This is a genomic window from Rhizobium sp. CG5 (genome assembly GCF_023701945.1).
In the GTDB taxonomy this organism is placed as follows: Bacteria; Pseudomonadota; Alphaproteobacteria; order Rhizobiales; family Rhizobiaceae; genus Allorhizobium.
The window spans coordinates 110227-166864 of record NZ_JABAEF010000015.1 but is presented as its reverse complement, the minus strand read 5'-3'; the positions used below and the strand labels follow the sequence as shown (position 1 = coordinate 166864).

General features: G+C 58.8%; 52 protein-coding genes and 11 pseudogenes (1 of these 63 cut by a window edge). 39 read left to right on the top strand and 24 right to left on the bottom strand.

Features of this window, described 5'->3' with window-relative positions:
- Both HGO38_RS22610 and HGO38_RS22605 read left to right on the top strand, forming a co-directional pair.
- Positions 1–223: the 3' end of a GFA family protein gene (locus tag HGO38_RS22610; RefSeq protein ID WP_352230505.1), read on the top strand. Its footprint begins 428 nt before the window's first position; the window shows 223 of its 651 coding nt (coding positions 429–651); its start codon lies off the left edge, out of view; the stop codon is at positions 221–223.
- Positions 224–228: 5 nt separating this feature from the next.
- On the top strand, positions 229–456 hold the full coding sequence (locus HGO38_RS22605) for a hypothetical protein (protein WP_250958085.1): 228 nt from the start codon (positions 229–231) through the stop codon (positions 454–456).
- Positions 457–578: 122 nt separating this feature from the next.
- Here HGO38_RS22605 and HGO38_RS22600 read toward each other — a convergent pair.
- Positions 579–2364, bottom strand: a pseudogene (locus HGO38_RS22600) (thiamine pyrophosphate-requiring protein).
- A gap of 196 nt (positions 2365–2560) precedes the next feature.
- On the opposite strand from HGO38_RS22600, the gene HGO38_RS22595 reads away from it, so the two are divergent.
- The 4 genes and pseudogenes from HGO38_RS22595 (at position 2561) to HGO38_RS22580 (ending at position 4424) form a co-directional block, all read left to right on the top strand.
- Positions 2561–2875: a plasmid stabilization protein gene (locus HGO38_RS22595; RefSeq protein ID WP_250958084.1), complete on the top strand. Its 315-nt coding sequence runs from the start codon at positions 2561–2563 to the stop codon at positions 2873–2875.
- 51 nt (positions 2876–2926) lie between these two features.
- Positions 2927–3223 (top strand): DUF3175 domain-containing protein, encoded by a 297-nt coding sequence (locus HGO38_RS22590; RefSeq protein WP_112974254.1) that lies wholly within the window; start codon positions 2927–2929, stop codon positions 3221–3223.
- A 34-nt stretch (positions 3224–3257) separates the two neighbouring features.
- Positions 3258–3485 carry a hypothetical protein gene (locus HGO38_RS22585; RefSeq protein ID WP_250958083.1) on the top strand — a complete coding sequence of 76 codons (228 nt, stop codon included), beginning with the start codon at positions 3258–3260 and terminating at the stop codon, positions 3483–3485.
- Between the two features lie 71 nt (positions 3486–3556).
- A pseudogene (locus HGO38_RS22580) lies at positions 3557–4424 on the top strand (IS630 family transposase).
- A 15-nt stretch (positions 4425–4439) separates the two neighbouring features.
- Here HGO38_RS22580 and HGO38_RS22575 read toward each other — a convergent pair.
- Positions 4440–5094: pseudogene (locus HGO38_RS22575) on the bottom strand (UdgX family uracil-DNA binding protein).
- A gap of 6 nt (positions 5095–5100) precedes the next feature.
- Positions 5101–5718, bottom strand: coding sequence for a flavodoxin family protein (locus HGO38_RS22570; protein WP_250958082.1), 618 nt, complete (start codon positions 5716–5718; stop codon positions 5101–5103).
- A gap of 234 nt (positions 5719–5952) precedes the next feature.
- Between HGO38_RS22570 and HGO38_RS22565 the strand changes: the two genes are divergently transcribed.
- From HGO38_RS22565 to HGO38_RS22530, 8 genes and pseudogenes are all read left to right on the top strand, one after another.
- Positions 5953–6840 carry an NADP-dependent oxidoreductase gene (locus HGO38_RS22565; protein ID WP_250958081.1) on the top strand — a complete coding sequence of 296 codons (888 nt, stop codon included), beginning with the start codon at positions 5953–5955 and terminating at the stop codon, positions 6838–6840.
- A 119-nt stretch (positions 6841–6959) separates the two neighbouring features.
- Positions 6960–7487 (top strand): DUF4142 domain-containing protein, encoded by a 528-nt coding sequence (locus HGO38_RS22560; RefSeq protein WP_250958080.1) that lies wholly within the window; start codon positions 6960–6962, stop codon positions 7485–7487.
- 26 nt (positions 7488–7513) lie between these two features.
- Complete coding sequence (locus HGO38_RS22555) at positions 7514–8053, top strand: DUF2934 domain-containing protein (protein WP_250958079.1); 540 nt, start codon at positions 7514–7516, stop codon at positions 8051–8053.
- 34 nt (positions 8054–8087) lie between these two features.
- The gene (locus tag HGO38_RS22550; RefSeq protein WP_250958078.1) at positions 8088–8324 is read left to right on the top strand and encodes a hypothetical protein; all 237 of its coding nucleotides are present in this window, start codon (positions 8088–8090) and stop codon (positions 8322–8324) included.
- A gap of 123 nt (positions 8325–8447) precedes the next feature.
- Positions 8448–10843 (top strand): annotated as a pseudogene (locus HGO38_RS22545) (FdhF/YdeP family oxidoreductase).
- Between the two features lie 23 nt (positions 10844–10866).
- A pseudogene (locus HGO38_RS22540) lies at positions 10867–11461 on the top strand (c-type cytochrome).
- Positions 11458–12446: pseudogene (gene coxB, locus HGO38_RS22535) on the top strand (cytochrome c oxidase subunit II). Before HGO38_RS22540 ends, coxB begins: the two co-directional pseudogenes overlap by 4 nt.
- 47 nt (positions 12447–12493) lie before the next feature.
- Positions 12494–12718: pseudogene (locus HGO38_RS22530) on the top strand (cbb3-type cytochrome c oxidase subunit I); the annotation flags it as partial.
- A gap of 32 nt (positions 12719–12750) precedes the next feature.
- On the opposite strand, the pseudogene istA reads toward HGO38_RS22530, so the two are convergent.
- Positions 12751–13542 (bottom strand): annotated as a pseudogene (gene istA, locus HGO38_RS22525) (IS21 family transposase); the annotation flags it as partial.
- A 193-nt stretch (positions 13543–13735) separates the two neighbouring features.
- Here istA and HGO38_RS22520 point away from each other — a divergent pair.
- The 4 genes and pseudogenes from HGO38_RS22520 to HGO38_RS22505 all read left to right on the top strand — a co-directional run.
- Positions 13736–15378, top strand: a pseudogene (locus tag HGO38_RS22520) (cbb3-type cytochrome c oxidase subunit I); the annotation flags it as partial.
- Positions 15375–15976 (top strand): annotated as a pseudogene (locus HGO38_RS22515) (cytochrome c oxidase subunit 3). The pseudogenes HGO38_RS22520 and HGO38_RS22515, both read left to right, overlap by 4 nt.
- Before the next feature lie 292 nt (positions 15977–16268).
- Complete coding sequence (locus HGO38_RS22510) at positions 16269–17147, top strand: cytochrome c oxidase assembly protein (RefSeq protein WP_250958077.1); 879 nt, start codon at positions 16269–16271, stop codon at positions 17145–17147.
- Complete coding sequence (locus tag HGO38_RS22505; protein WP_250958076.1) at positions 17140–17556, top strand: c-type cytochrome; 417 nt, start codon at positions 17140–17142, stop codon at positions 17554–17556. Before HGO38_RS22510 ends, HGO38_RS22505 begins: the two co-directional genes overlap by 8 nt.
- A 2-nt stretch (positions 17557–17558) precedes the next feature.
- Here HGO38_RS22505 and HGO38_RS22500 read toward each other — a convergent pair whose 3' ends face one another.
- The 4 genes from HGO38_RS22500 to HGO38_RS22485 form a co-directional block, all read right to left on the bottom strand.
- Positions 17559–18488, bottom strand: coding sequence for a c-type cytochrome (locus HGO38_RS22500; protein WP_502941614.1), 930 nt, complete (start codon positions 18486–18488; stop codon positions 17559–17561).
- 35 nt (positions 18489–18523) lie between these two features.
- Complete coding sequence (locus tag HGO38_RS22495) at positions 18524–18724, bottom strand: hypothetical protein (RefSeq protein ID WP_250958075.1); 201 nt, start codon at positions 18722–18724, stop codon at positions 18524–18526.
- 282 nt (positions 18725–19006) lie between these two features.
- Positions 19007–20779, bottom strand: a complete 1773-nt coding sequence (locus HGO38_RS22490; protein ID WP_250958074.1) for a PAS domain S-box protein — start codon at positions 20777–20779, stop codon at positions 19007–19009.
- A 174-nt stretch (positions 20780–20953) separates the two neighbouring features.
- A complete protein-coding gene (locus tag HGO38_RS22485) occupies positions 20954–22093 on the bottom strand; it encodes an ISAs1 family transposase (RefSeq protein WP_250958073.1) in 1140 nt (379 codons plus the stop codon).
- Between the two features lie 416 nt (positions 22094–22509).
- Here HGO38_RS22485 and HGO38_RS22480 point away from each other — a divergent pair, with 416 nt between their 5' ends.
- Positions 22510–22788: a type II toxin-antitoxin system ParD family antitoxin gene (locus HGO38_RS22480; protein ID WP_250958072.1), complete on the top strand. Its 279-nt coding sequence runs from the start codon at positions 22510–22512 to the stop codon at positions 22786–22788.
- 2 nt (positions 22789–22790) lie between these two features.
- Complete coding sequence (locus HGO38_RS22475) at positions 22791–23084, top strand: type II toxin-antitoxin system RelE/ParE family toxin (RefSeq protein WP_250958071.1); 294 nt, start codon at positions 22791–22793, stop codon at positions 23082–23084.
- 440 nt (positions 23085–23524) lie between these two features.
- Here HGO38_RS22475 and HGO38_RS22470 read toward each other — a convergent pair whose 3' ends face one another.
- From HGO38_RS22470 to HGO38_RS22450, 5 genes are all read right to left on the bottom strand, one after another.
- On the bottom strand, positions 23525–23980 hold the full coding sequence (locus HGO38_RS22470; RefSeq protein ID WP_070149924.1) for a DUF411 domain-containing protein: 456 nt from the start codon (positions 23978–23980) through the stop codon (positions 23525–23527).
- 20 nt (positions 23981–24000) lie between these two features.
- On the bottom strand, positions 24001–27156 hold the full coding sequence (locus HGO38_RS22465) for an efflux RND transporter permease subunit (protein WP_070149923.1): 3156 nt from the start codon (positions 27154–27156) through the stop codon (positions 24001–24003).
- On the bottom strand, positions 27153–28580 hold the full coding sequence (locus tag HGO38_RS22460) for an efflux RND transporter periplasmic adaptor subunit (protein WP_081341784.1): 1428 nt from the start codon (positions 28578–28580) through the stop codon (positions 27153–27155). The genes HGO38_RS22465 and HGO38_RS22460 overlap by 4 nt, the downstream gene beginning before the upstream one ends.
- Entirely contained in the window at positions 28577–28981 is a 405-nt protein-coding gene (locus HGO38_RS22455) for a FixH family protein (protein ID WP_070149922.1), read from the bottom strand. The genes HGO38_RS22460 and HGO38_RS22455 overlap by 4 nt, the downstream gene beginning before the upstream one ends.
- A 123-nt stretch (positions 28982–29104) precedes the next feature.
- On the bottom strand, positions 29105–29467 hold the full coding sequence (locus HGO38_RS22450) for a hypothetical protein (RefSeq protein WP_234624960.1): 363 nt from the start codon (positions 29465–29467) through the stop codon (positions 29105–29107).
- Positions 29468–29671: 204 nt separating this feature from the next.
- On the opposite strand from HGO38_RS22450, the gene nadE reads away from it, so the two are divergent.
- The gene (nadE, locus tag HGO38_RS22445; RefSeq protein WP_081341783.1) at positions 29672–30490 is read left to right on the top strand and encodes an NAD(+) synthase; all 819 of its coding nucleotides are present in this window, start codon (positions 29672–29674) and stop codon (positions 30488–30490) included.
- A gap of 22 nt (positions 30491–30512) precedes the next feature.
- Here nadE and lspA read toward each other — a convergent pair whose 3' ends face one another.
- Both lspA and HGO38_RS22435 read right to left on the bottom strand, forming a co-directional pair.
- Complete coding sequence (gene lspA, locus HGO38_RS22440; RefSeq protein ID WP_070149921.1) at positions 30513–31004, bottom strand: signal peptidase II; 492 nt, start codon at positions 31002–31004, stop codon at positions 30513–30515.
- Entirely contained in the window at positions 31001–31867 is an 867-nt protein-coding gene (locus HGO38_RS22435) for a cation diffusion facilitator family transporter (RefSeq protein WP_070149920.1), read from the bottom strand. Before HGO38_RS22435 ends, lspA begins: the two co-directional genes overlap by 4 nt.
- 69 nt (positions 31868–31936) lie before the next feature.
- On the opposite strand from HGO38_RS22435, the gene HGO38_RS22430 reads away from it, so the two are divergent.
- Positions 31937–32338 (top strand): MerR family transcriptional regulator, encoded by a 402-nt coding sequence (locus HGO38_RS22430; protein ID WP_070149919.1) that lies wholly within the window; start codon positions 31937–31939, stop codon positions 32336–32338.
- A 45-nt stretch (positions 32339–32383) separates the two neighbouring features.
- A pseudogene (locus HGO38_RS22425) lies at positions 32384–32470 on the top strand (winged helix-turn-helix transcriptional regulator); the annotation flags it as partial.
- A 101-nt stretch (positions 32471–32571) separates the two neighbouring features.
- Here the strand turns inward: HGO38_RS22425 and HGO38_RS22420 are convergent.
- Positions 32572–32937: a hypothetical protein gene (locus HGO38_RS22420; protein ID WP_230175146.1), complete on the bottom strand. Its 366-nt coding sequence runs from the start codon at positions 32935–32937 to the stop codon at positions 32572–32574.
- Between the two features lie 222 nt (positions 32938–33159).
- Between HGO38_RS22420 and HGO38_RS22415 the strand changes: the two genes are divergently transcribed.
- Positions 33160–33381 (top strand): heavy-metal-associated domain-containing protein, encoded by a 222-nt coding sequence (locus HGO38_RS22415; RefSeq protein ID WP_070149918.1) that lies wholly within the window; start codon positions 33160–33162, stop codon positions 33379–33381.
- A 169-nt stretch (positions 33382–33550) separates the two neighbouring features.
- Here the strand turns inward: HGO38_RS22415 and HGO38_RS22410 are convergent, their stop codons facing one another.
- Positions 33551–34069 carry a hypothetical protein gene (locus tag HGO38_RS22410; RefSeq protein ID WP_070167290.1) on the bottom strand — a complete coding sequence of 173 codons (519 nt, stop codon included), beginning with the start codon at positions 34067–34069 and terminating at the stop codon, positions 33551–33553.
- 71 nt (positions 34070–34140) lie between these two features.
- On the opposite strand from HGO38_RS22410, the gene HGO38_RS22405 reads away from it, so the two are divergent.
- Positions 34141–34692, top strand: coding sequence for a Crp/Fnr family transcriptional regulator (locus tag HGO38_RS22405; protein WP_230175147.1), 552 nt, complete (start codon positions 34141–34143; stop codon positions 34690–34692).
- 89 nt (positions 34693–34781) lie between these two features.
- On the opposite strand, the gene HGO38_RS22400 is transcribed toward HGO38_RS22405, so the two are convergent.
- The gene (locus tag HGO38_RS22400; protein ID WP_070149915.1) at positions 34782–35444 is read right to left on the bottom strand and encodes an adenylate/guanylate cyclase domain-containing protein; all 663 of its coding nucleotides are present in this window, start codon (positions 35442–35444) and stop codon (positions 34782–34784) included.
- A 165-nt stretch (positions 35445–35609) separates the two neighbouring features.
- On the opposite strand from HGO38_RS22400, the gene HGO38_RS22395 reads away from it, so the two are divergent.
- Positions 35610–38090 carry a heavy metal translocating P-type ATPase gene (locus HGO38_RS22395; protein WP_070149914.1) on the top strand — a complete coding sequence of 827 codons (2481 nt, stop codon included), beginning with the start codon at positions 35610–35612 and terminating at the stop codon, positions 38088–38090.
- A gap of 55 nt (positions 38091–38145) precedes the next feature.
- Positions 38146–38589: a Cu(I)-responsive transcriptional regulator gene (cueR, locus tag HGO38_RS22390; RefSeq protein ID WP_156629889.1), complete on the top strand. Its 444-nt coding sequence runs from the start codon at positions 38146–38148 to the stop codon at positions 38587–38589.
- A 177-nt stretch (positions 38590–38766) separates the two neighbouring features.
- On the opposite strand, the gene HGO38_RS22385 is transcribed toward cueR, so the two are convergent.
- Positions 38767–39333: a c-type cytochrome gene (locus tag HGO38_RS22385; RefSeq protein ID WP_197432319.1), complete on the bottom strand. Its 567-nt coding sequence runs from the start codon at positions 39331–39333 to the stop codon at positions 38767–38769.
- Between the two features lie 634 nt (positions 39334–39967).
- Here HGO38_RS22385 and HGO38_RS22380 point away from each other — a divergent pair.
- The 5 genes from HGO38_RS22380 to HGO38_RS22360 all read left to right on the top strand — a co-directional run bounded on the left by HGO38_RS22380 (position 39968) and on the right by HGO38_RS22360 (position 44992).
- Positions 39968–41452 (top strand): multicopper oxidase family protein, encoded by a 1485-nt coding sequence (locus HGO38_RS22380; RefSeq protein WP_070149910.1) that lies wholly within the window; start codon positions 39968–39970, stop codon positions 41450–41452.
- A gap of 202 nt (positions 41453–41654) precedes the next feature.
- A complete protein-coding gene (locus HGO38_RS22375) occupies positions 41655–43781 on the top strand; it encodes a copper-transporting P-type ATPase (RefSeq protein ID WP_070149909.1) in 2127 nt (708 codons plus the stop codon).
- A complete protein-coding gene (locus HGO38_RS22370; protein WP_070149908.1) occupies positions 43778–43990 on the top strand; it encodes a DUF2933 domain-containing protein in 213 nt (70 codons plus the stop codon). Before HGO38_RS22375 ends, HGO38_RS22370 begins: the two co-directional genes overlap by 4 nt.
- Positions 43987–44316 (top strand): hypothetical protein, encoded by a 330-nt coding sequence (locus HGO38_RS22365; RefSeq protein WP_234889410.1) that lies wholly within the window; start codon positions 43987–43989, stop codon positions 44314–44316. Before HGO38_RS22370 ends, HGO38_RS22365 begins: the two co-directional genes overlap by 4 nt.
- A gap of 106 nt (positions 44317–44422) precedes the next feature.
- Positions 44423–44992, top strand: a complete 570-nt coding sequence (locus tag HGO38_RS22360) for a hypothetical protein (protein ID WP_234624962.1) — start codon at positions 44423–44425, stop codon at positions 44990–44992.
- Positions 44993–45045: 53 nt separating this feature from the next.
- Here the strand turns inward: HGO38_RS22360 and HGO38_RS22355 are convergent, their stop codons facing one another.
- Together HGO38_RS22355 and HGO38_RS22350 are read right to left on the bottom strand one after the other, a co-directional pair.
- A complete protein-coding gene (locus HGO38_RS22355) occupies positions 45046–45378 on the bottom strand; it encodes a four-helix bundle copper-binding protein (protein ID WP_081341780.1) in 333 nt (110 codons plus the stop codon).
- A 15-nt stretch (positions 45379–45393) separates the two neighbouring features.
- The gene (locus HGO38_RS22350; RefSeq protein ID WP_070149905.1) at positions 45394–45822 is read right to left on the bottom strand and encodes a DUF305 domain-containing protein; all 429 of its coding nucleotides are present in this window, start codon (positions 45820–45822) and stop codon (positions 45394–45396) included.
- Positions 45823–46465: 643 nt separating this feature from the next.
- On the opposite strand from HGO38_RS22350, the gene HGO38_RS22345 reads away from it, so the two are divergent.
- The 7 genes from HGO38_RS22345 to HGO38_RS22315 all read left to right on the top strand — a co-directional run bounded on the left by HGO38_RS22345 (position 46466) and on the right by HGO38_RS22315 (position 52257).
- Positions 46466–46852 (top strand): hypothetical protein, encoded by a 387-nt coding sequence (locus HGO38_RS22345; protein ID WP_070149966.1) that lies wholly within the window; start codon positions 46466–46468, stop codon positions 46850–46852.
- Between the two features lie 91 nt (positions 46853–46943).
- Positions 46944–47171, top strand: a complete 228-nt coding sequence (locus HGO38_RS22340) for a hypothetical protein (protein ID WP_070149965.1) — start codon at positions 46944–46946, stop codon at positions 47169–47171.
- Positions 47168–48631, top strand: coding sequence for a TolC family protein (locus tag HGO38_RS22335; RefSeq protein ID WP_070149904.1), 1464 nt, complete (start codon positions 47168–47170; stop codon positions 48629–48631). The genes HGO38_RS22340 and HGO38_RS22335 overlap by 4 nt, the downstream gene beginning before the upstream one ends.
- A gap of 14 nt (positions 48632–48645) precedes the next feature.
- Entirely contained in the window at positions 48646–49995 is a 1350-nt protein-coding gene (locus tag HGO38_RS22330; RefSeq protein ID WP_070149903.1) for a multicopper oxidase family protein, read from the top strand.
- Between the two features lie 40 nt (positions 49996–50035).
- Complete coding sequence (locus HGO38_RS22325; protein WP_070149902.1) at positions 50036–50515, top strand: cupredoxin domain-containing protein; 480 nt, start codon at positions 50036–50038, stop codon at positions 50513–50515.
- Positions 50516–50536: 21 nt separating this feature from the next.
- Positions 50537–50821 (top strand): copper-binding protein, encoded by a 285-nt coding sequence (locus tag HGO38_RS22320; RefSeq protein ID WP_070149901.1) that lies wholly within the window; start codon positions 50537–50539, stop codon positions 50819–50821.
- A gap of 86 nt (positions 50822–50907) precedes the next feature.
- The gene (locus HGO38_RS22315; protein WP_070149900.1) at positions 50908–52257 is read left to right on the top strand and encodes an adenylate/guanylate cyclase domain-containing protein; all 1350 of its coding nucleotides are present in this window, start codon (positions 50908–50910) and stop codon (positions 52255–52257) included.
- Positions 52258–52627: 370 nt separating this feature from the next.
- On the opposite strand, the gene HGO38_RS22310 is transcribed toward HGO38_RS22315, so the two are convergent.
- The 3 genes from HGO38_RS22310 to HGO38_RS22300 form a co-directional block, all read right to left on the bottom strand.
- Positions 52628–53839, bottom strand: coding sequence for an acyltransferase family protein (locus HGO38_RS22310; protein ID WP_081341787.1), 1212 nt, complete (start codon positions 53837–53839; stop codon positions 52628–52630).
- A gap of 639 nt (positions 53840–54478) precedes the next feature.
- Positions 54479–55984 carry a tripartite tricarboxylate transporter permease gene (locus HGO38_RS22305; protein WP_060720093.1) on the bottom strand — a complete coding sequence of 502 codons (1506 nt, stop codon included), beginning with the start codon at positions 55982–55984 and terminating at the stop codon, positions 54479–54481.
- A 13-nt stretch (positions 55985–55997) separates the two neighbouring features.
- Complete coding sequence (locus HGO38_RS22300; protein ID WP_046802342.1) at positions 55998–56465, bottom strand: tripartite tricarboxylate transporter TctB family protein; 468 nt, start codon at positions 56463–56465, stop codon at positions 55998–56000.
- Positions 56466–56638 lie beyond the last annotated feature (173 nt).

Below are 56638 nucleotides of genomic sequence, written 5' to 3'. Positions count from 1 at the left end.
CGATGACGCGTTGATACGTGTGACAGTGGGTTCGCTCGATCACCCTGAAAGGGTCCGGCCAAAGGGACATTACGGCGTCGAAAGCAGATTGGGCTGGGCCGACGGCGGACGGGGCTTGCCTGAAGAAAAACGCGAGAAACGTTCTGAAGTCCGCGCCGTCCACAGGGGAGGCCGTTCTCACTTTGGAGATTTCTGCTATCGTTCGCGAATTACGAGGGAGTAGGTACCATGGTTGCAGCGCGTTTGGTTCCGGATGTTTTTTACTGGGCGAAGTCGTCTCGGTATTTCGAGGGGCGCACGACCGTCGTCCAGGTTTCGACGGTCTTTGGAAGGGACCCCGAGTACTGGACGCTTGCACTGCTCGGTACCGACCAGCATGCGATGCCCTCCGAATTCGAGATCATTGGGCAGGTGGAACCTGCGAAGCGGTCTGCGCTCCGCCAGGCCGCCGAATAGCGTTTGCTGCCAGCTATCGGACGAACCTGGCAGTCTAACCGCCGACACTGAACGCGCGCCCAACTCTGACATCGGCCGCTACCGCCCTAAACCCCTCTGACCCCTTTGGCCGTAATGCGCGGCTATTCGTGCTTGCCTGGCAGGACCGAACTCAAAACCTGCCGGACCGTGCCGCGGATGACGCCTTCCTGGTTTGGATCACCCTTTATCAGCGTGGTTGTGAGTTTCTTGACCTGATCAAACGTGAGATGCGGTGGCATCGGGGGGACTTCGGGGTCGGTTTTGACCTCAAGGAGAACAGGGCGATCCGACGCAAGCGCCTCGTCCCAAGCCGGCCCCAAATCTTCCGGGCGATCGACAAACAAGCCCTTGAGGCCGATGAGCTCTGCAAACCGATGGTAAGGAACGTCAGGAATGCTTTGCGAGGCCTCGAACTTAGGATCGCCTTCCATCACCCGCTGCTCCCAGGTCACCTGGTTGAGATCCTCGTTATTGAAGACGCAGATGATGAAGCGGTGGTCGGCCCAGTCTCGCCAGTATTTGGCGACCGTGATCAGTTCGGCCATGTTGTTCATTTGCATGGCACCATCGCCGACGAGGCCGATCACCGGGCGGTCCGGGTGGGCGTATTTAGCGGCGATGGCGTAGGGAACGGCCGCGCCCATCGATGCCAATCCCCCGGAAAGCGACGCAATCATCCCGGCTCTTATCTTGATATCGCCGGCATACCAGTTCGCGCAGGAGCCGGAATCGCTCGTCAAGATGACGTTGTCCGGTAGCCTTGAGGATAGCTCCCATGCGACCAGCTGTGGATTGACGGGGTTGGCTTCGACATGGGCGCGCTTATCCAAGAGCTTCCACCAGGCCGAAACGTTCTTTTCAACAGCGTGGCGCCATTTGCCGTCTTTTTGTTCGATCAGCGGCAATAACGCCTTTAGCGTTTCCGCCGCATCTCCGACGAGATTGACGTCCATCGGATATCGGAGCGACAACATTCCGGCCTTGATATCGATCTGGACAGCCTTCACCTGCCCTTCCTCCGGTAAAAACTCGGCATAGGGAAAGCCGGACCCAATCATCAAAAGCGTGTCGCAATCACGCATGAGGTCCCAGGAGGGCTGGGTCCCGACAAGACCGATCGATCCGGTGACCCAGGGAAGTTCGTCGGGAAGTGCGGCCTTGCCGAGCAATGCCTTGGCAACCCCCGCGCCGAGCCGATTGGCGACGGCGATCACCTCTTCGGTTGCGCCAAGAGCGCCGGCGCCGACCAGGATGGCAACTTTTTCGCCCGCGTTGAGGATATCGGCCGCGGCCTGTATGTCCTCCTGATAGGGCACGATCTTCGGCGCCCGGTATCCAAAGCCGGAATGGACCGTCCCGTGAGCACGCGCCGGTTCCTCGTAAGCCATCTCCTGCAAGTCGTTGGGCAGGATCAAGGCGGTCACGGTTCGATTCGATAATGCGATGCGGATCGCGCGGTCTATCAGATGACGAACCTGCGCAGGCGTGGAAGCCTGATGGACAAAGTCACCGGCGACATCCTTGAACAGGGCGGCCAGATCGACTTCTTGCTGGTAATGACCGCCAAGCGCGCCGCGGGCCTGTTGGCCGACGATCGCCAGAAGCGGCTGATGGTCGGCGCGGGCATCATACATGCCAGTGACGAGATGTGCCGCCCCTGGGCCTGAGGTTGCGATGCAGACGCCGAGCTCGCCGGAAAACTTTGCGTAGGCAGAGGCCATAAAGGCAGCCATTTCCTCGTGGCGCGCCTGGACGAATTCGATCTGCCTTCTGCCGGTTCAACGCTCCGAAGACACCGTTGATACCGTCGCCAGGGTACCCGAACATGTGCCTGACGCCCCAAGAGTGAAGACGGGAAACGATGAAATCACCGACTGTCTGTGCCATGGAAGTGCCTTTCGATGTCATGGTCAGGGTATGTGCCAACAAACCCTCGCCCGGCCGCGTTGGTTCCGCTCGCAAACAGGGGCTGGCCAAAACGTAAGGCGGGTGACGCCGACTGGGCCCACGCTATGGAGGATCCTCGGAACTTTGCCGCGAAACCGCAGTTTTCCTTGCTTCACATCAGCTAAGGAGATGTTCCATGCCCCAAGGTAACAAGTCCGCCTATACCGACAAACAGAAGCGCAAGGCTGAGCACATCGAGGAAGGCTACGAAGACCGTGGCATTTCCGAAAAGGAAGCCGAGCGCCGCGCCTGGGCCACCGTCAACAAGGAAAGCGGTGGTGGCAAGAAGTCCGGCTCCGGTCGCGGCCATACCGAAAACCATGCCTCCTCCGAAAAGGGCGGGCGCAAGGGTGGTGCCGCTGCTGCATCACGGACCAAGGAAGAGCGTTCCGCTTCGGCCAAAAAGGCCGCTGCCACGCGCAAGCGCAATGAGCACCACGCCCATCATTGATTGGGAGACGGCGTCATCCCGGATGGCGCCGCTTCACATGCGGAGGATCCGATGCCGAAAAAGAAAACCAAGCAGAAATGGTCGCAGGACGTGACCGACAATAGCGATGCGATGGACCTCGAAGGCGGGGTCTTTAAGCAGCGTAGCGCCAAGAAGATCGCGGATTCGCTGAAGCACTCAGCGGAAGAGAGCCCGCGACGCAAGGCCAGCCCTTTCCAGTCTGCGATGTCGATGCTCACCTTTTACATCAATCGCGCTGGCAAGCAGCTGTCCCGATCAAGGCTGGCAACGCTCAATCGCGCCAAGGACGAGTTGCGCAAGGACTTCGGCAAGCAGCCGAAGCGCTGACGCGCCATTTATCGGATGCGGGAGGACACTTATCGTGCCGCTGATACCACCGCCGAATGACAATCCGCGCGACGACGATCTCGAATGCCAGCAGGCTTTGGAACCGTCATTTCTGGCGATCATCGAGGAGGCTGTTGCTGCCGGCTGGTCCCGCCGTCTCGTGCTGCAATCGCTCGGCGACCTCGCCGATAACCTGTGGACCGATGAAGAGCAACTCGGACCGCGGCCGGAACTCCCGGCCGTCGGCAGCTTCGACCCTTAGCGTCTAGTAACGTGGAACTAAAGTAGGCATCATTTTATTTTGCTTCTGTTGTAACAGCGGGAGTTTGATTGATGGTCGGCAGGCAAGCGGGCTTTGTCGCTCTGAGCGACGAGGATAGAAATTTTCTTGAGTCTCAGGTGCGTCGGCACAAGGCGCCGCGCTCGCTGTCGGATCGATGCCGGATAGTTTTGCTGTGCGCGCAGGGCTTGCAGAGCAAAGATGTTGCCGAACGCCTTGGCGTCCACGAGCACACGGTTGGCAAGTGGCGCCGCAGGTTCGTGCAGGGTGGCATTGACGGGCTGACCGACGAATATCGCGCAGGTCGGCCACGAACCGTCTCTGACGCCCAGGTAGCTGAGGTCGTCGAACGGACATTGAACACCACCCCGAAGGATGCCACGCACTGGTCTATCCGTTCGATGGCAGCCGACCGCGGGCGGTCGCACACCACCATCCGTCGGATATGGACCGCGTTTGGTTTGCAGCCACGCGCTCGACGTTGCGACTGGCGCGGTAATCGGCCAGTGCTACAAACGTCACAGGGCGACCGAATTTCTCGACTTCTTGAAGCGGATTGACGCCGAGATGCCCAAGGGGCCGGACGTGCATTTGGTGATGGACAACTATGCGACCCACAAGACGCCGAGGATCAAGGCCTGGCTCGCACGCCGCCCGCATTGGCATGTTCACTTCACGCCAACGTCAGCCTCCTGGATCAATCAAGTCGAGCGGTGGTTTGCAGAGCTGACGCGCAAGCAATTGCAACGCGGTGTCCATCGTTCCACCGCCGAACTGGAAGCCGACATCGACGCGTTTATCGCAACGCACAACGAGAATCCCAAGCCATACAGATGGGTGAAATCCGCCGGCCAAATCCTCGCCTCCGTCAAGCGATTCTGCCAAAAAACAATGAGCCGAACTTCAGATTCGGGTGACTAGCCTTGCCGTCATCAATCAGGCATTCAGGTGTTCGCCAATGCTCTTGAGATCGCTGATAAAGCGCCGCCACTCGCTATCGCGATCATCGTGATCGCGGATGCGCAGCAGATACGACGGATGGATCGTGACGAGGGTAGGCAAGCCGCTGGCCGTTGGCAGGATGTGGCCTCGCTCTTTCGTCAATCCGACCGATCGGCCCATCAGGGTGTAGAGGGCTGTCGCTCCGAGGGCCACGATCAGGTCAGGCTGCAGAAGCTCAAGTTCTCCGCCCAGCCACCACACGCAACGTTGGATCTCACCGGCGTTCGGTTTGGCATGAAGGCGCCGTTTGCCGCGTCGTTCGAACTTGAAGTGCTTGACCGCATTGGTCACGTAACAGAGCGACCGGTCGACGCCGGCTTCCTGCAGACATTCGTCGAGAAGCCTACCCGCGGGGCCGACGAACGGCTTGCCGGCGATGTCCTCCTGATCTCCTGGTTGTTCGCCGACCAGCACAACTCTCGCCTCGGGCGGGCCTTCGCCGAACACGGTTTGGGTCGCGTGTTTATAGAGATCGCAGCGTTCACAGGCGTCTGCTTCGTCGCAGTGCGGCCAGACTCCTTTCCTGTGGATGGGGTTCTGCGAAGACTGGTGGCATGCGTGCCACGCGGGTTTCTGCGACCGTCGCCATCGATCACTACCCTTCTTCCCCTGGATATTGAGACTGCTTCAGAAGCTTGGCGAGATGCGCCGTGTTGCGCGCCAGCATGGATACCATCGTCTGAACGGCTTCCGGGGTCGTTTTGAGATCGACAAAATTCGTCGATCCCATCGCCTCGCCGACCCAGTAGGCAACCGCGTTGGCCGGAATCGTAAAGCCGACATCGTTGAGGGCCTGGAAGACTTCCGCGGAAACGTGGTGGGCGCCATCCTCGTTGCCGACCACCGCAACTGCGGCAACCTTGCCGTATGAGACCATTTGACCCTGATCGTCGGTCTCTTCGAGAAATGCGTCCATCCGCTCGAGAGCCCGCTTGCAAACGCTTCCCGGTTGCCCGAGCCAGATCGGCGTTCCAACCAGCAGAATGTCGGCTTCAAGAAGCTTTTTACGGATATCCGGCCAAGCGTCGCCTTCGCCTTCGTCCGACGTTACGCCCGGCTTGATATTGTGATCAGCAAGTCGAATGGTTTCGGTTTCGATGCCGTGCTTCTTGAACTCCTCGGTAATGAGTTCGAGCAGTTTGCCGGTGGAGGATGGCTCGGAAGAATCCGAGGACTTCAGGGTGCCGTTTAACGCAAGTGCTTTCAAAGACATTGTTGCTCCTGACGTGATGCGGGTCATTCCATCGACCCAAAGCTTGGCGGGCGCTGGTCGCGCCGGTTTGCAAGGCGAAACCGATCATACCGCGAGTTGTTCCCTGGGCGCCGGGTCGCCCGGAACAATCGCTTTGCCGTGCTGTTTCTCTTCCGAGAAGGAAAATTCCCCGAGCATTAAAGGAGTTTCATCGTGCAAGCTGTGCGTATTCATCGCTTCGGCGGACCGGAAGTCATGGCGCTGGAGGAGATCGATCGTCCAAACCCATCTGCCAACGAAGTTCTCATCAAAGTCTTTGCCGCGAGCGTCAATCCGGTCGATGCGAAGATGCGTGAGGGCAAGTACCCTGTGGTCACCGAGAAGAACCTTCCCTACGTGCTCGGCCGCGATGTCAGCGGACAGATCGCGGCCGCCGCCGACAACGTCTCGACCTTCCTCATCGGTGATGACGTCTTTGCGTTTCTTTCGCCTGAACATGGAGGTTACGAGGAGTTCGTGCTGGCACGGGTTGACGAGGTTGCAGCCAAGCCAAAATCATTGGACCAGGTCGGCGCGGCCGCCGTGCCGCTCGCCGGTATCACCGCCTGGCAGGGTCTCTTCGACCACGGCGGTCTTCGCCAGGGCCAACGTGTTCTGATCCACGGCGGCGCTGGCGGTGTTGGCCACTTCGCCATTCAGTTCGCCAAGGCAAAGGGCGCCTGGGTCGCAACCACCGTATCGACGTCCGACAAGGAGTTCGTCAGCGACCTCGGCGCCGATCAGATGATCGATTACAAGTCCGAGAAATTCAAGGATCTGGTTGAGCCTGTGAACCTGGTCTTCGACCTGATCGGCGGTGAGACCCAGCATCGAAGCTTCAGCGTCGTCAAATCGGGAGGAGCCCTCATTTCCACGCTGCAGGAGCCGGACAAGGCGCGCGCTGCTGACCAGAATATTCGCGTCGGCAGGTACACCGCTCAGCCGAACGGCGCTCAACTGCAGAAATTCGCGGACTTGATCGATGACGGCAAGGTAAAGGTCGTGGTCGCAGACACCTTTGAGCTCCATGAGGTTGCCGAGGCTCAGGCGGCACTCAAAGACCAGAATCTCCGCGGCAAGGTCGTTCTCAAAATTGCCGGTTGAACCGGTACTAGGACCGAGGCGCACGGGGCGATTTCGAACCATGCGCCGCGGATCGAATTTCTGCGGAACACTCAGGTCGAAAAATCGTTTTTATGCGGAAACCAATCCAGGAGATTCCTATGAAACAGCTCGCTATCTTGTCACTGGCCGTCGTGCTCGCAGGCCCGGCCTTCGCGCAGTCTGCGGCCGAAAAGACGGGCGTCAACTCCCTGATGGGCGTTGCGCCGAAAACCGAGGACTTCGTCCAGGAGGCTGCGACAAGCGACATGTTCGAGATCGCGTCTAGCAAACTTGCCCTCGAGCGTGGCGACGAAGCAACGAAAGCCTTTGCCCAGCAGATGGTCGCCGATCACCAGAAGACCACGGAGGAACTCAAGGGCTTGGTGACCAGCGGCAAGGTCAAGGCACCGCTTCCGGCAGCCATGACATCCAGTCAACAAAGCATGCTCGACACGCTGAACGGCCTTCAGGGCGCCGACTTCAACAAGCAATACCACTCTGATCAGGAGTCCGTGCATGAAGATGCGGTCGATCTGTTCAAGCGGTATGGCGACGAAGGCGACAATGCCGATTTGAAAGCGTGGGCCGCCAGTATGCGTCCGGCTCTGGAACACCATCTGATGATGGCAAAGGACCTCAACAAGTAGTGCTGTGAAAAGTCAGGAGGCGAGTCATGATCGACGAAGAGGAAAAAAGACTGCGCGCCTATCAGATCTGGGAAAGCGAGGGGCGGCCGGAAGGACGGGATCTTGCGCACTGGTATCAGGCGGCAGACGGCGAGGCCAGCGCTACCGGCGAAGGCGCTCACTACATGCCTTACTCTGCTGGCGGGGCGTCTGCCGGGTCACTGGTGATCAAGTTCTATCATTCCGGCGATCAAGTTCGCGGATATGTCCGAAAGATCGCCGAGGCCGGCGAAGACGATTCGATATTTCCTAGTGAGGAGATGGAGCCCGAAGCCGCTTTCAAACTGGCCCAATCCCACAATGGTGAAAGCAGCGAGCCGATCTTCGTAGAGCTGACCGAAGCCGTCGAATGGGATCCATCATGGGGGGAATTCGAACTAACGACATCGAGACGGTTCCAGCCGAAACGGATGCTTCTCGCGCTGCGGATAATCCGACCGCTGCCCGGCGTCGCACGCGTCTGGCTAGAGAGGCAGAAAAGGGACTGCGCGGCACGGTGGGCGAGACGCAGGCCGAGGAGAATATGAGAAACCGCCGGTCCGAACGCTTGGGAGCTCAATCATGACAAAAAATGGCAAACCGTCCAAGGCGCAGATTGAACAGGACGCCAGAGGGCAGTCCGAAAGCAACCATGCTGGTGGATCCAACAACGGTGTCAGCAGCGCCAAGCCGCGTGTCATCACCCATTCCGACGACGCGACGGTCAACAAGAAAACGCCAGGCAAGGGCAAAGACACCAAGGACTGGGACATCAATTACGACGAGCGCGACATGAACAAGGGCGAGTTTCGAGGATAGAGCTGGAGAAGCAAAGCTGCGCCCTTCCGGCGGAACCCGGAACATGGTGTGACATCGAAGATTTACTGTGACCGAGGAGCCTCAACCAAGATGGCTCGCCTCGTCGTATCGCTTGAGGCATCCATGACGCAGAAAACACGCTCTCCCAAGATTAAGCCTTATTCCGGACCTGCGGGCGGATGGGGTTCTGCAAAATCCGTCGCCGAGATCACTCTGAAAGAGCATGTCGCTCTGCGTGGGCCGAAGCTGCTGTCGGCGCAGAACAAACCGGAAGGCTATATGTGCGTGAGTTGCGCCTGGGCGAAGCCGGCGAAAACCCATCCGCTCGAATTTTGCGAGAATGGCGCCAAGGCCACGGCCTGGGAGGTGACGGCGCGACGTGCCGACCGCGCATTCTTCGACAAACATCCTCTTCGCGCGCTGGAGCTTTGGGACGATCACGACCTCGAGGAACAGGGTCGGTTGACCCATCCGATGCGCTGGGACGCAGCGACCGACAAATATGTTCCGGTGACCTGGGCCCAGCCTTCGAAGACATCGGTCGAGAACTACGCGCTCTTGACCCGCGTCAGGTGGATTTCTACACGTCGGGCCGGGCGTCGCTTGAAACGAGCTATATGTACCAGCTGTTCGCGCGTATCTACGGCAGCAACAACATGCCCGACAGTTCGAACATGTGTCACGAGAGCTCATCGGTTGCCCTTCCCGAAAGCATCGGGGCCTCTGTTGGAACGGCCGTCCTGTCGGACTTTCAAAACACCGACTGCATCTTCTACATCGCTCAGAATGTTGGGACCTCGTCGCCGCGCCTGCTGCACGATCTACAGGATGCCGTCGATCGCGGCGTCAAGATCGTCACCTTCAATCTGTTGCGCGAACGCGGCCTTGAGCGGTTCGTCAACCCGCAGTCGCCGACGCAGATGCTCACCGGCAACGAAACGAAGATTTCCTCCGAATATTATCAGGTGAACAACGGCGGCGATATCGCAGCACTATTTGGCGTCTGCAAGGCGCTGATCGAAGCCGACGATGCCTTGAAAGCCTCCCATCAAAGTCGCGTTGCAGGCGAGGACGGGATCCCAAAAGATCCAGACAACGCGGCAATGGTTGCCTTCGCCGCCTCGATTGGGGCCGCCGACAAGAAGCATGTTCTCGACCATGACTTCATTAAGGAGCACACGACCGGCTTCGAGGAATTCGCCAACGCCGCGCGCGGCCACCAATGGGAGGAACTGGAACGAGTTTCAGGCCTCAGCCGTGATGAGATGACGCAGGCAGCGGCCACCTACGCCAAATCCGAGGCGGTGATGATGGTTTATGGCATGGGTTTGACGCAACAGCTTATGGGCGTCCAGAACGTCCATACGGTCTGCAATCTGGCACTGTTGCGCGGCAATATCGGCAAACCGGGCGCCAACATCTGTGCCGTCCGCGGTCACTCCAACGTTCAGGGACAGCGGACCGTCGGCATCACCGAGAAGCCGGGCTTAGCGCCGCTGGACAAGCTCTCTGAACTCTACGGCTTCGAACCGCCGCGGTGGACGGGCCGCTCGACGGTGGAGACCTGTGAGGCGATCATGAGCGGCCAATCACGTGCCTTCATCAGTCTCGGCGGCAACTTCCTGAGAGCAGTCCCCGACACGACTGCCATGGAAGAAGGGTGGCGTAGGCTGCGGCTTAGCGTGCAGATCGCCACCAAGCTCAATCGCAGCCATGTCGTCCATGGCGAGATTGCCTATCTGCTGCCGTGTCTCGGTCGCATCGAACTGGACGAGCAGGCGACCGGTCCGCAGGCCGTATCGATGGAGAGTTCCATCGCGCATTTCCACGGCTCGCGCGGCAAGACGAAACCAGCAAGCCCGGAGCTCCTTTCGGAGCCGGCAATCGTCGCCGGCATAGCCAAGGCGACACTTGGCGAAACCAAGGTGCCCTGGGACAGCTGGGTCGCAGACTATGCTGAGATCCGTGATGCGATCGAGCAAACCTACCCGGAGACGTTCAAGGATTTCAACAAACGGCTGTTTACGCCGGGCGGGTTTGTCAGGCCGCTGCCGGCGCGCGAACGCAAGTGGGTGACGAAAAGCGGCAAGGCAAATTTCCTGACGCCGGAAAAACTGTTTCCGGAATTTTCGACGGCGCAGAGCACTGACGTCCTCCATCTCGCGACGCTGCGATCTAACGACCAGTTCAACACCACGATCTACGGATATAGCGACCGCTTTCGCGGTGTCGAAGGCACTCGCAAGGTGGTCTTCATGAACCCGGAGGATATCCTTCGGTTGGGTTTCAAGGACGGCGACAGTGTCGATCTGACGACCGCGATCGATGCAAACAACGGTCGGACGGTGACGGCGTTGAGGATCGTTGCCTATAATATTCCCAGGGGATGTTGCGGCGCGTATTATCCGGAGACGAACCCGCTCTTTCCGATGGCTCACCATGATCCGAAATCGAAAACGCCCTCCTACAAGCTCCTTCCGGTGCGTCTCAGCCGATCCTCAGACGTTTCATATGATTGAGGGGGCAGTCGGGTGAGCACATGATGTTCGGGAGCATCAACGACGCAAAGTGGTCGTTTCTGGCAACCTTTCTGCTGGTGGTCGCGGGAGCCGCGTTTCTCGGCTGGGCCCGGCAGCCGCGGGAACTCCGGACCGATCCACCCGTCGTCGCCGATCTCGATTGCTTCCGGCTGATGCCGAACGCGATCAGCGGCGCGCCGCCCGAGAGTTATTTTGCCGAGGGGAAAATCTACGAAAGCGATGCTTATAATCTCAGCCAGGGTCAGCGCCTGTATACCTGGTTCGGCTGCCAATCGTGTCACGGCGACGGGCGCGGAAACGTAGGTCCTTCCTTCCTCGACGGTTGGTGGCTGTATGGTCCGGAGATGGTGTCGATTGTCACGTCGATCCGCGACGGTCGCCCGCATGGCATGCCGGCCTTTCGTGAGCGGATGACGATCGAGCAGATCTGGCAGTTGGCCGGCTATGTCCAGACCATCGGCGCCTATTCCGCCAAAGTGGCGGCGACGGGTCGCAGGGACGACCGCCACACGCGGCCGGCCGAAAACCGGGCGCCCGCGAAGATCCTGTTCAACGAAGGACCGGTCGGCGCCCATCCACCAGGGGCCCTCCCCTTGAGAACCGCCCGGATCCTTCTGCTGTCGATCATTGCTGCTGTCGCTGGCTGCAGCGGCAACCAGTCGGCTCTGGATCCTCAGGGCGCTCCCGCGATCCATGTCGAGCATCTGATCATCGGTATAACCGTCATCTGCGCAGTCGTCTGGCTCCTGGTCATGATCGTGCTCGGCTGGGCACGGCTGCGGAAACGGCCCAGCGACAGCAGCCGGCCCGGCGAGTGGTCTTCAACGATGATCGTTGGCAGTGCCGTTGCCGCGACGGTTATCATTATCGCAGGTCTGACGATCGCAAGCTTTTACACCACGCGCGGCATCGGCTTGCCGGAAAACGCCGCACTGACGATCACCGTCAGAGGGCATCAATGGTGGTGGCAGGTCATCTACGCCGACGCCAATCCGGCGCTCAGCTTCCAGACGGCGAACGAGATCCATATCCCAGTGGGACAGGATGTTCGGATCCAGCTCGAAAGCGCCGATGTCGTGCATTCGTTTTGGGTGCCGAGCCTTGCCGGCAAACAGGATCTCGTGCCGGGACGCAGCAACGTTCTTCTCCTGCGGGCGGAACGGCCCGGCATCTATCGCGGTCAGTGCGCCGAATTTTGCGGCCTGCAGCACACTCACATGGCGATGATGGTCATTGCCGATGAGCCTGTGGATATCAGCGGTGGATTGCGGTCCAACGCGAGAACGGCGTGATGCCAACCGACCCGGACGCCGTCGCCGGAAAGGTTGCCTTCCTGTCAAAGCCGTGTGCTGCCTGCCACACGGTTCGCGGCACGCCGGCCACAGGGACGACCGGCCCTGATCTCACCCATATCGGTAGCCGTCAGACAATCGCGGCCGGCCTTTTTGAGACCACGCACGGGTCCCTCGCGGCCTGGATTGCCGATCCGCAGACCCTCAAGCCGGGCAACAACATGCCGATGGTTCCGCTTAACAGCGTGGAGCTCCGGAATATCTCCGCCTATATGGAGAGCCTCAAATGACCACCAGGCATGAGGGAGAGGATCTGCGCGATACGGGATTGGACGAGATGGAACTCGACTGCCGTCTCTCACAGACCTGGTCGACACCTGCGGGGTTGTGGGGCGCCCTTTCGACCGTCGACCACAAAATCATCGGCCGCCGATACATCGTGACGGCCTTCGTGTTTCTGGCGCTCGGTGGAATTCTGGCGATGGCGATGCGGTTGCAGCTCTCCCAGCCGGAAGCCCGGTTCATTGGGCCCGATCGTTACAACCAGATTTTCACCATGCACTGCCGATTCCGATGAAGCCGCCCCTTTGTTCCGAGCCAGCGCTCGACAATGCGAACCGCCGCCTCGACTTTCGCCTTGTCACGTGGACGGCGCGGCCGTGTCGGCAGAACGGCACTGCCGTAGTGAGCCGCCATTCCGGCGTAGGTGCGATTGACCTGCGGATCAAAAAGGCAGGCCTTGATGACTGCGACCTTGGCATTGTCAGGGACAAGCAATGCCGGAGCCCCGCCAAAGGCCTCCAGCGCAAGCAGGTGGCATTCGATCCAATCTGGAAGCGTTTCGCTCCAGCGGGCATGAGCAAAGGAAAGGCTCGATGCCCCGAGCACCGCAACGAACAGATGCGCCTGCCGTGTCTTTCCCGACAATCTGTCGATGAGCACCGTGACCGTGTCGCCCGCATAATCTACAAACAGTTTTTCGCCGGCCGCATGGTCCTGGCGCATCGTCACCGGCAGCTTCAGGGCCCAGCCACGATAAAGATCGCAGTAACGGCTATAACGATATCCGTCAGGGTGGAGGCCGATATACTCATCCCACAGAATCTGAAGCGTCACGTGCTTGCGCTTCAGTTCGCGATGAACATGCGCCCAATCCGGCTCGGCGCTGCGACGGTGCCCCGTCTTCGTGCCGGAGGACTTGTAAAGTGCGGCTTCCAGCACGGCATCGCTGACGTCGTCGCCAAGCGGCCACGAAAGACCAGCGATCTCCACACGGCGCAGCGTCTCGCGCACCGTCGAGGGAGCAGCACCGACACGCAACGCAATCGACTTGTGGCCGAGCCCCTCCTCAAATCTGTGTCTCAGAATCTCGCGGACACGCCGCATCTTCAATCTCTCCGCTGGCATTGCGTTCCTTCCTCTCAGCACACCTGAAAGGACAAACGTCTCACCAGCAGGACACCTCGACAAACAGCCCAATCAGGGGGCGGCATCATCTCGGAACAAGGGGGCGGCTAATTCTCGGAATTGGAGGGCGGCATCATTTCGGAATCAGGGGGCGACATGCCTCGGAATTTGCATGCACGGCACGAACATGATGTTTCTGTTTGCCGTGCCAGTCATGGAGGCGATGGCGGTCTATCTCGTGCCTCTGATGGTTGGCACGCGCAATATTGCCTTCCCGCGCCTCAACGCCTTCTCCTACTGGATGTATCTGGCCGGCGGGCTGCTGCTGTGGATCGCCTTTGCGGTCGATACCGGCCCTGACGTCGGCTGGTTTGCCTACGTGCCGCTATCTGGACCGCAATATGCTGCGGGAAACGCGCCGACATTTGGGCGCAAATGATCACCTTTACCGAAGTCTCGGCACTGGCCGTCGCCGTCGAGATCGTCGTTACGGTGTTCAAGCAACGCGCGCCCGGCATGTCGCTCGACCGCATCCCATTGTTCGTCTGGTCGATGCTGGTCACCTCGTTTCTGATCATCTTGGCGATGCCGGCCATCATGATCGCCAGCTCGGCGCTGATCCTCGACCGGCTTGTCGGCACGCACGTCTTTAATCCGGCCGAGGGCGGCGACGTATTGCTGTGGCAGCACCTGTTCTGGTTCTTCGGCCACCCGGAGGTCTACATCATCTTCCTGCCGGCCGTCGGCATGGTCTCGACGATCGTCGCGACCTTTACGCGACGCCCCGTGTTCGGCTACCTTGCCATGGTGATGGCACTGATCGCGACGGGAGTTTTGGCCTTCGGGCTTTGGGTGCATCACATGTTCGTCGCCGGGCTGCCGCGTCTCGGCGAAAGTTTCTTTACGGCCTCGAGCATGGCGATCGCCATTCCTGCTGGTCTTCAGATCTTCTGTTGGCTGGCAACGATGTGGGCCGGTAGACCAGTGTTCAAGACGCCCTTCCTGTTTATCATCGGCTTCATGGTGATATTTGTTATCGGCGGGATGACAGGCGTCATGGTGGCCTCGGTACCCTTCGACACGCAGGTTCACGACACCTATTTCGTGGTTGCTCATTTCCATTACGTTTTGGTGGGCGGCGCGGTATTTCCTCTGTTAGGCGCCATCTATTACTGGTTCCCGAAGATCACCGGGCGAATGATGAGCGAGACGCTCGGCCGCTGGGTATTCGCGCTGATCTTTGCTGGCTTCAACCTGACCTTCTTTCCCATGCATATTCTCGGGCTCCAGGGCATGCCGCGTCGCATCTACACCTATCAGCCGGAAATGCCGTGGTCGGGGCTCAACATGTTCGTCAGCCTAAGTGCCGTCATCCTTGCTGCCGGCTTCCTGCTGTTCTTTATCGATGCCATCCGTAGCGCCGTCTCAGGTGCGGCCGCGCCTGACAATCCCTGGGACGCATCGACGCTCGAATGGTCGACCTCATCGCCGCCGCCGCCCTATAATTTCTCGCGCTTGCCGGTGGTCAGTAGCCTCTCGGCCTTGTCAGAGAAATCGGAAACGCTTCCCGTTGCCTCCGGCCTGGCGGTCGACCGCCGCGAATTGATCGTCAGCAGCGTCGTTGAAGCGCTTCCCGAGGCCCGAGAGTCGTCACCTGGAAATTCGATCTGGCCGCTCTGGTCGGCGCTCGCAACTACGGTGCTGTTGATCTGGTCGATCTTCACGCCCTGGGCAGTTGTCTGGGGATCGATCCCTGTATCGATTGCCCTGATCGGATGGTTCTGGCCAAAGGGCACTCCGGAGGACGACGCATGAAACAATCCGTCATACTCGATTTCACGAAACTTCCCCCGCATGGGCTTGGCACTGCAAGCCTGACCTGGTGGGGAACGCTCGCCTTCATGTTGATCGAGGGAACTGGCTTTGCGCTTTCGATCGTTGTCTACCTCTACCTCATGAGCCTCGCACCGCACTGGCCGTTGAATGCACCGCTTCCCGATCTGCTGCCCGGAACGGCTCTGACGGCATTACTGATTGCCAGCTTGCTTCCGAACATTCTGATTGCCCGCTGGGCGCGTCAGCAGAATTTGGCGAAGGTGCGCATCGGCCTGATCATCATGTCGCTGCTCGGAGTAGCGCCTCTGATCGTTCGTATCTTCGAATTTCCGGCGATGCACATCTCATGGGACCAGAATGCCTACGGTTCAATCGTCTGGGTGATGCTTGGACTGACACCACCCATATTCTGACCGACCTGATCGACACGCTGGTGCTGACCTGCCTGATGTTTTCCAGGCATGGCGACAATCCTCGGCGCTACGGCGATGTCAGCGACAACGCCATGTACTGGAACTTCGTCGTGGCGACCTGGTTGCCATTGTGCATTTGCCTCTACTGGGTACCGCGGCTATGACCAGAACCTGGATGCGATATGGCGGACTTGCTGTCCCACCACTGGCCTGGGCCGTGGGGACGCAGCTTGGGCAAATCATCCCCTACTTCGATTGCCGGCGACAGATGGTTTGGACACCCGCCCTTTGCTCGGCCCTCTTATTGATGTCGATTGCAGGAGCAGCTGCCTCTCGTCTTGCGCCAAGACCCGTCGGCCGGACTGAGCGGTTTGTCATCGATGCGGGGTTTCTGATCGCCGCCGCCGTTGTCTTTGCGCTGGTATTGCAGGGGGCGGCCTCGATGCTGCTGGACCCATGTCAGCGCTGATCTGCACCCTGATATTTCTAACGATAGCCGTACCGGCAATGGCGCATGGTGACGATGATCACGCAGCAACCTTGAGCTGGACATTCGATCCGTGGATCGTGCTACCAATCACCGTGATTAGCGCACTCTACACGTTCGGCATCGTGAGGCTTTCAGGTCGGGCGCGCCGGCTTGGAGCGATGCACCGCCAAAGCTTGTTCTTCTATAGCGGCATGCTGACTCTCGCGGGCGCGCTGATCTCGCCACTCCACTGGCTCGGAGAGCACCTTTTTACCTTTCATATGATCGAACACGAGATCGTCATGGCCGTCTCGGCGCCGTTGATCGTGCTTGCGCGCCCGGTCGGCCTCCTTCTGTGGGGTCTGCCAAAACGGGCACATCGTGGCTTAGGCGCTGCCATGCGAACTCCTCTCATCCGGTGGTCATGGCACTGGAGCACGGGAGCGACCAGCGCCACCGTCATTCACGGCGTCGCTATCTGGGGCTGGCACCTGCCCTTCCTGTTCGATGCCGCAGTGACACATACCGCTATGCATCGCCTACAGCACCTCAGCTTTTTTGCAACGGCGATCCTGTTCTGGTGGGCGGTCGTTCGGAAAAGCGACTACGGCGCCTCTGCCTGGCACATCTTCCTGACGATGTTACACACGAGCATCCTCGGCGCGTTGATGGCGCTGGCACCGCGCGTTCTCTATATCGCTCAAACGCAAACCGCGGGATCCTGGGGGCTGACACCCCTGGAGGATCAGCAACTGGCCGGTATGATCATGTGGGTACCGGCCGGCACCATCTATGCAGCCGTGGCGATGACGATGCTGGCGCTCTGGATCCGCGCTTCCAGCGAGAGAGGAGCGCAAAATGCCTGATGTCGCCGGCTTGGCCCCTCGCCCCATAGTCTGGGTCGCCGCCGCTATTGCTGCTGGGCTGAGCGCCTTTGTCGTTACCACTACAATACGCGACAGTCAGACAAGGACGGCCACAGCTGTGGCGCTGACCGGTGGCGATCCTGCGCGCGCGCCCGCCCTCTTTCGTCGCTATGGCTGTTCGGGTTGCCATATCATTCCGGGCATACCGGGGGCGGACGGCCAAACCGGCGCGCCACTCACCGGGTTATCCAAACGCGTCTTTATCGCCGGCGTGCTGGAAAACCGCTCCGACAACCTTGTTGCATGGATCGTCTCGCCGCAGAGCTTTTCGCCACAGACCGCGATGCCGAACACGGGCATCTCAGAGCAGGAAGCCAAGGACCTCGCCGCCTACCTCTACACACATTGAAGTTAGGGATGGGGCGTCTGCACGGCCGGGAGGGCCTTGATGTAGCGCGCAATCGCATCGCGATCGCTGTCGGGCAGCACCGCCGTGTTGGTCACGACGTCGGCCATCGACGATCCGACACGGCCATGGTCAGGCGTGTCGCCCGTTTTTAGCATCGTTGCAATGTCTCGCTCGCTCCACTTGCCCAGGTTCTGCTGCGTGATGTTGGGCACGAACCCCGTCCCTTGCGGATCGACTCCTCCGGCAAACCGGATGTCGGGTTTGATGGCACCGAAGACGTTCCGACTGGAGTGGCATTCGGCGCAGTGGGATAAGCTCTCGACAAGATAAGCGCCGCGATCATGGATTGGATCGCCACTCAGCCGGGCCTCCGATTGACCCTCTCGAAAAAACAGCAGCTTCCAGAATCCGACGAACCGGCGAATGCGAAACAGGATCGAAGGGTGATGCGGCGGTGCCCGTCCCGAGATTTTGGGAAGCGTCATGAGATACGCGTAGAGATCCCGGATGTCGTCGGCCGTCATTCCAGTGAAGCTCGTATAGGGAAAAGCGGGATAGTAATGCTCATGCTCAGGCGACACACCGCCGACGAGCGCGTTCGCCAAATCGACGGCCGTCCATCTCCCGATGCCGTCCACCGGATCCGGAGAAATGTTAGGCGGTCGAAAGGTGCCGAACGGTGAGCCGAGCGCCATGCCGCCCCCAAGCCGCAGCCGATCGGGTTGGCCAGGGGTCGCATGGCAAGACGCACAATCGCCGGCCGCGAAGATCAGTTGCCCGTGCACCGCGTCACCGGCACCCTCGAACTGCGGATCGCCTTGCGAAAACGGCGGGCGGGCTGCGCTTATATACCAGCCGGCCGCAACCGCGGGGCCGCCGCACAAAATGGCGACGAAAGCCAGTTTCCCGATCGTAGCCGGGGCAACATTCACAGCCCGGCGTCGCGCATCTCCCGACCGTGACAAGATCAGTTGTCTTTCGTCTTGAAAGCGTCGGAAACCTTTTTGACCTCAGGGTCGCTGTTGCTTTCGCAATTCGCATCCCGGTCCCGGTCGGGATCGTCCTTCGCGCGAAGGTAGCCCCTCGGCGTATTTTCCTGGGGACCTTCCCAGCGTGGTGACTGATCCGTCGTGCCCGGAGCCCCGTCCTTTGGTGAATTCACACCCATGTTCGCTTCCTCCTATGATCGAAGCTAACTGAGGCAGGAAATGAAAGTTCCACCGTCCCGCGCCACAGCGCGTTTTTGACTGCTTCCTGCAGGGGCTCATCCGGTAGACTACCAACATAAGACTGCCGGGAGCGGCAACTCGGCCAAAAATTCGCGAATTCAGGGATTCACAAATCTCAAGCCAAAGCGTACCAAGAAGCGCTCCTTGAGCTCGCGGTGGATCTGGGGCGACGGCCGATGCGCGAGCACCGGTCGTCGCCACACAGCCGGATCGTCTGCTGATCATGCATCTATATCCAACACCGCGTCGATTTCGCAGACGACCCCGGCGGGATCGTAGCTGATTGTCGAGCGGCCGTTCAGTTCGGCCGCCAGAAGCCTCTCAACCAGACGCGAACCGAAGCCCTTCTTCGTTGGGGGCTTCACTGTGGGACCACCGTGTTCAGCCCACCTGAACTGAAGCCTTGCTTTCGTGCTCTCATCACCGTCCTCAAGGCGCCAGGAGATCGAGACCTTTCCCTCGGCAACAGACAATGCGCCGTACTTTGCTGCATTCGTCGCCAGCTCGTGGATAGCCAAAGAAAACGAGACAACTGCCTTCTGCGGCAGAAGCACAGGGATCCCTTCGATCTCGAAACATTCTGCGGGATAGGGCTCCAGGACTTGCCTGACCAGCGCTGAAAGATTAGCGCGCTGCCAGTCCCGATGTGTAAGGAGATCGTGCGCCTTCGCCATAGAGGTCAGCCGTTCCTGGAAGGCGTCCACTTCGTCCTGCCCCGTCCCCTCCCGCCCCAGGGTCTGTTTCGCGATGGCGATGACGGTGGCAAAGACGTTCTTGACGCGATGATTGAGCTCGCCAGTCAATACCGCCTGCAGACGTTCGGCCTCCTTCCTGGCCGTGATGTCCTGGGATATCTTCGAGGCGCCAATGATCTTTCCGCTGCCGTCAAATATCGGAGAAACGCTGAGCTGGACGTCGACAAGACGACCGTCCTTTCGTCGACGTTGCGTCTCGTAAGGCTCAACGACTTTCCCGGCGCTGACCTTTCGGAGGATCTCCGGCTCCTCGCCGCGGCGCTCTTCCGGCACAAGCATCAAAACGGACTTTCCAACCGCCTCGTCACGCGAATACCCGTAAAGCTTCTCGGCGGCGGCGTTCCAGTTGGTGATCGTCATGCCGAGATCGATGCCCAAGATCGCGTCGTTCGAGGACTCGATGATGGCAGCCAGGTGGCGTTCACCCTCCTGCGCATTCTTGCTTGCCGAGATGTCGATGGCAATGAACCCAACCTGCCGGATCCGGCCATCGTCACTCCTGAGCGCCGAAACCGATATCGCCGTCCAGACCAGGGACCCGTCTTTTCTGACGCATCTCTTCTCCATGTCGAAGGGTTCGCCGGTGCTGGCGAGGCGCTCAAACCGCCGCTCGGCTTCCGCGAGGTCGGCCGGGTGCGTAATATCCTGAAAACGCACGCCGACGAGCTCATCGCTTCGATAGCCGAGCATCTTGCAGAAGCGCTGGTTGACAAGGACCATCCGTCCGTCAAGATCGGTCTGGCCGATACCTGCGGCGGACTGGGAAAACAACGCCCTTAGACGCTCCTCGCTTTCCCTGAGTGCATGCTGCGAACGTACCCTTCCCGTCGTCTCGCTGACGATGCAGAAAACGCCTCGGATTTTACCCGTCTCGTCTTTGATCGGCGAATAGGAAATGTCGAAGTAGACTTTTTCCGGGCGCCCGTGACGCTCGATGTAGAACTCACGATCCTTGGCAGACACCGTCTCGCCACCGTAAAGCACCCGGTCGAGCAACGGCTTGAGGTCATCCCAGAGCTCGCTCCAGTTCTGTTCGGCCGGGCGCCCGAATGCTTGAGGATGCCTAAGGCCGATGGACGGAGCGTAAGCGTCGTTGTAGAGGGCGACATACTGCTCGCCCCAGAACATCACGATCTGGGCATGCGATGGAAGCATTAGGTCGATGGCGGATTTGAGGCAGGCAGGCCACTCCGAGGGCGGGCCTAGGATCGAATGGTCCCAGCTCCCCTCCTCGATCATGCGGGCTATGCCAGCGGAACCCGTGTCGTGATTTTTTCCAAGTGCAGACACCTTAACCCAGCCCTAGCTGTCAACGATTACAAGATTTTGCCGTGCAAGATTAGGTATTTTTCGAGTGATCACAAGCGTCGTCAAGGCTAGCGACGGATGCACCCAGGGGAATCGGGTGAGTTATCAGCCGGTGATGGTGGTTGCGAGGAAAGCGTCGTCCCAAGCGGCGAGTTTTCGTTTCAGCCGGATGGAGTCTTTGCCGGGCGCTCTTCGAATGAGGTTGAGAGCCATGTGCTTGATGGTGGTGAAGTTGGCGGGGGCGTGATCGGTTCGAAGCCGGCACTCGTCATCGCGGAAGACGCAATCCAACACCCAATGGAGACTGTTTTCCACCGCCCAATGATCTCGGACATAGGCCCCGATCAGGCTTGCCGCGAGAGCCAGCGAGGTGATGTAGAAGCGTGTCTCGCGCTGGATCTTGTCGCCGATTTCGCGGGTGCTCTGGACCCTGACGACGGCGTTCAGGCCGGGCCATTGGTGGCGCTCCCGCAGCCAGCCGATGTCGTGAACGACGGTGATGTCTCGGGTCTCGATGCGCCCATGATCGCCATCGACGCTCTGGTGGTGCGTGATGGTCGTATCTTTGAAGTTATTGGCTTTTTGCTCGGCGACGAATAGTTCGACGTCGTCGCGAAGCGTGCCCTGGTTGCCCCTGAGGGCGAGGATGTAATCGGCCTTCTTGTCGAGGATCTTTTGGGCGATGGCGCGCTGACAGCCCATGGCGTCGAGTGTCACGACCGCCGCCTCGATATCTAGCATGTCCAGCAATTTGGGGACGGCGACGATCTCATTGGCCTTGTCGGCCACCTTGACCTGCCCCAGCACCAGCCGCTGGCGCGCCGCGAAGGCCGAGACCATGTGGATCGGCAGATCGGTCTTGCTCCTGGACCGGCGCACCGTCTTGCCATCCATCGCCACCACTCCCTCAGGGACCCCGATCAGGGCAGCAGCCCAGGCCACGAAGCAGCGCTGGAAGGCCTGGGCGTCCAAGGTGGCGAGGATGTCGCCCAGGTGATCATGCGACGGCGTACCGTCGCGGAACGGCCTGAAGCGGCGCAAAAGCTCTAACTTCTTGTCCCCGAAGCGAGCGATGTCGGTGATGGCCTCCGCCCCGGCGATCACCGCAAGCAGGCACAACAAAAGCACCTCATCGAGTGGATATTTGACCTTGGCGCTTTGCCGGACATCCGGAAGGTTTCTGAAATACTCAAGGAAAACAACCGCATCGACGATCCTGTCGCCCTCACAATCTGCCACATCCATAAATCTCATCCTCCAACGATTCACTGGAGATCGAGAGATTCAGAATTTCAGCACATTGTCACCCGTCAATTCACCCGATTGCCCTGCGGATGCACCGCTCAGAATTTGTTAACGACCCCGATGGAGGTCGTTCTTCTGCGATCGTCGCACCACTTTCCACCGCGGGCACTCATCGATTCCAGAGAAGTAAGCGGACTCGGTTCATTTCCAAGCCAATCAACGACAATCACGGCCGCGGCAAGCAAGTCGCACGCCTTGAACGGAATCGAACCTACGTCCACTGGGTAGACGGCTTAGGCGGAATGGATAATCAATCAGTTCCCGGCGTTGTGTACTGCTCCGAATGCAATAGTCATAACTTGCGTACGGTACGCTAATCGCATACCCTTCCGCGGGTAAGTTGGAGGCTAAAAGGTATGGCGACGGTCGAGAAGATCACCATTGCACTGACATCGGAGATGGCGGGTTTTGTGCGAAGCGCGGTCGATGCTGGAGAATATGCATCGACGAGCGAAGCCATCCGTGATGCCGTCCGTGAGTGGAAAGAGCGACGCGATTTGCTCGGGTACACAGTCGAGGATCTACGAGCGCTTGTGCAGGAGGGCATCGAAAGTGGGCCAAGTTCGCGCTCGACGATGGCAGAGGTAAAAGCTGCAGCGCGCGAACGATTAGAATCTTCACGACACGAACGCTAACCGTGCTTTCAATTATCCGAACCGATCGTGCGGACGAGGACCTGATCGAAATATGGTCTTACATAGCCGTTGAGAACATGTCCGCAGCTGACCGCGTGCTCGATGCAATTGAAGCACGCTGGGACAATCTCGCTCGACACCCCTACTCTGGAGTTGCGCGCGACGATATTGCACCTGGCATTCGGCATCTCGTCTCAGGTGAGTATCTAACTCTTTATCGGCTCAGTGACAGTGCCATTGAAATCGTCCGCGTCCTACATGGGCGCAGAAAGATATCCTCCAAAATTATTATATAGACGGCGGGCTCACGGGATCTTTCTGTAAACCCCGATCGCATATGTCAGGCGTATGCATATTTATGGAACATAGTTCCTCCTGACTGAAGTATCCCACTGTTAAAAGAATCCTCAAATTTCCCACGGCAATAACAACAACCAAAATAGAGGTCGAAAATTCCCATCCGAAAAGATGTTGGCTCTCAGGCCACCGCGCTAAGTAGCTCGTCTGGCAGTTCGACAGGCACTGCTCTCGTCTTCGCCTTCCATCGGCGTCCTACAACGGCCCGCACGTCGAGCGCGACACGTCTGATGATCAACCCGGAATTCTCCAGCGCCTGAAACAACATGCGTCGCGCGCCGCTTTGACGGTGATTGGGCGACCACCCCTCCCAAAAGACAAGCCGATCTCGTGTCAACGTGCTCACCCGAAATTTCTGGCGGTCCAGCTGGCGCGCCAATTAGGCTTTCGGCCTGACCGCTTGGTAGAGCTTGTTCGCACCGTCCTTTCCCACGGCCAGGACGTCATACGATGCGCGGGGATCGTCTCCCATGCCCAATGACCCGGCGGGCATACCCGGCACGGCGAGCCCCGCAATTTCGGGTTTCTCTGACAACAGCCTCATCACCGCGTCCAGGGGAACGTGTCCCTCGAGATAGTATCCCGCGACCACCGCGGTGTGGCAGCCCCGCATATTGGTGGGGACGGCGAAGCGGTCCTTTACGGCGTCGAGGTCGTCCACGTTTTCCGCCTGCACGGAAAACCCGGCATTTTTCATCGCGTCCGCCCAAACGTGGCAACATCCGCAGTGCGGGTCCTTGTAGACGACCATGCGTTCGCCGGCTGCCAGCGCCGCTCCGGCTACGGGCAACGCTCCGATGGCAGCCAGGGTGCAAAGGAATTCTCTTCTTTTCATCGCGCTTCTCCTTATCAAACTTAATGTGCGGCCAAGGATGCGGGGACTTGCTTTTCCGTGCGCGCCGCCTTGAATCCATAACCCTTGACCAGCCCGTAGACTGCCGGGATTACGACCAGCGTCAGCAGTGTCGATGATACCATGCCGCCGATCATCGGCACGGCGATCCGCTGCATGATCTCCGAGCCGGCACCCGTACTCCAGAGAATTGGTACCAAGCCCGCCATGATCGCGACAACAGTCATCATCTTCGGACGCACCCGCTCGACGGCTCCGAACATGATGGCCCTGTTGAGGTCTTCCCGTCCGAATATCCTGCCTTCGGCCTCGCACTTCGCCTTCTCGTCCCTGAGTGCGTGGTCAAGGTAGATCAGCATGATCACCCCGGTCTCGGCTGCCACGCCCGCGAGCGCGATGAAGCCGACTGCTACGGCGACCGAGGCGTTGAAGCCCAGCCACCACATCATCCAGATGCCGCCGACCAGAGCGAACGGCAGGGACAGCATGACGATCACCGTTTCGGTCAACGTCTTGAAGTTCAGGTAAAGCAACAGGAAGATCAGCGCCAGCGTCAGCGGGACGACGATCATTAGTCGGTCCTTTGCCCGTTCCAGATATTCGAATTGCCCGCTCCATGCGACGGAATAGCCCGTGGGCATCTCGACGCTCGCCGCGACGGCTTCTTGGGCTTCGGCAACGTAGCCCCCAAGGTCGCGGTTGGCGATGTCTACGAAGATGTAGACGGCGAGCTGGCCGTTCTCCGTCCTTATGGTCGTGGCACCGCGCGTGAGCTTGACTTCGGCGACCTCGCCCAACGGAACCGTGCCGCCACCGGGCAATGATACCTGGACGTCCCTCGCGATGGACTGGGGATCGCTTCGGAAAGCCCTTGGGTAACGGATGGCGACGCCATACCGCTCTCTGCCCTCCACCGTCGAGGTCACGACCTCGGACCCCAGGGCCATTCCGATGACATCCTGGACATCGTCGATCGAAAGCCCATAGCGCCCGAGCACCATGCGATCAGGGATGATATCGAGATAGTATCCACCGATGACGCGCTCGGCGTAGGCACTCGACGTTCCCGGCACCGCCTTGAGAACGGTCTCTATATCGCGAGCGACCTTCTCCATCTCGTTCAGGTTGGTCCCGTAGACCTTGACGCCGACGGGCGTGCGTATTCCGGTCGAAAGCATGTCGATGCGGGCGCGGATGGGCATCGTCCAGGCGTTGGAGACACCGGGAAACTGAAGTGCCGCGTCCATCTCCTGTTTCAGACTGTCAGACGTGACGCCCGGCCGCCATTCGGACTTGGGTTTCAGGGTGATGATGGTCTCAAACATTTCCGTCGGAGCCGGATCGGTTGCCGTCAACGCCCTACCCGCCTTGCCGAACACCGTCTCGACCTCGGGGAAAGATTTGATGATGCGATCCTGCGTTTGCATGAGCTCCGCCGCTTTTGTCACCGAGAGGCCGGGTAGCGTTGTCGGCATGTACATCAGCGTGCCCTCGTCGAGATCAGGCATGAACTCACTCCCGATATGCTGCACGGGCCAGACGGTCACCCCGAGGATCACGATGGCTGCCAGGATTGTCAGGCTCTTGGCCTTAAGGACGCCCGCGATGACCGGACGGTATATCCAGATCAGCAGTCTGTTCAGCGGATTCTTGTGTTCTGGGACAATGCGGCCGCGGACGAACAGGATCATCAGTGCCGGAACAAGTGTGATGGACAGCAGCGCTGCCGCCGCCATCGCGAAGGTCTTGGTGAAGGCGAGCGGTCCGAACAGGCGGCCCTCTTGCGATTCGAGCGTAAAAATCGGCAGGAACGACACCGTGATGATCAGCAGGCTGAAGAACAGCGCCGGCCCGACCTCGCTTGCCGCCTCGATCAGCACTTCGGCTCGAGGCTTGTCAGGAGGCGCGCGTTCCAGATGCTTGTGGGCGTTCTCGATCATGACTATGGCCGCGTCGATCATCGCACCGATAGCGATAGCTATCCCGCCGAGGCTCATGATGTTCGCTCCCAGACCTAGCGCCCGCATGGCCATGAAGGCGATGAGAATGCCGATCGGCAGCATGATGATGGCCACGAGCGCGCTTCGGACATGCAAAAGGAAGGCGATAGTCACCAGTGCAACCACGATCGATTCCTCGATCAACGTGACTTTCAAGGTCTCGATTGCCGCTTCGATGAGTTTCGAACGATCATAGACGGGCAGGATTTCGGTACCAGCCGGAAGACTGCTCTGCACCGCCGCCAAGCTTTCCTTCGCATTCTCGATGACGGTCAGCGCGTTGGCGCCGTCGCGCTGGAGAACGATGCCGCTGGCGACCTCGCCTTCACCGTTCAACTCGGTGATGCCGCGCCGCTCGTCCGGCACCAGTTCGACCCTTGCGACGTCCGAGAGATGCAGCGGGACGCCAGCATTCGTTTTCAGTACGATGCTCTCGATGTCATTGATGCCCTGCAGATAGCCCTTGCCCCGAACCATGAACTCGAACTCGGAAAGCTCGATCGTTCGTCCGCCGACGTCGCGGTTGCTGGAGCGCACGGCATCGGCGATATCCGACAGCGACACGTTCTGAGCCTTCAGGCGGGCGGGATCGACGACAATGGAATACTGCTTAACGAAGCCGCCGACGCTGGCCACCTCGGCGACGCCCTCGGATTTGGAGATGGCAAAGCGCACGACCCAGTCCTGAAGCGACCGAAGTTCGGCCAGCGACAGTTCCTTGGCGACGACGGCATATTGGTAGACCCAGCCCACGCCCGTAGCATCCGGCCCGAGGCTCGGCGACACGCCGTCCGGCAGACGGCTAGCTGCGGCATTCAAGTATTCGAGTACTCGACTGCGCGCCCAGTAGAGATCGGTCCCGTCCTCGAAAATCACGTAGATGAACGAAACGCCGAAGAACGAGAAACCACGCACAACCTTCGACTTCGGCACGGTCAGCATGGAGGTCGTTAGCGGATAGGTGACCTGGTCCTCGACCACTTGCGGAGCCTGACCGGGATAGTCGGTGAACACGATGACCTGAACGTCGGAGAGATCGGGGATCGCATCAAGGGGCAGCGTGCGCAGCGCGTAGACGCCGCCCGCGATAGAAAGAGCAGCGCCGACAAGGATCAGGACGAGGTTGCGGGCCGACCATGCGATGACGTTGGCAATCATGGATTTGCCTCGTCCTGCGTGAGGGCACTCAGTGCCGCGTTGAGGTTGCTTTCGGCGTCCAGCAGGAAGTTGGCGGAAACAACGACGCGGTCGCCTGCTGCGATGCCTTTGATGATCTCCGTCATGTCTTCGCCTCGGACACCCAGCGCGACGTCCATCGGTTCGAACCTGCCCTCGCCCTTGTCGAGAAAGACAATCTGGCGGTCGCCCGTGTCGATGATCGAACTGTTGGGAACGGCGACGACCGGATTTCCGGCTCTGGCTTCGATCTCGACCTCTGCGTACATGTTGGACATTAGCAGACCGTCCGGATTCGGAAGCTCTATCCTGACCTTCGTGGTCCGGGTTTGCACCTGGACCTCCGGATAAATGAGGTCGACCGTTCCCTTGAACGTCGTGCTGGGCAGATTACGAATGATGACGGCGACTGCGGCTCCCTCGCGGACGGCGCTAAGCTCGTATTCGGGGACGTCGGCGATCACCCAGACCTTCGACACGTCAGCAATACGGAACAGAACATCGCCAGCCTCGGCCATCATGCCGCTCACGGCCATGCGCTCCAATACGACACCGTCGCGCGGCGATGTGTAGGCGATGCTCTGCGGCACCTTCCGCTCTGTAGCGATGCTGGTGATCGTTGTCGTGGGCACACCCAGATTCTTCAGCCGCAGAGCCGACCCCGTATCTGGACCCGCCTTGCCGCCGTTGCGCATCTCGGTCGCGTATTCGGCCCCAGCGGTGGCGATCTCCTTCGAATAGAAGTGAAAGAGGTCTTCTCCCTTAGTGATCCGGTCACCGGTGGTGACATCAGCGACGTCCTCGACGAAGGCGTCCGCCCGCATCGAGACGATGCTGACCATGCGCTCGTCGAGCGTCACGGTTCCGGGCACCCGGATTTTCCGGGTGACCGTGGTCATTTTCGCCAGCGCAGTCTTCACCCCCGTCCGCTGGAGTTTGCCAAGTGAGACCTTGACGGTGGAGCTGTCACTAACCTCGCCGTCATAGACAGGGAGATAGTCCATCCCCATTGAATCCTTCTTCGGGACCTTGGAGGTGTCGGGAAGCCCCATGGGGTTGCGGTAGTACAAGATTTTACGCTCGAGTGAGACGGATGCCGTGTCGGGTGACGGTGCGACCGCGCCGGCCGCGCTGAGGCTGACATCCTCGCTTGCACGGACGGTCGCGAACGGCCGCCCGTCGTCGGTGCTTTTCGGCTTTGCGGAATACTCGGCCAGCCCGTCCGGGTGGCGGTAGTAGATCACCGCTCCCGTTCCTTCGCGTCGCGGCTCCGCCTCTGTGGCCATACCGCTATCATCGACGTACCGCCGCAGGCGTGCACCGACATCGTTTTTCCCGGCCCGATAGCCTGCCCAACCGACAATCGCGGCGAGGGAAAGCGTAGCAATGATGCGTGAGACGCTCACGGGATTGCCTTCAAGACGACTTCGCCTTTTACTGTCTCAGGCTCGCCTTGAACCTTGGCGGCGACCTGGAAACGCCATCCGCCTTCCATGGAAAGGTTCGTCGTGAAAGCGTATACGCCCGGCTCCGCGGAAGTAGTTGACTCCACCGTCGTGGTCATCGTCTCCATGCCATCGGGAGCCATGTCCATCCGCGTCGTGAAGATGACGGCATCGGGGACAGTCTTGCCCGTCCGCTTATCGACCAGCCGTACCGACACGGTCGAACCTGGCCCCTGCTTGATCTCGGTCTGGACGGCCTGGAATTCGTAGTCTTGCGCTCCGGCGAAGGAAGCCGTGGCGGTGATGAACAGCAGTGCGCTGGCGAGGAGCGCGATCCTCGCGTCGAAGGTGATCTGTTTCATGATTGAATGTCTCGTCCGGACGGGTCTGCAACCTCGTCCTCAGTCAATATGGATCGCCATCGGTACTGCACGAACGCAGACCTGCGACCGTGCCGAATCGACAACGTGCTCAATGACGTGGGATCAGAGTCTTGGGGGACGTACTGGCGGATCGACCAGTGAGGAGGCAAGCTCCGCATGAAGGGCAATGAGGAACCGATGGGCGACCCGACCGAGATTCAACGACCAGGAATGCGGGTTAGCCACCTGGCCGACGATCACCGTCGTACACACCAAGGCCAGAGGACATGACTTGCCGCTGCAGTCGGGCTTGGCCGGCATTTCGTCAGGGCAACACGGCATGTCGCCTGACATCTCCATGCCGGACATGCCGTGCATCGCGGGTCCGGAGGCCGCCATTACGCTGTCCGCCGCCCCGATGCTCAAGGGACCGACCACGATCCCCAGCAGGGCGGTCACGAACAGCAGTCGATGGATGACCTTCATGAACCTCATCCGCATAGTCTGGCACGAAGACATCGAGGTTGGAAGAGGTCTCACTGAAAAGTGCGTTAGCGACAGCGACGCACTTCGCGCCTGCTCCGATTACCTGTCGATCTGCGGCCATGTAAGTTCACAAGACAGTCGGGATTCGGCAGGTTGCAACTTTCTCGCCTGGTTTGGATTTCACAGCTGTTATGGAGGATTGTCGTGCGTGACCAACATTTGCAGATTATCGAGGCGCTCGGAGTAGCGAAGGAATTCGACGCGTCCGCGGAAGCCGAGCGCAGAACGGCCTTCCTCGCGGATTACATGCAAGCCTCGTCATGCGGAGCGCTCGTCCTTGGCATCAGCGGGGGAGTGGATTCGCTCACCGCGGGACTGCTTGCCCAGACTGCGGTGAAGCGCCTCCGGGGCAGAGGGCATAAGGCGGAGTTCATCGCGGTCAGACTGCCTTATGGCACGCAGGCCGACGAGGCCGACGCTCAGAGAGCGCTCGCGTCCATCGGCCCCGACCGCGTAGTCACCATCGACATAAAGCCCGCAGCGGACGCGATGATGGCCGAGGTCTGCGGGGACGCAGGCGACCTGTTCGAAACCGTTCGGCTGGACTTCCACCTTGGCAACATCAAGGCGCGCCAGCGGATGATCGCCCAGTACGCGCTCGCCGGCGCGGTTCGTGGCCTGGTGATCGGGACTGACCATGCGGCGGAGGCATTGATGGGCTTCTTCACGAAATTCGGCGACGGCGCTGCGGACGTCCTGCCGCTTTCCGGACTGACCAAGCGGCGCGTGCGGGCGCTCGCCGAATATCTCGGTGCGCCGCGGGACCTGGTGTTCAAGGTGCCGACCGCCGATCTGGAGTCCGACGCTCCGCTGCGGCCCGATGAAGACGTCTACGGGGTCACGTATGATGAGATCGACGACTTCCTGGAAGGAAAGCCGATCGAGGAAGCCGCGTTTCAGCGCATCCTCACGACGCACGTCGCGACGGCCCACAAGCGCGCCCTGCCACTCTCGCCGCAATGACAAGGAACGGTCCTTAGGCTCGTTACCGCGATGACGTACTGTCGCCCACCTCGGCGCTTCCGCCTTGCGTGGTCTGCAGGACCAGCAGTAGCGCCACGCCTGAAGAAATCCAGACATCGGCCGGATTGAACACGAACGGCTCCCATTCGCCAAGACGGAGGCTCAGGAAGTCAGTCACGACGCCCCTCAGGCTTCGGTCGATCAGGTTTCCGAGCGCGCCAGCCAGGATCATCGACAGGGCTGCCCGTTGCCAGCCGCGCGAACGATACGCCCACATGGCGATGATAAGTGTTATAATGCCCGTAACCCCGATGAGGACGGCTTTGCCGATTTCGCCGTCGACAGCGAACATGCTGAACGACACGCCGTTGTTGAAGGTCAGGCGCAACGGTACCAAAGGCAGAAAGTCCGCGGGCGGACCGTAGGGTTCAAGGCTCGCCCGCGCCCACGCCTTCGCTCCCAGATCAAGTGCCGCGCCGACCAGGACCAAGGAAATTGAAGCCACCGCCCTCATCTGTCCCTCGACGCAGAAAGGTCCTGTCGTGCGTCCCGGATGATCGACCACGCCGATTGAAGGAAGAGGCCTGCAACCGCGAAAGCAACAACGAGGTCAGGCCATTGCGTTCCCATCCACCAGACCAAGCCCGCAGCGGCCACAACCGCGAGATTGCCAATCGCGTCGTTCCGCGAAAACAACCACACCGCGCGCATGTTGGCGTCGCCCTTACGGTGCGGGATGAGCACCACGGCCGCCAGCACGTTGACGACGAAGGCGACAAGCGCGAAGCCGCCCATTAGCACGGATTCGGGCTGATGCTCGATGAACACCCTGTAGATGGTCGACGCGACGACGCCGAGTCCGAGCAGGCCGAGGAATACACCCTGTAGAAGCGCCGCCTTGGCACGGGCGGCAAGGCCCCATCCGACCGCGACCAGCCCTAGGAATGAGATCATGCCGTCCCCCAGGAAGTCGAGGGCGTCCGCCTGCAGCGCCTGGGAGCCGGCGAGGAAACTTCCGACGATCTCCACGACGCCGTAACCAACGTTCAGGAGCACGACGATCCAGAGCGCCCTTTTATATGCCGGGGTGACATGAGACAGGTCCGGAATCCTGTCGTCGTCATCGCCGTCTGCAATGTCCCTGGATGCACCAATGCGGTCGAGCTGATAACCCAGACCCGTGATGGCGCTTTCCAGCAGAGGAAGGCGGGCCGCTGGCTCGTCAACTTCCAGTGTCATAACCTGCGAGGCGATCGATACCTTCACGTCGGCCACCCCTTCGACCTTGCGCGCGGCCCCCTCGATCTTGGCAGCGCAGGAGGAACAATCCATCCCCGTCACCTGATAGCGGATTGTGTCGGTTGCGGCTGCTGCCATTTCGTCGGTCCTCGATATTTGAATTCGACCATGGTACTACCTGTAGTGACTACAGGAGCAAGATGAAAAATGCAGATCGGCGACTTATCCGAGAAATCTGGCGTGAACATAGAGACAATTCGCTATTACGAGCGCATCGGGGTTCTCCCAATCCCAGCCAGGATGTCCAACGGCCGTCGCACCTATGGCGAAGCAGACGCGCAACGACTGTGCTTTATCCGGAATGCCCGGGAACTTGGTTTCGATCTGGCATCGGTGCGCGTTCTTCTGGCTCTCCAGGAACAACCGGAAGCATCGTGTGAGGATGCAAGCCGCATCGCGCAAAGCCAGCTCGACGCCGTGGAAGATCGTATCGCCCGTCTTACGAACCTGAAAACGGAACTGCGGCGGATGATAGCCGAATGCCGTCTCGGTCAGGTGGCCGATTGCCGGATCATCGACGCCATGGCGGGAGGAAGATCCTCAGGCTGACATCAAAACTGTGTTGGCAGACTCCAACCGACAGTTCCGGCGGACGAGACCTGGCAAGTGGATGTCGCCCAACGTCTCGGCGTCGCGCAGCCGACTGTCGCAAAGATGCTGAAGCGATTAATATCAGAAGGCTCTTGTTGAGTTTTTAGCAGGTTTGATCCGATCGCCATCGGTACTGCACGGACGCAGGCCTGCGACCGTGCCGAATCGACAACGTACTCAATGACGTGGGATCAAAGTCTTGGGGGACGTACTGGCGGATCGACCAGTGAGGAGGCAAGCTCCGCGTGAAGGGGAGTAAGGAACCGGTAGGCGGTCCAGCCGACGTTCAATAACCATGAATGCGAGGTCGCCACCTGACCGACCATCGCCGTCGTACAGAGCACAGCCAGGGGGCAGGACTTGCTCCCGCAGTCTGGTTTGCTCGGTTGTTCATCGGGACAGCATGGCATGTCGTCAGGCATGCCAACCCCGGCCAGACTATCCATCGCGGCAGGCCCCGAGGCGGCCATCGCACTGTCAGCCGCCTGGATGCCAATGGGACCGACAATGATCCCGAGCACGGCGGTCACGAACAGCAGTCGATGGATGACTTTCATGAACCTCATGTTGTTAGTCTGGCAAGGAGCCCTCTTCATTGGAAGACATCTCACGAACATGTGCAGTCAACTCCTTCCAGGCGCGAGGGAAGGTCGCAAGCGGTTAATATCCCTTCACGTGTACCGAAAATACAAAAAACGTTACATCCGGACTGGAGGCCCTTGACCCTCCCACCGTTGGAAGCACCACATTGCATCAGTCACATTAATCGGAGACTTCCAATGTATCATCTCAACATACCCGACATGACCTGCGGTCACTGCGTCAGCACCGTAGAAAAGGCTGTAAAGACCGTCGATCCGAGCGCTTCGGTGGCTGTCGATCTGAGCACCAAGACCGTATCAATCGAGTCGCAAATGGCGTCCGAAGCATTTATCGCGTCGATTGCGAGCGCCGGATATGGGGCGTCTTTTAAGAAATCCTGCTGCAGCCACGTCGCCTAAAATCTTCGGGCTCAGCACGCACAAACAAACACGCGCCATCTCGACGGCGCGTGTGATTGACGAGGTTCAGATAGAGAGCCAACGAGCAGATCGCATCAAACGGGCCATGTTTCGAAAAGAGTTCTTCGGATCATGTTTTCGATCTAAGTTGATCGCAGCCTGCAACCGGTCAGGGAGAATATCCGCGCAGGTCATTGTACAGATTGACCTGTTCCTCCTTCAAAACACCCATCATCTCTAGGTGAGCCGAAAGATGAATATAACGCAGATTTGAGCGGCTTGTTTCGATCTCGCGAATTCGCTCCTGGAGAGCTTTAGGAGAAATAGAGCGCTTGCGAAATCCGACCTCCAGCGCCGTTTCCCGAGCGATCAAGTTTCTTCCCTCCTCGATGGCGTCTTCTCGCATCCCGTTGAAAATTCGCACTGTCGAAGCGTCCTGGTTCGCCGTCAGTCCTAACTCATGCTTCATTTTCAGAACATGCGAGGGTCCTGGCATGCCGTTCAACTCGGCGGCCTTCGCTAACCCCCACCCTCCTCCTTCCTCCAGTTCCGCGATGTCTTCTGCCGACAGACTTTTAATTTCGCGCATCTGCTGCCCAACATAAGGCGAGGAATGCGTGTGCTTTTCCTGCGCCAGCGCGGAAAAAGGCAGAAGCAAGAAAAGGAGCGCGACCAATAGAGATTTCATGGTTCCTCGGCAGGCTTGTTTCGATAAGAGGACCTTGCCAACTAATGACTGGCGGAGACATGATAGCTGTCATGTCGGAAAAAATTGTCAGCCACCTGACGACCAAAGCCGTTGCTCAAAAGTCCTTTGTAAAGGGCGAGCATCTATTCCACCGGGACGATCCGGTGCACATGCTCTTTCTTATCGCGGGAGGGTGTGTGAACCTCGTCCGTTTCCAGGCAGATGGAAACCAGGCGCTTTTGCAGCGCTCGACGGCAGGCACCGTACTGGCTGAAGCTTCGCTGTTTTCAGAGCGGTATCATTGCGACGCTGTCGCGGCGGCAGCAACCGAAGCTTTACTGGTGCCCGTTCCTGCGGTCCGAAAAATGCTGGAACATGACCTGATTTTTGCAAGGGAATGGATGGCACATCTCTCGCGCGAACTGGTGAGCGCCAGAAAGCGGTCAGAAATTGCTGCGCTCAGAACGGTCAGTGCCCGCCTGGATGCTTGGATAGCCTGGAACGATGATGCCTTGCCAGCAAGAGGCGACTGGCGAGGTTTGGCAGACGAAATTGGTGTCTCGCCGGAAGCGCTCTACAGGGAGATATCCCGACGCCGAGGTAGCTCTACACGGGATCATTGAATCTCTGTCGCCCGCCCACCGAACTCACGGATTGAGAATCGTGCCGAGGCTGGGATCGCCATTCACTGGCCAGGGGTTGCCTTGTCACTTCAGCGGGGCACCTCGTAGGTCCGCGGCGATCGCCGATATGATTCCTCACAACGAGGCGAACAAAACCACGGTCCATCCGGCGCGGCCCGCCTGTAGGATGAGTATGGCGCGTGCATCTTACACACGGGATCGATCCAGGCCGGGTCAGCCGACGGAGCAAGCTCGATCTCGTAGAGAGGGACTTCCCCGGTTACCGATCTAAGTGCCACCATGCCGAGGTCTCGTACCGCGATACCCCTTGTGACAGCTGCCTCGGCAATGGGCTGAGTTGCAAGCAATTGCCCAGGCGATGCGAGCGCGGTGATTCGTGCTGCAATGTTGATGGTCGATCCAAATAGATCACCAGCTCTGTGGATGACGGGCCCATGGTTAAGTCCCGCCCGAGTGAGAGGTAGCCGGGATTCTTTACGACATGCCTGCAACAGCGTTCCGAGCACCTGGATCGCTGTATCTGGCTCGGGAAACGCGAGCATCGCCTCATCGCCGATCCATTTGATTGGGGGCTCATAGCCGCTGAGGGCGTCGCGGACCATGCCCTCGAATACTTCAAGCACGACAAGGGCAGCCGCGTCACCATAAACGTCCGAAATAGCGCTGAATCCCGCGATATCTACGAACGCAACTGTGGCCGCTGGTGTCGCCGAATCCTCTCGCTGCCTCATATCGCCCTCCAAGGTTCGAAGATTTGATCCCTTGCGACACCCTCATTCTCGCCCGCATTCGCGCCCTGTGCAACGTTCATCCACGCGCTTGCAAAACATCGCTTGACCTTACCATGCTGGGAAGGTTTATCTATCTATGCAGTTAAGGAAAAGGACACCCATCCGATGACTGCAATATCGAAGATCACACCAGCGTTTCCAGTGCCCATCGCGACCGATTTTGGCATCGAGGGAATGACATGCGCTTCCTGCGTCGTGCGCGTGGAAAAAGCCATTGCTGCCGTCCCCGGCGTGGCCTCGGCCAATGTTAACTTGGCTACGGAACGTGCAACCGTTCACTTTACCGGAACGCCGGACCCCAACGGGGTACTCCGCGCAATCGAAAAGGCCGGGTACGAGCCCAAGATTGTCACCCAAGAACTTAGCATCGAAGGTATGACCTGCGCCTCGTGCGTTTCTCGTGTGGAAAAGGCGCTGAAGGCAGTCCCCGGTGTCATCGACGCGGCTGTGAACCTTGCTACGGAGAAGGCGACCGTTCGTCTGATTTCCGGATCGACTGAGATCACGGCGCTTGAGGCCGCCGTCCGGGGTGCCGGATATGACGTCCGCAAGGTGGTTGCTGATGCCGGCGATGAAGGTGAGGACCGTCGCACCGTCGAAATGCGCACCCTGAAAAGTATGCTGGTATTCTCGGCGTTGCTGACACTGCCGCTCTTCGTGCTAGAAATGGGCTCTCACTTCATTCCCGGCGTCCATGAACTGATCATGGACACCATTGGGATGCGTAACAATCTGTATCTCCAGTTCGTGCTGGCAACCTTGGTTCTGTTTGGTCCGGGTCTGAGGTTCTTCCAGAAGGGTGTGCCAAACCTGTTGCGCTGGACGCCTGATATGAATTCGCTTGTCGTCCTTGGTACGTCTGCGGCCTGGGGTTATTCGGTCGTTGCAACCTTTTTGTCTGGCCTTCTGCCTCCAGGAACCGCGAATGTCTATTACGAGGCTGCGGCCGTCATCGTCACGCTGATCCTGCTCGGTCGATACCTCGAAGCTCGCGCCAAGGGCCGGACCAGCCAGGCCATCAAGCGGCTCGTCGGACTGCAACCCAAGACGGCCTTCGTCTCGCATGGAGGTGAATTCGTCGAAATTCAGATCAGCGACGTTGTCGTCGGCGACGTCATCCGGATCAGACCCGGTGAGAAAATCCCGGTCGACGGCACTGTGGTGGACGGCAGCTCGTACGTCGACGAATCCATGATCACCGGAGAGCCTGTACCCGTCCAGAAGTCTTCGGATAGCGAGGTTGTCGGCGGCACCATCAACAAGACAGGGTCTTTCACCTTCAAGGCCACCAAGGTCGGCAGCGACACGCTGCTTGCCCAGATCATCAAGATGGTCGAGGCGGCGCAGGGTTCAAAGCTGCCGATCCAGGCGCTCGTCGATAAGGTGACCGGCTGGTTCGTCCCGGCGGTGATCCTCGCGGCTGTCCTCACGTTCGTTGCCTGGTACGTCTTTGGCCCCTCTCCTGCGCTGACCTTTGCGCTGGTCAACGCGGTCGCGGTTCTCATCATCGCCTGCCCCTGTGCGATGGGTCTGGCAACGCCGACCTCGATCATGGTCGGCACTGGTCGTGCGGCTGAACTCGGCATCCTGTTCCGCAAGGGTGAGGCTTTGCAAAACCTGCGTGAGACAGATGTCGTCGCTCTCGACAAGACCGGAACGCTGACCAAGGGACGCCCGGAGCTGACAGACTTCATCATTGCCGACGGTTTCGATGCAGACCGGGTTCTGGCTCTGGTTGCCAGCCTGGAGTCTTTGTCCGAGCATCCGATTGCCGAAGCCATCGTATCGGCAGCGAAGGCGAAAGGCGTCGGTTTGGCCCCTGTGACGAATTTCGTGGCGACACCTGGATTTGGTGTGCGCGGGACAGTGGACGGATCGGACATCCTTGTTGGTGCTGACCGCGCCCTGCAGCTACACAAGATCGATGTTTCGAGGTTCGCCCGCGACGCCGAACGGCTCGGTGACAGCGGCAAGTCTCCGCTCTACGCGGCAATCGATGGACGTCTGGCGGCCATCATCGCCGTTTCCGATCCAATGAAGGAAACCACACCTCAGGCGATCAAGGCCTTGCATAACCTCGGTCTTAAAGTGGCGATGATCACCGGAGATAACCGTCGCACCGCCGAGGCGATTGCCAGGCAGCTTGGTATCGACGAAGTCATCGCAGAGGTTTTGCCGGAAGGAAAGGTCGAGGCGGTCAAGAGACTTCGGCACGGCAACCGAAAGGTGGCCTTCATCGGTGACGGCATCAACGATGCTCCTGCCCTGACCGAGGCCGACATAGGCCTGGCGGTAGGGACAGGAACCGATATCGCAATTGAAAGTGCCGATGTCGTGCTGATGTCCGGAGACCTGAACGGTGTGCCGAAGGCCATCGCTCTCAGCAAGGCCACGATCCTGAACATCAAGCAGAACTTGTTTTGGGCATTCGCCTACAACGTCCTCCTGATCCCTGTTGCCGCCGGAGTGCTGTATCCTGTGAACGGCACTCTGATGTCGCCCATATTTGCAGCGGCTGCGATGGCGATGTCGAGTGTGTTTGTATTGGGCAATGCGCTCCGGCTTCGTCGGGCAACTCCGGCATGAAAACTTGGCGTCCGGTTCTCGCCGGACGCCCGTCCACTCCTGGAAGGATATCAAAATGAATATCGGACAAGCCTCAAAAGCGAGCGGCGTTTCGACTAAAATGATCCGCTATTATGAGCAGATCAAGCTGATAAGCCCCGCACACCGGACGGAGGCGAGCTATCGCACTTACAGCGACAACGACATTCATACATTGCGGTTTGTCCGAGGAGCCCGGGACCTCGGTTTTTCAGTGGAGCAGATGAAAACGCTTCTGGCCTTATGGCGTGACCGATCCAGAGCGAGTGCGGACGTCAAGGCGATTGCTCTTGAGCATATCGCCGAACTGGAACGCAAGGCGGCTGCAATACAAGCCATGACCAAGACCCTGAAGCACCTGGCGAACCATTGCCAAGGCAACGATAGACCGGATTGCCCGATCATTGAAGAGATTGCGAACGCGACGGAAAAGGACACCCCGGAAATCAATGCCCGGTTTGGGGTTAACGCTATGAAGTGAGGGCTTATCCTTCCTGCCTTCATCTCCACTTCTGACGAAAGCTGTTGCAAACACCGTAAAAAAAGAACCCAGCCGCCCGGTCGCTCGGGATACCTGGAGAACGGGTGGCAGTTGAACGAAATTCCAAAGCCAACAGCCTCGACCCGATCACACTTGGAGGCATCCATTGGGATTTCGCTACTTCCCCTCGATCCGGAACTTCGCGTGGCAAGAGGTGCATGTTTGAAGCATCAGGTGAAAGGCATGTTCGGCGGGCATTGATTCCGCTTCTCGTGCGGCATCCATCTTCTTTGCCAGGGGTCCGCCCATCATGGCCTCGCCCCCCTTCATCCGCGTTCCTGGGCCAAGCGTGTCGGGATTTCGGTCAGCTGCGATAGACAGCGCGGACGCGTAGATGCCAAGATCGTCAGCCAACTTGTCGAACTGTTGACGGTCGGTTTCGATGCTTGCGCTGGCTTTCGAGCCAGCCGTGTTGGCGGAACCGTCGAACAACGCCGACAGGCTATCTCCCGAGTGAGCCCGAATAGTCTCGGCGGCCGCTTTGAACGCTTTCGCGTCGTAGGGTGACGTGTCCTTGAACATCGAGTTGATGATCTTGGCGGCGTTTGCCATCGCCTTCATGCCGTCCTGTCTTTTGACTACGTTGCCGGGCGCGGCGGTTTGAGCGGTTGCTACGGAGACGGCCGTGGCGAAAACGACTATTGGAAGCACAAGAGTGGCCAGTTTCGTCGCGCTCGCATTCATCCCCATGCTACACTCCCTTTTCCCGGAGGCTCTTCCTCCCAGTTTTGACCATCCGAGCATATGGAGGCTCGACCTTCGGGGCTCGAAACCTCCTCGCGTTTGATCAAGATCAACGCAACTCCTGCAACGGCATGGTATCGTGCTTGAATATGACAATTGGGTCCCAGCGAAAACATGTTCGCCGCAAACCAAACCATTCGAAGATGCGCGAGACAATTGCTGGCCGTTTTGGTCGCAATTATGTTCCTCGTCGCGCCGATGGCCGAGGCCGCTCCCACTCTTTGCAATAACGACTTATCCCCAGTTGAACATATCGAAACATCCAAACGCGACGTAGCTGGACAAGGTGATCACCACCCTGTCGAGCAGAAGGCTTGCTGCAAAAGCGTATGCAGCCTGTGCAACGTCATTCTTCCGGTTTGGAACCCTGTCGTTCTTCACCTGGATTCCGGCTCTCAGCAATACCTTGATCCGCAGGCGTCCTTCATTGGCTCCACCTGTCGCCCCCCTTTCACGCCTCCTCGATCCCTTGTTTGATCGCTCCCCGCCCCATGGCGGATGATCGTCGGTGCCCGTGATCTCCACGCGGCGCCGTTTCGTCGGCAAGGCCGACACGAGAAAATGAGGCAAAGAGATGAATCGTCGTGAATTCTTAGGAAGACTACTGACGGGTGTAGCGGTCGCTGGTTCGGCTTCCACATTGTTTCCCACGAGCGGCCGGCCGCAGGTGACAACCAGTACACTGCAACCGCTGGCGGAAATCGGAACCCGTTCGCTTTCCATTGGGAAGCGGGTAATCGAAGTGAATGGGAAGGCCGCTAGCGTTTTTGGGCTCGTTCAACCTGACGGCACAGCGGGCATCACGTTGGAAGCAAATAGTCAATTCGACGTCACCCTTACCAATAATATCGACGATCCCACGCTCATCCATTGGCACGGTCTGACGCCCCCGTGGGAAATGGACGGCGTGCCGGACAATCCGTCTGCACTTTTAAGTCCAGCCGAAGCCCGCCGCTATACGTTTCCCGTCGGTGCCGGGGGGACACACTGGATGCATGCGCACACGCTTCAGGAGCAAAACTTGCTGGCCGCCCCGTTAATTGTCAGGACTGCCGATGACGCGAGGCGTGATGAGCAAGAAGTCGTCATTCTCCTGCATGACTTTTCGTTCACACCCGCCGAAGAATTGCTCGCCAGGCTTAAAGGCTCCCGCTCCAAGGGCGGCCTGGCCATGAACCATGGTGCTATGATGCAGGGCATGGCAGCCGGGATGCACGGAGGACATATGTCCGGTATGGCGATGCCAGGAATGGCAGCCATGGACCTGAACGACATCGAGTACGATGCGTATCTCGCCAATGATCGCACGCTCGACGACCCACAGGTGGTTTCGACGGAGAAAGGCGGTCTGGTCCGTCTACGCATCATCAACGGCGCGACGGCGACGGCGTTCACCATCGACACTGGGGCCCTTGCAGGGCGTCTTGTTGCGGTAGACGGACTGTTGGTCCACCCGATTTCGGGAAATCAGTTTCCGATTTCAATGGGCCAGCGCCTGGATATACGGCTGGAGCTTCCAAAAACCGGGGGAGTCCATCCTATTCTCGCCTTACGTGAAGGATCACTGGAGCGGACTGGGGTCATCCTCGCCTCGCCTGGGGCTGACATTGCCAAGATTGCTTCGCGTGGTCCGGCAAATGGACCTGTTCTCGGGCTGGAACTTGAACAGCGGCTGAGGGCCGTCGAGGCTCTTCCAACGCGTCCCGCAGATCATCGTTTCGCTCTCACCCTGACTGGCGACATGGCGGGCTACACCTGGCAAATCGACGGAGGCGATGGCCTCAGTGTGAGGCACGGCGACCGGGTCGAGGTTGCCATGCAGAACATGTCAATGATGGCGCATCCGATGCATCTGCACGGTCATCATTTCCAGGTAATCGGTATCAACGGCAACACGATTCAGGGCGCGGTGCGGGACACCGTTCTGGTTCCGCCGATGGGAAGTGTAGTCACAGCCTTTGATGCGAACAATCCCGGCCGTTGGCCCCTCCACTGCCATCACCTCTACCACATGGCATCCGGAATGATGTCGTTCGTCGCCTATAGGGACGGAAGCTAAGCATTTGCCGTCGAAGTCGAGCGTCGCTGCGCAGAGTCTAAGCCGCGTCGCGCTCCTCACGACGTCTTGGACTAGCCAGGGCAACTTATGCTTCCCGATAGAGACGTACCCAAGGAGTTTTTTCCAAATGGATGAACACAAAGATCATCATCAACATCATGCAACTGAAGGTCACGCGGCGGGGAATGGTGCTGCAAGTTCGATGACTACACAAACCGAAGGCGTGATTTACACTTGCCCAATGCATCCGCAGGTAAGGCAAATAGGGCCTGGGAACTGCCCAATCTGCGGGATGACGCTGGAACCGGAAGTGGTCACAGTAGAAACCGGACCCAGCGCCGAATATCTCGACATGAGACGCCGTTTCTGGATCGGGCTCGTTCTGTCCGTGCCTGTGCTCATGCTGGAAATGGGTGGCCACCTCACCAATCTTCACATGGTGCTTGGTGCCCAGACTTCGAATTGGATTCAGCTGGTGCTTGCTACACCTGTCGTCCTATGGGCAGGCTTTCCATTTTTCGAGCGAGCATGGAAGTCGCTCGTCACTATGCGCCTGAACATGTTTACACTGATCGCAATGGGGACGGGGGTCGCGTGGATTTACAGCGTTGTTGCAACCCTTGCACCTGGTCTGTTTCCCGCCACGTTCCGCTCCGCCGACGGTTCGGTCGCCATCTATTTCGAGGCCGCAGCCGTCATCACTGTCCTGGTACTGCTTGGACAGGTGCTGGAGTTACAAGCCCGGGAACAGACCGGTGGTGCCATTCGCGCACTTCTTGATCTTGCCCCGAAGACGGCACGCCGCGTCCGCGATGGGGTTGACGAGGACATTGACCTGGAAATGGTGGTCGTGGGGGATTGGCTTCGGGTTCGCCCAGGTGAAAAGGTCCCCGTCGATGGCAGCCTTATCGAAGGTCGCAGTTCGGTTGATGAATCGATGATCACCGGTGAATCGATGCCCGTCACCAAAGAGGTCGGTGCAAAGCTGATAGGCGGCACGATGAACCAAACTGGTGGCTTCGTCATGGAAGCTGGAAAAGTCGGCCGGGATACCATGCTGTCGCAGATCGTTCGCATGGTTGCGGACGCCCAGCGCTCGCGAGCGCCCATCCAGCGCCTGGCCGACGAAGTTTCCGGTTGGTTCGTCCCCGTGGTGATCGGGATTGCCATCGTGGCATTCGTAGCGTGGATGATATGGGGACCAGAACCGCGCTTCGCCCACGGCCTTGTAGCCGCAGTCGCAGTGCTCATCATCGCATGCCCCTGCGCGCTGGGCCTTGCGACCCCAATGTCGATCATGGTGGGCGTTGGCCGGGGTGCAGGTCTTGGTGTCTTGATCAAGAATGCCGAAGCCCTGGAGCGTTTCGAGAAAATCGACACATTGGTCGTCGACAAGACCGGAACCCTGACCGAGGGCAAACCCAAGGTAACGTCGATGTCCGCGATAAACGGGTTCACGGAAACCGAACTGCTGCGCCTTGCGGCAACACTGGAACGGGCGAGCGAGCATCCACTGGCAACTGCCATTGTCAACGCGGCGACAGAACGGGAGCTGGTTCTCGGCGTTGCGGAAGGTTTCGATAGCCCGGTTGGCAAAGGGGTCACGGGCAGTGTCGATGGACGAAAGCTCATTATCGGCAGCCACCGCATTATGGAGGACGCGCATATCGATGTCTCCTCTCTCACCAGCCAGGCGGAGGCGCTGAGAGGAGAAGGCGCAACTGTCATCTTCGTCGCGGTAGACGGCGATGTGGCAGGCCTGTTGGCGATCTCCGACCCAATCAAAACGACGACACCTGATGCAGTTCAAGCCTTACTGAAGGCAGGGGTCCGGGTCGTCATGCTGACCGGCGACAACAAGACAACGGCCGACGCAGTTGCCCGAAAGCTCGGGATCACCGAGGTCGAAGCCGAAATCCTGCCGGAAGACAAGAGCAAGATCGTCAAGCGTTTGCGGGAAGAAGGCCGGATCGTCGCTATGGCTGGGGATGGAGTGAACGACGCCCCTGCCCTGGCTGCCGCAGATGTCGGAATTGCTATGGGAACCGGCACGGATGTCGCGATTGAGAGTGCAGGCGTCACTCTGCTCAAAGGCGATCTGCAAGGGATTGTGCGGGCTCGCCAACTGAGTCATGCAACAATGAACAATATCCGGCAGAACCTGTTCTTCGCCTTCATTTATAATGCGGCTGGCGTCCCAATCGCCGCTGGAGCGCTCTACCCCACGTTCGGACTTTTGCTGTCTCCGATCATCGCTGCGGCCGCGATGGCGCTTTCGTCGGTAAGCGTCATTGGCAACGCCCTCAGATTGAGGAGCGTCCGGATATGAAATGGGATCGCAAATGGACGCTGATTGCTGCGTCGATGGGCGTCATCTTCGCCTTCTTCCTCTTGCGCGAGCACTGGGCGCATGCATTTGGTCTCGCGCCCTACTTTCTCCTGTTAGCTTGCCCCGTCCTGCATCTTTTTCATGGCCACGGTGGTCATGGCCATGGTGGTCACGGCGAGGACCGCCTGGGTAAGGACGAAACACGTTGATCTACCCACACTCCGCACAGGCAGATGTCGAGGTGACGACGTCGGCAGAACGTCTATTTGACTACATGGACGAGCAGGCAAAACCCGGCAGGCGAATGCAGAGATCGTCGATAATGATGCTGTGGGGAAGCATGGCATATGACTTCGACGAAGCTCGCGGGCGAAGCATTGGTTCCGTGATCAAGATGACCGGAAAAGTAGCTGGTTTGAAGCTGTACGTAGACGAAGTCGTCATTCAGCGGCAACGACCGTTTCTAAAAGCATGGGAAACGGTCGGAGAGCCGCGCCTTCTCGTGTGGGAAGTTACCGGATGCCCTTCCAAATAGAGGATAGCGGGCGTCTCTGCCGTCTCCACGTGTTTATCGATTACAACTACCCAAGTTCCGTGGTTGGCCGGATCGCAGGGACCTTACTGGGTGGAAGCTACGCAAGATGGTGCGTCAAGCGGATGGCGGCGGCTGCAAAGGCAGCATTTTTCGACCAAACTCGGACCTGACTGACCCGGCGTCAGTCGCGATGGCGATGGACGTATCAAAAAGAGCGGCCCGCTCTGAGGATAAGACGATGCTCGATAGACGTAAGTGGACAACTTCAGCACTGCTTCTGACGACGACAGGGGTGATCGTCGTCGGCATCGGTATATATTTTGTTCTCTTTCGCCCACCACTGCTGCCCGAAGACGTGCGTTACATGCAGTTGACCGAAGGGGATCTTACGGTACTCGGGCCGAACTTGAGAGATTGGCTCGGCCGTGTCTTTGCGGTCCTCGGAGGCTTCGCGATGGCGACGGGTATTCTTATGATCACACTGGCCGCTACGGCCTTCTGCTCGCGGGAGCCCATAGCAGTGTCCGGTGCCATCCTTGGAGGCGCGGTTTCGATTGGAACGATGACAGCCGTCAATTTCGCGATCAACTCCGACTTCAGGTGGGCACTGCTAGGTCTCTTTGCCATTTGGGCCGCGAGTTTGATCGCCTACTGGTTGGAAGGGGCAAAGGCCTGATGAAACTCCGTGTTTGGGGGAGAGCACGGATGAGAGTGCTCTCCCCCAACGTTTCAAGCCGCCATTTCTGAACAGCTCTCCGCACAATGACGGCAAGCCGCCACACACGAATCCATGTCTCCGACGCGCTCACAATCTTCGGCACACTGTGTGCAGATTTCGGCGCACTCGCGGCAGACGTGCTTGTGATGCTCGGAATCGAGGAGCATGAAATGAGCCGAGGTCCGGCAGATTTCCGCGCAGGCCATCATGAGCCTGAAATGCTTCGGCTCGGTATGTTCGCCGCCCATTTCCAGGCAGTGCCCCATGGCCATCGATAAGCACTCGCGGTAGCAGGCGAGACAATTGTCGATGCAGGCTTTCATTTCGTCTGAAAGGTGATGCATGTTCGTTCTCCCTTCCTACTTCGCTTCCTTGTCGAGCCACTCAGTCATCTCTGCGATTTCCTTGGTCTGGGTATCAATGATCTTCTGAGCCGCCTTTTTAGCCCATTCGTTGTCGCCATATTTCAGCTCCACCTCGGACATGCTGATCGCACCCATGTGATGGGCGATCATCCCGCAGACAAAGGCAACGTCTGCGTCCTTCTTCATCATGCCCTGCATCATGTTCATGTGCATAGACTTCATGCCTTCCATCGATGCCTTCTGATAGTCAGTCATCATTTCGCCCATGCCCATGTCACCGGACATCATATCCATCTTTGACATGTCCATCTCGGACTTACATTTTTCTGGGTATGCCATCTGTGCGAAAGAGGCGGCTGGCACAGTGGCGAGCAATGACAAGGCACCCGCGGCAGCGAGCGAGACTCGTACGAGAGTATTCATTTCAGTTCTCCTTATTGGCTTCGTTTTCGTAAATCGTCACTCAGTCCAGGAGCTTTGGAGGGGGATAGTCCGGTTGCAGAGAGAGGGATATTACTGGTTGTTCGACAGCAACGGACACCGCAACCCTTCGTCTATCGGGAGCGACAAACACGTCGCCCAACGTTACGATGGGACAGCAGGTCAGGTTGGAACAGCAAGCGCGTCCTATGGCACCGTCAGAATAGCGATTAGACGACGAGGAAGAAACTGAGGGGCAGTGATCGTCAGATGCATGCGCCGCCACCGCCATCCCGTGGATATTGGACAGGATGAAAAGTATCGCAAGAACTCGACACGTTAGGTCTGTTATGTTGCGAACGCACATCGACATGTTTCCCTCGGCTTGCGAGCGTGATCGCCACTGGTGCCCGGTGAATCACCCTGTGTAACACCTGAACTCTGAAACGGTTCCGCCTTAGCCCATCGGGGAACGGCCAGATATCCAGATTTAATGTCGGAGCAATCGGCTGCGGCCCTTGACCTTACAAGCGTTGGAACCTTTAAAGTCAAATAATGGAAAAACTCGTCGCCACATAAACGACGTGAATCTCCTGACATATTTCTTTTATTGAAATTTGGCTGCGCTGAAGGTAGCTGTTGAATGATGGGCGCGATGTATCGAATCACATGCAAGAAATTGCTGATTCTGATCAGACTGGTGATTGTTGTGTCACTGGCAGGGTACTCGCTGTCCACTGCTACAGCCGCCATGCACGGCGGGGCGCTCAATGGTACGACAGTAGTGTCGGACACCATGGAGCACGCCGACGCTCAAATCGGCGAACACGATCACCATGCTAGTGTTTCTGCGGACGACGCAGAGTCGAAAGTCGGAAAGCAAAACTGTTGCAACGACTTTTGCATAAGTTTCGCAATTGTCGCAACTACGGACACTTTAGACGGCCCCGTGGTTGCGTCGATCCACAGACTCATTGACGATCAGCGCTCGTTCGGTGAAATCCCGACCCTCCATCGTCCACCGAATATCTGAATAGGATCAACCCGTCCCTGCGGGTCTGAACGTGCGTCAACGAGCATGATTGGCTCGTTCCGCCGATGACATCTCCTATTCGGATTACACCATGAACCTCAAAATTCTGGTGGCTGCCTTGCCGCTCTTCGCAAGCGGATGTGCTGCCACGTTGCCTCCTGAAGTCATTGCTTCGGGCGACATCGCCGACCTAGCGGTCGACGTTCGTCCAATTCACTATCATAATCCCGTTGCGGGCTATACGCACCGCGTCCCGGTCGATCCCAAACCGTGGCGGAACCAGAATGACGCGCAAGCTCCGGACGGAGGGGCGTCATGAGCTTTTTCACTCTCAAATGTGCCGTGACTGTCGCACTTCCTCTCGTTCTCGGAGGATGCGTATCCTCTGCGGAATACTCCGCGGCGACGGCCGGGTTTTCCAATGTTGCGAACAAGACAGCCGAGGCGACCGGAAAAGACACCGTCTGGGTGCAGAACCGCCAAGACGCTCAGGTTGTCTCGGGCCGGGTGAAAACCTTGCTGGCGAGAAAGACCGTGGACGTCGAAACGGCAGTTCAGGTCGCGCTTCTGAACAACAAGGGCCTGCAGGCGGCCTACGCCGATCTTGGAGACTCTTCGGCGGATGCCTGGCAGTCAACCATGCTTGTGAACCCGACCGTTGGCATCGGTCTGACGGGAATCGGTACGCCCGGCCTCGAAGCTTACAAGGCAATCGAAGGTGTGATCGCCACCAACATCCTCGCGCTCGCTACCCAGAAGCGGAACGTCGAGATCGCCGACGGTGGGTTCCGAAAGGCGCAGCTCAATGCGGCCCTGCGGACCTTACAGCTCGCCGCCGACACGCGTCGCGCATGGATCACCGCCGTCGCCTCATGGGAAACGGTAGCCCAGCTCAACCAGGCGCAGGCGGCCGCAGATGCGGCTTCGGAACTCGCACAGAAAATCGGCGAAGCTGGCTCTCTCACCAAGGGCGGACAGGCTCGCGAGCACGTCTTCTACGCCGAACTCACCGGACAGACCGCCAAGGCACGGCTTGAAGCCCGTCTCGCGAAAGAAGAACTCACGCGGCTCATGGGACTTTGGGGATCGGACATAGACTATCAGATTCCGAACCGTCTGCCTCAGCTTCCCAAGAGTCTGGTCAAGCGCGATCTGATCGAAGCAGAAGCGCTTGAGCGTCGGGTCGACCTCCAGATAGCGAAGCTCGACCTCGCGACGACAGCCAAGTCCTACAAGCTGACGGAAGCCACGCGCTACGTCACCGATCTCGAAATTCTCTCCGGCTTCGAGACCGAGCGAGAACTCGAGGATGGCGAGAAGCACAAGCAGACGACCGGAAATGTAGAGCTGGAATTCGTGATCCCGATCTTCGACAGCGGCAAGGCCCGGATGCGGAAATCGGAACTGGCCTACATGCGGGCGGCAAACGTTCTCGCGGAAAAGGCGGTTAACGTCCGTTCGGAAGCTCGCTCCGCCTATCAAGCCTACCGCGCGAACTACGACATCGCACGGCACTATCGCAACAGCGTGGTGCCGCTGCGCGCCAAGATCGAGGAAGAGTCTCTCCTCACATATAATGGCATGATCACCAACACATTCGAATTGCTCGCCGACAGCCGGGAGAAGGTCAATTCGATCCTCCTCGCCGTCAATGCAAAACGCGATTTCTGGTTGGCCGAAGCCAATCTCGCGCCTGCCATCTACGGCGGCGGCGCGGGTTCGGCCAGTGGTGAAACGGAAGTCGCAGCGGCTGCCGAAAGCGGCGGCGGCGGTCACTGAGAAAGGACAAGAGAATGTTCAACAGAAGACAGATGCTCGGCGCAGGCGCAGCCCTCGTTTCGACTGCCGCCTGGGCGAAGACCTCCAACATGGGCCTGCCTGAGGCTGCCATCATGGAAACTGCCGAAACACAGACCCCAGTTCGTCCTTCGTCTGGGCCGGACTACACCCCAGTCGTCACTCTCAACGGCTGGACCCTGCCCCATCGCATGAACAACGGCGTCAAGGAGTTCCACCTTGTGGCGGAGCCCGTCGAGCGTGAGATGGCCGAGGGCATGACAGCCCATCTCTGGGGATACAATGGCCAGTCCCCAGGTCCGACGATCGAGGCGGTCGAGGGTGACCGTGTTCGCATCTTCGTGACCAACAAGCTGCCGGAACATACGACCATCCACTGGCACGGCATGATCCTGCCGTCGGGCATGGACGGCGTCGGCGGACTGTCGCAACCGCACATCCCGGTCGGCAAGACCTTCGTCTATGAGTTCGATCTCGTGAAGTCCGGCACCTTCATGTACCACCCGCATTCCGACGAGATGGTGCAGATGGCGATGGGCATGATGGGTTTCTTCGTCATCCACCCGAAGGACGAGAAGTTCATGCCCGTCGACCGGGACTTCGTGTTTCTACTCAGCGGTTACGACATCGATCCGGGCACCTATGTTCCGCGCGTCATGGAGATGACGGACTTCAATCTCTGGGCCTGGAACAGCCGCATCTTTCCCGGCATCAGTCCGCTGGTCGTGTCAAAGGACGACAGGGTGCGCGTCCGTGTCGGCAATCTGACGATGACCAACCATCCGATCCACATGCACGGCTATGACTTTGAGGTGACCTGTACCGATGGGGGCTGGGTGCGACCAGAAGCCCGCTGGCCGGAGGTCAGCATCGACATCCCCGTCGGCGCCATGCGTGCCTACGAGTTCGATGCCAAGTATCCGGGCGACTGGGCGATCCATTGCCACAAGTCGCACCACACGATGAACGCAATGGGCCATGACGTGCCCACCTTCATTGGCGTCGACAAGAAATCCGTCACCGAGAAGATCAGGAAAATCCAGCCCGAATACATGCCCATGGGAACCGCCGGTATGGCGGACATGGGCGAGATGGAAATGGAAATTCCGGAGAACACCGTTCCGATGATGACCGGATGGGGTCCGCACGGTCCCATCGAGATGGGCGGCATGTTCTCCGTGGTCAAGGTTCGCGAGGGCATCGCGGCGGACGATTACACCGACCCTGGCTGGTACGAAAACCCACCCGGAACGCAAGCCTGGGAGTGGACGGGCGAGTTGCCCGACACGACCAAGGCCAAGGACGCAAAGACCCAGATCACGCCCAAGCCCATGAAGCACGGCTGATCTTCAGCTCGATCCAATCCAACCACCAAAGGAATACATCATGAAAATTGCAATGATCGCACTATTTCTCGCGGCGCTAGCCACACCCGTCCTCGCCTCCGGCACACACGAAGGCGGCCATGACGCTGCCATGGCGGTCGGCGAGCCTGGCAAGAAGGCGGAGGCCACACAGACCATCCGGGTCTCCATGAAGGAAACGGACGACGGCAAGATGATCTTCACGCCAAACACCTTCAAGGTCCGTAAGGGCCAGACGGTCGTGTTCGCGATCAAGAACGCGGGCGAGTTGGATCACGAGTTTGTCCTCGACCAAGAAGACAAGGTTATGGAGCACAAGGCTGTCATGGAGAAATTCCCGGAAATGGAACACGACGATCCGAACGCGATCCGTCTGGCTGCGGGAAAGTCCGGCGAGATCATCTGGAAGTTCACCAATGACGGCACCTTCAAGATCGCCTGCCTTGTTCCCGGCCACTACGACGCCGGAATGCACGGCGACGTTACCGTGGCCAAGAAATAATTCGACGCAAGGAGACCTGACATGAAATCCATCATCAAATTCGCCTCGACAGCCCTTCTCGCGGTAGCCCTTTCTTCCGGCGCTTTCGCGGCGGAATTCACCAAGGGTACCGTCAAGAAGGTCGACGCCAAAGCGAAGAAAGTCACAATTATCCACGAGGAGCTCAAATCCCTCGAGATGCCCGCCATGACCATGGTGTTCCGCGTCAAAGACGACGCCATGCTCGAAAAACTGAAGGAAGGCGCCAACATTGAGTTCGTCGCCGAGCGCGTCGAGGGCAAAATCACGGTTACGGACGTCAAGTAACGGGACCGGGCCTGGCCTCCCAAGGCCCGGCCCTTCCGACCTCAACTTTTTAGATCGGCATATGCTGATCGTACAGACCTGGATCAATGGATCAGAAATCATCGCCGTTCAGCAATAGTGCTTCCACCCGGGAACTACGATCGGCCTCGCTACGGTTCGTTGTCCTTTCGATCCTGTTCGCCAACCTCCTGTTTGGAGACGGTCTCGCCAGTTTTACGACCCATGCCATCGTCAGCTCGGTCTATTTGATCGTTAGCGTGGCATCCGTCGCGGTGGCTGTCTATTTCCCAACACAGAAACACCTCGGTTCACTGTTCGTCGCGCTCGATGCGGCCTTGGTCGTGATGATCCTTTATGAGCACATTCTGGCTAGTCCGATCACGGAAGACCATGCCCTTACGACGTCGAGCTTGGTCGTCTCGTTCATCCTTCTGAACCACGTAGCCTTGAAGCTGGAGCGCAGGCTAATCGTTTTGTTTTCGACGATCGTGGTCTTGGCATGGGTGCTTATGCTTGCCCTCATGGCGTTCCGTCATCACGCCAGCTCGCCCGGAACACTACTGGCCAACTTCTTCAATCAGGACCTCGGCCTGACCATGAGTTTCGCCTTCACTGCGATGGCTGTGTATCTGTTGGCGCGCGATCACGAACGCACCATCAGGCAGGCGTTAAGGATCGAGGAAAAGCGCATGAACCTGTCACGCTTCTTCTCGCCAACAGTCGTCGCCGATCTTCAGACTGCCAGTGCCAACCTTGACCTAGAGCGGCGGGACGCGGCGATCATGTTTATCGATATCCGCGACTTCACGTCATATGCGGAAACGGCTTCCGCACGCGAGCTTGCCCGTGTCCTCGGTGAGTATCGGCACATCGTCGCCGGCACGGTGTTCGCCTATGGCGGAACGGTTGACAAGTTCATCGGCGATGGCGTGATGGCGGTGTTCGGGCAGCCGAAGCCCAAGGCGGACGATGCTCGGCGGGCATTAGCCTGCGCGTTGTCTTTGACTGCTGCACTCGACGAGTGGCGCAACGACAACATTGGCAGGGGCGGCCCCTGTCTGAACGCGGGGATCGGCCTTCATTATGGTACCGTTCTCGGCGGAGTCATTGAAAGCGGCTTCCACGACGAGTTCACCGTGATCGGGGACGCCGTCAATGTCGCTCAACGCCTGGAGGCTCTAGCCAGCCTTTTGAAATCGCCACTCGTAGTCTCGGACCGCATAATCGAAGAAGTCCCGGGTATGTTTGGGGCCAATGATTGGGTGTACACCAATGGCGTCAGTATTTCCGGCAGGAGGGCGTCGGTCAACATTGCCTATATCCGTCGCGCTGCAAATCTTGCATCGCCTGTCAGCTATGAAACCGGGGAGGTGCAGACCGATTTCCACAGGTCTTCTTTCCAGTCACTTCCGGCGACACCCCTCGTTGGAACGTAAACCGCCCCACCGACGAAGACCTTGCCCGCGCCGTCACATTTTACGCGGACGTCGTGGCTTCCCTGGTCGATGTACCTGATCGAACCCGCGCTATCGAATTCCGTTAGGCCGATGGTCACATCGAAGTCGTAGTCCTGGACGGGTGATGTTTGCAGCGATGTTACTGTCAGATTGACGGTAACATCGTCCTGGAAATGCGAGACATGAAATGGCAGCCGTTCTGCCGACCGGGCCTGAATGACAGAAGCGGCTATCGCGAACGGAAGTATCAAAATCTTGCGGCTCCACATTGACCCCCTCCCAAGGCATGAGAGATCTATAATATAGCACTAAATGCCTCGACATACAGGGTCTTTAATACGGCGCAGGCCTACTTCCACGAAAGCATGCGATCCCGAAGATGCAGGAATGTTCGCTCTACGCAAAACCAGAGAACGGCCGCGACGGCTAAGCTTGCAAGCAGATAGACGACAAAGCCGAAGCTTCCCTGCAGGTTCTCCTCTCCGAGCACAAGGCGCGTGACGTGAAAGACGGACTTGTGCGTCAGGTAAAGGCTGTAGGACAGCGTTGCGACGAGAGCCGCCCCCGGTACAGGCCACCGGCTCAAAAAGTGCTCAAGATCGAGCATAGCGCAGAACAAAAGCGCAATACCGATCGAGATCAGCGGAAAGCCCGCGACCGCGCCGAGTTGCGCCTGAAACACCGGAAAGATGCCTTGTCCTGCAAGCGGTCCACGATCAACGAAGCAGATGAGCGCCGCGATCACAAAGATCAGACCTGAGGGAATCGTGACCTTTGGCGGCAGATATTGCCTGCAAAGCTCAGGCTTGAAAAAGCGGGAGGCCGCAAGCACTACGCCGAACAACAGACCGTCGAGACGGGTATATGTCGGGTAGTAGACATCTCGGAGGTATGTCGCAAAGGCGGGGCGGAACTGGCCCTCTGCGACAAGGGTGCCAACCTGTATATCCCAGATCGTGTAACGCAGCACGACGCCGGCGAACATCAGCAGCCCTGCGAGGGCAAGCACCCGTCCCGTGCCGATGCGTCTGTAGAGGAGAAGAACTAGCAAAGGCAGGACGAGATAGAACTGCTCTTCGACAGCAAGCGTCCATGCCTGAGAAAACGCGTTCCCTTCCCTCGGATCGAACCCGAGATTGACGGTAAAGGTGGCGAACCTCCAGAGAGGCTGCATCGCCGGATTGTCGCGAAGGACCGGAACCAGGGCATAAAGGCCAAGGACCACGAAGAACGCTGGAAAGATGCGGAAGGCACGCCGGAGGTAAAACGATTTGAAATCGACTGCTCCCGTGCGCGTCACTTCCTTGAACAGTTGCGTGCCGATCAGGTAGCCGCTCAGTACGAAGAAGATATCGACGCCGAGCCAGCCATATTCGCGCACGGTCACCAATACTCCGGGCGTGGCATTCAATGGCAAATGGACGAGCATCACCAGCAAGATCGCCAGCGAGCGCAGAATATCGGGGCCTAGCATCCGAGTACCCGTAACCACGACGCTCTTATGCGAGAGCGAAGCTAAATTGCCTGCATGTGAGTTATTCGTGGTGGCAAGCATAGTCATGCGCAACGCTCCGGCAGTTTCATTGAAAAAGCTGATGCCAATCAACTTACCGATCTGCGCTTGCGATGGAACAGGTTACAATGGAAACCGTCAATTAACCTAAATTTTTCGTAAAATTATCAATGATGCAGTACCTCAGGTGCTGAGTTAATGATGATATCGACCGCAGGGTCGGGACGCATTTGACGCCGCACGCGCGGTGGTGCGCGGCAGTTGGTCTGTTGATTTTCGATAGTAATCGGCCCTGGGACCAGGTCAGTCACCAGTGGCAATCAACATCTAGCGGGTACGTTGAAGCCGTTCACCCTAGAGAAATCGGTCAAATGAATCGCCGCATTATATTTAGCGCCGCGACGGCAACGCCGGAAACCGGGACCGATATGCCGCGCCGCGTGGCAAACTAAATAAGGCCGCGCTGTGGATGTCCACAGATACTTCGAACGCCTTGACGGGAATCGAACTTTCGGTTCCAGTTGTTTCGGTTAAGCCTTTGATCTGCAAGCCTGCTACAGCAACTGGGCGGCGAAAGTTTATTATAGAAAATAATCACACCATTCGGCGTTCGCGAAAGAAGGTAGCTCCCACACCCCATAACTTGAGAACTCGCCTTGGAGCCCACCGACATGAAAATGTCCGGCATCAGTCATCCTCTACGAACACCTGATCGCGCTTGGAACGTATCGACGGTAGGAGCGCCAGGATTACGCAGACCAGACCCAGGCCGAGCAGCGATGCAGCGATCGGGTTTGTGACGAACACCGTCGCGTCGCCGCGGGAGATGATCATCGCCCGCCGGAGATGCTCCTCGAGCAGCGGCCCCAGAACGAATCCCAGCAGAAGGGGTGCCGGTTCGCAGCCCACACGGATCAGCACGTAGCCAAGTATGCCCGAGACGATGATTGCATAGACGTCGAAGGGGTTGTTGTTGATGGAATAACATCCGATCGAGGCAAAGATGACGATGGCCGGAAACAGCATGCGGTAGGGAATGGTCAGCATCTTCACCCACAGCCCGATCAGCGGCAGGTTGAGGATCACCAGCAACAGGTTACCGATCCACATCGATGCGATGATGCCCCAGAACAGCGCCGGCTGGCTGGTAATGACGTCCGGCCCCGGCGTGATCCCCTGCAGGATAAAGGCGCCAACAATGAGTGCCATGACTGGATGGGCCGGAATGCCGAGGGTAAGCAGCGGAATGAAGGACGTCTGCGCCGCAGCGTTGTTGGCGCTTTCGGGTCCCGCCACGCCTTCGATCGCGCCATGGCCAAATTCGGCCGGATTTTTCGACAGGTTCTTCTCGACCGAATAGCTGGCAAAGGACGCCAATACGTGACCGCCGCCCGGCAATACGCCGAGAAGCGAGCCAAGCGCCGTTCCCCGCAATACAGGGCCGATAATCCGCCGGAAATCGTCTCTCGTCAGCCAAAGGTTCGTGACGTGTTTCACTCCGATTTCGCGCGTGTGCTCGTTCTGAAGGTTGCGGAAGATTTCGGAGACCCCGAATATTCCAACAGCAATCGAAACAAAGTTGATCCCCTGCGACAATTCCAGGCGACCGAACGTGAAGCGCTCCTCGCCCGTATAGATGTCCTGGCCCACCGTCCCAAGCAGCAAGCCGATGACGATCATGCCCAGCGCCTTGAGGACCGAACCGTGAGCGAGTGAGATCGAAACGAGCAGCCCGAGAACGATCAGGGCAAAATATTCCGGCGCGCCAAATTCGAGCGCGATGGAGGCAAGCGGCGGAGCCGCGATCGCCAACAGCATTGTTGCCACGCAGCCTGCGAAGAAGGATCCGAGCGCCGCGGTTGCCAATGCTTGGCCGGCACGACCCTTTCGGGCCATCTGATAGCCATCGATCGCTGTGACAGCGGAAGAACTTTCCCCCGGCAGGTTGATGAGGATTGCTGTTGTGGACCCCCCATACTGGGCGCCGTAGTAGATGCCCGAAAGCATGATCAAGGACGTTACCGGGGAGAATGTAAACGTGATCGGCAGAAGCATCGCGATCGTCGCTGTCGGCCCGATGCCGGGCAATACGCCAACGAGCGTGCCGAGCAGTACGCCAACGAAACACCAGACGATGTTTATCGGCGTGAGAGCCGTTTCGAAGCCAAGGGCAAGATTCGAGATCAGATCCATCATGGTGAGCACCTCATAGTCCGAAAACCGGCCCGAATGTCGGAATGGCAACTGCCAGCCCGACCTTGAAGACCAGATAGCAAAGAGTGGCGATGACGGCGGCCATCATAGCCGCCGATACCAGCGAGTTTCGGCGAGACGCGAGTGCCGTCATGAACGTGCACAGCAGGACGACGGGTACGAGCCCAAGATCGCGGGCTCCGGCCGCAAAGATGGCAAGTGCCAGACAGATAAGGACGAGCCCGCGCCAGGGCACGGAACCATCGGTCGGCTCCGGCTCACTGCGCAAGCCATCAAGGCCGATGACGACGCCTAGTGCGCCCAATACGAAAGCGAGCACCACCGGGAAAAAGCCCGGGCCCATCTGGGTCGCGGTCCCGAACTCATATCTTAGACCCTGCACAGCGAACGAGGCCGCGATGGCGATGAAGATGCCACCGGCAATCAGGTTTTTCCGGGTGTACTTTTCGAGTGTAGCCATGGTCTCCTCCCCTCTGGCGTCCCCTGACGGTCCTCCCGTTCAGATGATATTCGATCCTGCGATTGCGTTGCATACGGCTTCGGTGACTTGGCTGGTGTTGGCGGTGCCACCCACGTCAGGGGTCAGGATACCCGCTTCGGTCACGCGCTCGACGGCGCTCATCAGCCGTGCGG

Excerpts from the sequence above, each read along its gene's own strand:
- HGO38_RS22480 (WP_250958072.1), top strand. The coding sequence starts at position 22,510 with ATGGCGACGGTCGAGAAGATCACCATTGCACTGACATCGGAGATGGCG.
- HGO38_RS22470 (WP_070149924.1), bottom strand. The coding sequence starts at position 23,980 with ATGAAAAGAAGAGAATTCCTTTGCACCCTGGCTGCCATCGGAGCGTTG.
- HGO38_RS22360 (WP_234624962.1), top strand. The coding sequence starts at position 44,423 with ATGGTGCGTCAAGCGGATGGCGGCGGCTGCAAAGGCAGCATTTTTCGA.
- HGO38_RS22465 (WP_070149923.1), bottom strand. The coding sequence starts at position 27,156 with ATGATTGCCAACGTCATCGCATGGTCGGCCCGCAACCTCGTCCTGATC.
- HGO38_RS22340 (WP_070149965.1), top strand. The coding sequence starts at position 46,944 with ATGAACCTCAAAATTCTGGTGGCTGCCTTGCCGCTCTTCGCAAGCGGA.
- HGO38_RS22450 (WP_234624960.1), bottom strand. The coding sequence starts at position 29,467 with ATGAAGGTCATCCATCGACTGCTGTTCGTGACCGCCCTGCTGGGGATC.
- HGO38_RS22305 (WP_060720093.1), bottom strand. The coding sequence starts at position 55,984 with ATGGATCTGATCTCGAATCTTGCCCTTGGCTTCGAAACGGCTCTCACG.
- HGO38_RS22325 (WP_070149902.1), top strand. The coding sequence starts at position 50,036 with ATGAAAATTGCAATGATCGCACTATTTCTCGCGGCGCTAGCCACACCC.
- HGO38_RS22495 (WP_250958075.1), bottom strand. The coding sequence starts at position 18,724 with ATGGGTGTGAATTCACCAAAGGACGGGGCTCCGGGCACGACGGATCAG.
- HGO38_RS22560 (WP_250958080.1), top strand. The coding sequence starts at position 6,960 with ATGAAACAGCTCGCTATCTTGTCACTGGCCGTCGTGCTCGCAGGCCCG.
- HGO38_RS22355 (WP_081341780.1), bottom strand. The coding sequence starts at position 45,378 with ATGCATCACCTTTCAGACGAAATGAAAGCCTGCATCGACAATTGTCTC.
- HGO38_RS22565 (WP_250958081.1), top strand. The coding sequence starts at position 5,953 with ATGGCGCTGGAGGAGATCGATCGTCCAAACCCATCTGCCAACGAAGTT.
- HGO38_RS22405 (WP_230175147.1), top strand. The coding sequence starts at position 34,141 with ATGTCGGAAAAAATTGTCAGCCACCTGACGACCAAAGCCGTTGCTCAA.
- HGO38_RS22605 (WP_250958085.1), top strand. The coding sequence starts at position 229 with ATGGTTGCAGCGCGTTTGGTTCCGGATGTTTTTTACTGGGCGAAGTCG.
- HGO38_RS22385 (WP_197432319.1), bottom strand. The coding sequence starts at position 39,333 with ATGAATGCGAGCGCGACGAAACTGGCCACTCTTGTGCTTCCAATAGTC.
- HGO38_RS22510 (WP_250958077.1), top strand. The coding sequence starts at position 16,269 with ATGTCAGCGCTGATCTGCACCCTGATATTTCTAACGATAGCCGTACCG.
- HGO38_RS22330 (WP_070149903.1), top strand. The coding sequence starts at position 48,646 with ATGTTCAACAGAAGACAGATGCTCGGCGCAGGCGCAGCCCTCGTTTCG.
- HGO38_RS22420 (WP_230175146.1), bottom strand. The coding sequence starts at position 32,937 with ATGAAAGTCATCCATCGACTGCTGTTCGTGACCGCCGTGCTCGGGATC.
- HGO38_RS22400 (WP_070149915.1), bottom strand. The coding sequence starts at position 35,444 with ATGAGGCAGCGAGAGGATTCGGCGACACCAGCGGCCACAGTTGCGTTC.
- HGO38_RS22485 (WP_250958073.1), bottom strand. The coding sequence starts at position 22,093 with ATGGATGTGGCAGATTGTGAGGGCGACAGGATCGTCGATGCGGTTGTT.
- HGO38_RS22505 (WP_250958076.1), top strand. The coding sequence starts at position 17,140 with ATGCCTGATGTCGCCGGCTTGGCCCCTCGCCCCATAGTCTGGGTCGCC.
- HGO38_RS22300 (WP_046802342.1), bottom strand. The coding sequence starts at position 56,465 with ATGGCTACACTCGAAAAGTACACCCGGAAAAACCTGATTGCCGGTGGC.
- HGO38_RS22455 (WP_070149922.1), bottom strand. The coding sequence starts at position 28,981 with ATGAAACAGATCACCTTCGACGCGAGGATCGCGCTCCTCGCCAGCGCA.
- HGO38_RS22380 (WP_070149910.1), top strand. The coding sequence starts at position 39,968 with ATGAATCGTCGTGAATTCTTAGGAAGACTACTGACGGGTGTAGCGGTC.
- HGO38_RS22490 (WP_250958074.1), bottom strand. The coding sequence starts at position 20,779 with ATGATCGAGGAGGGGAGCTGGGACCATTCGATCCTAGGCCCGCCCTCG.
- HGO38_RS22435 (WP_070149920.1), bottom strand. The coding sequence starts at position 31,867 with ATGGCAGCAGCCGCAACCGACACAATCCGCTATCAGGTGACGGGGATG.
- HGO38_RS22370 (WP_070149908.1), top strand. The coding sequence starts at position 43,778 with ATGAAATGGGATCGCAAATGGACGCTGATTGCTGCGTCGATGGGCGTC.
- HGO38_RS22430 (WP_070149919.1), top strand. The coding sequence starts at position 31,937 with ATGCAGATCGGCGACTTATCCGAGAAATCTGGCGTGAACATAGAGACA.
- HGO38_RS22555 (WP_250958079.1), top strand. The coding sequence starts at position 7,514 with ATGATCGACGAAGAGGAAAAAAGACTGCGCGCCTATCAGATCTGGGAA.
- HGO38_RS22350 (WP_070149905.1), bottom strand. The coding sequence starts at position 45,822 with ATGAATACTCTCGTACGAGTCTCGCTCGCTGCCGCGGGTGCCTTGTCA.
- lspA (WP_070149921.1), bottom strand. The coding sequence starts at position 31,004 with ATGAGGGCGGTGGCTTCAATTTCCTTGGTCCTGGTCGGCGCGGCACTT.
- HGO38_RS22345 (WP_070149966.1), top strand. The coding sequence starts at position 46,466 with ATGGGCGCGATGTATCGAATCACATGCAAGAAATTGCTGATTCTGATC.
- HGO38_RS22395 (WP_070149914.1), top strand. The coding sequence starts at position 35,610 with ATGACTGCAATATCGAAGATCACACCAGCGTTTCCAGTGCCCATCGCG.
- HGO38_RS22410 (WP_070167290.1), bottom strand. The coding sequence starts at position 34,069 with ATGAAATCTCTATTGGTCGCGCTCCTTTTCTTGCTTCTGCCTTTTTCC.
- cueR (WP_156629889.1), top strand. The coding sequence starts at position 38,146 with ATGAATATCGGACAAGCCTCAAAAGCGAGCGGCGTTTCGACTAAAATG.
- HGO38_RS22375 (WP_070149909.1), top strand. The coding sequence starts at position 41,655 with ATGACTACACAAACCGAAGGCGTGATTTACACTTGCCCAATGCATCCG.
- HGO38_RS22570 (WP_250958082.1), bottom strand. The coding sequence starts at position 5,718 with ATGTCTTTGAAAGCACTTGCGTTAAACGGCACCCTGAAGTCCTCGGAT.
- HGO38_RS22595 (WP_250958084.1), top strand. The coding sequence starts at position 2,561 with ATGCCCCAAGGTAACAAGTCCGCCTATACCGACAAACAGAAGCGCAAG.
- HGO38_RS22310 (WP_081341787.1), bottom strand. The coding sequence starts at position 53,839 with ATGACTATGCTTGCCACCACGAATAACTCACATGCAGGCAATTTAGCT.
- HGO38_RS22415 (WP_070149918.1), top strand. The coding sequence starts at position 33,160 with ATGTATCATCTCAACATACCCGACATGACCTGCGGTCACTGCGTCAGC.
- HGO38_RS22320 (WP_070149901.1), top strand. The coding sequence starts at position 50,537 with ATGAAATCCATCATCAAATTCGCCTCGACAGCCCTTCTCGCGGTAGCC.
- HGO38_RS22315 (WP_070149900.1), top strand. The coding sequence starts at position 50,908 with ATGGATCAGAAATCATCGCCGTTCAGCAATAGTGCTTCCACCCGGGAA.
- HGO38_RS22335 (WP_070149904.1), top strand. The coding sequence starts at position 47,168 with ATGAGCTTTTTCACTCTCAAATGTGCCGTGACTGTCGCACTTCCTCTC.
- HGO38_RS22550 (WP_250958078.1), top strand. The coding sequence starts at position 8,088 with ATGACAAAAAATGGCAAACCGTCCAAGGCGCAGATTGAACAGGACGCC.
- HGO38_RS22590 (WP_112974254.1), top strand. The coding sequence starts at position 2,927 with ATGCCGAAAAAGAAAACCAAGCAGAAATGGTCGCAGGACGTGACCGAC.